At 55.9% G+C, this 57,671-nt stretch carries 51 protein-coding genes (2 of these 51 running past the window's edge); 31 read left to right on the plus strand and 20 right to left on the minus strand.

The features are described from left to right. A protein-coding gene (gene mscK / locus WFN87_RS10570) for a mechanosensitive channel MscK (RefSeq protein WP_336982021.1) crosses the window boundary here: on the minus strand, window positions 1–1,394 show its beginning. 1,987 nt of this gene lie to the left of the window's left edge; 1,394 of the gene's 3,381 nt are visible here — the first part of the coding sequence; its start codon is at window positions 1,392–1,394; the stop codon falls past the left edge of the window. A gap of 150 nt (window positions 1,395–1,544) precedes the next feature. Beyond that, on the minus strand, window positions 1,545–2,183 hold the full coding sequence (gene acrR, locus WFN87_RS10575; RefSeq protein ID WP_008460292.1) for a multidrug efflux transporter transcriptional repressor AcrR: 639 nt from the start codon (window positions 2,181–2,183) through the stop codon (window positions 1,545–1,547). Between the two features lie 143 nt (window positions 2,184–2,326). Between acrR and WFN87_RS10580 the strand changes: the two genes are divergently transcribed. The 6 genes from WFN87_RS10580 to WFN87_RS10605 all read left to right on the plus strand — a co-directional run bounded on the left by WFN87_RS10580 (window position 2,327) and on the right by WFN87_RS10605 (window position 9,284). Continuing rightward, window positions 2,327–3,526, plus strand: a complete 1,200-nt coding sequence (locus WFN87_RS10580; RefSeq protein ID WP_166871834.1) for an efflux RND transporter periplasmic adaptor subunit — start codon at window positions 2,327–2,329, stop codon at window positions 3,524–3,526. Window positions 3,527–3,548: 22 nt separating this feature from the next. Continuing rightward, entirely contained in the window at window positions 3,549–6,698 is a 3,150-nt protein-coding gene (gene acrB, locus WFN87_RS10585) for a multidrug efflux RND transporter permease subunit AcrB (RefSeq protein ID WP_166990600.1), read from the plus strand. A 564-nt stretch (window positions 6,699–7,262) separates the two neighbouring features. Further along, the gene (gene tomB / locus WFN87_RS10590) at window positions 7,263–7,637 is read left to right on the plus strand and encodes an Hha toxicity modulator TomB (protein WP_008460297.1); all 375 of its coding nucleotides are present in this window, start codon (window positions 7,263–7,265) and stop codon (window positions 7,635–7,637) included. A 27-nt stretch (window positions 7,638–7,664) separates the two neighbouring features. Next, entirely contained in the window at window positions 7,665–7,880 is a 216-nt protein-coding gene (locus WFN87_RS10595) for an HHA domain-containing protein (protein WP_008460299.1), read from the plus strand. A 250-nt stretch (window positions 7,881–8,130) separates the two neighbouring features. Beyond that, entirely contained in the window at window positions 8,131–8,682 is a 552-nt protein-coding gene (gene maa, locus WFN87_RS10600; RefSeq protein WP_008460300.1) for a maltose O-acetyltransferase, read from the plus strand. 125 nt (window positions 8,683–8,807) lie between these two features. Continuing rightward, a complete protein-coding gene (locus WFN87_RS10605; protein WP_008460303.1) occupies window positions 8,808–9,284 on the plus strand; it encodes a YlaC family protein in 477 nt (158 codons plus the stop codon). Between the two features lie 3 nt (window positions 9,285–9,287). Here WFN87_RS10605 and ykgO read toward each other — a convergent pair whose 3' ends face one another. From ykgO to WFN87_RS10620, 3 genes are all read right to left on the minus strand, one after another. Then, a complete protein-coding gene (ykgO, locus tag WFN87_RS10610; RefSeq protein WP_003859006.1) occupies window positions 9,288–9,428 on the minus strand; it encodes a type B 50S ribosomal protein L36 in 141 nt (46 codons plus the stop codon). A 3-nt stretch (window positions 9,429–9,431) separates the two neighbouring features. Then, window positions 9,432–9,692: a type B 50S ribosomal protein L31 gene (locus WFN87_RS10615; protein ID WP_008460319.1), complete on the minus strand. Its 261-nt coding sequence runs from the start codon at window positions 9,690–9,692 to the stop codon at window positions 9,432–9,434. 124 nt (window positions 9,693–9,816) lie between these two features. Then, window positions 9,817–11,721, minus strand: coding sequence for a methyl-accepting chemotaxis protein (locus WFN87_RS10620; protein WP_336982015.1), 1,905 nt, complete (start codon window positions 11,719–11,721; stop codon window positions 9,817–9,819). Window positions 11,722–12,100: 379 nt separating this feature from the next. Here WFN87_RS10620 and WFN87_RS10625 point away from each other — a divergent pair, with 379 nt between their 5' ends. The 6 genes from WFN87_RS10625 (at window position 12,101) to WFN87_RS10650 (ending at window position 18,318) form a co-directional block, all read left to right on the plus strand. Continuing rightward, a complete protein-coding gene (locus tag WFN87_RS10625; protein WP_336819167.1) occupies window positions 12,101–13,138 on the plus strand; it encodes an isopenicillin N synthase family dioxygenase in 1,038 nt (345 codons plus the stop codon). Between the two features lie 29 nt (window positions 13,139–13,167). Next, window positions 13,168–13,974, plus strand: coding sequence for a MetQ/NlpA family ABC transporter substrate-binding protein (locus WFN87_RS10630; RefSeq protein ID WP_008460325.1), 807 nt, complete (start codon window positions 13,168–13,170; stop codon window positions 13,972–13,974). Next, the gene (locus WFN87_RS10635) at window positions 13,971–14,762 is read left to right on the plus strand and encodes a methionine ABC transporter ATP-binding protein (RefSeq protein ID WP_008460326.1); all 792 of its coding nucleotides are present in this window, start codon (window positions 13,971–13,973) and stop codon (window positions 14,760–14,762) included. Before WFN87_RS10630 ends, WFN87_RS10635 begins: the two co-directional genes overlap by 4 nt. Next, the gene (locus WFN87_RS10640; protein ID WP_166864839.1) at window positions 14,759–15,418 is read left to right on the plus strand and encodes a methionine ABC transporter permease; all 660 of its coding nucleotides are present in this window, start codon (window positions 14,759–14,761) and stop codon (window positions 15,416–15,418) included. The genes WFN87_RS10635 and WFN87_RS10640 overlap by 4 nt, the downstream gene beginning before the upstream one ends. A 202-nt stretch (window positions 15,419–15,620) precedes the next feature. After that, entirely contained in the window at window positions 15,621–16,871 is a 1,251-nt protein-coding gene (locus tag WFN87_RS10645) for an oligosaccharide MFS transporter (RefSeq protein ID WP_336982012.1), read from the plus strand. A gap of 4 nt (window positions 16,872–16,875) precedes the next feature. After that, window positions 16,876–18,318, plus strand: coding sequence for a glycoside hydrolase family 32 protein (locus WFN87_RS10650; protein ID WP_336982010.1), 1,443 nt, complete (start codon window positions 16,876–16,878; stop codon window positions 18,316–18,318). On the opposite strand, the gene WFN87_RS10655 is transcribed toward WFN87_RS10650, so the two are convergent. Both WFN87_RS10655 and WFN87_RS10660 read right to left on the minus strand, forming a co-directional pair. Next, on the minus strand, window positions 18,313–19,308 hold the full coding sequence (locus WFN87_RS10655) for a LacI family DNA-binding transcriptional regulator (RefSeq protein ID WP_008460330.1): 996 nt from the start codon (window positions 19,306–19,308) through the stop codon (window positions 18,313–18,315). The genes WFN87_RS10650 and WFN87_RS10655 overlap by 6 nt on opposite strands. Window positions 19,309–19,351: 43 nt before the next feature. Then, complete coding sequence (locus WFN87_RS10660; protein WP_336982006.1) at window positions 19,352–20,764, minus strand: PTS transporter subunit EIIC; 1,413 nt, start codon at window positions 20,762–20,764, stop codon at window positions 19,352–19,354. Between the two features lie 279 nt (window positions 20,765–21,043). On the opposite strand from WFN87_RS10660, the gene WFN87_RS10665 reads away from it, so the two are divergent. Further along, window positions 21,044–22,243 carry an enolase C-terminal domain-like protein gene (locus WFN87_RS10665; protein WP_008460333.1) on the plus strand — a complete coding sequence of 400 codons (1,200 nt, stop codon included), beginning with the start codon at window positions 21,044–21,046 and terminating at the stop codon, window positions 22,241–22,243. On the opposite strand, the gene WFN87_RS10670 is transcribed toward WFN87_RS10665, so the two are convergent. Further along, the gene (locus tag WFN87_RS10670) at window positions 22,240–22,953 is read right to left on the minus strand and encodes a GntR family transcriptional regulator (protein ID WP_336982004.1); all 714 of its coding nucleotides are present in this window, start codon (window positions 22,951–22,953) and stop codon (window positions 22,240–22,242) included. The genes WFN87_RS10665 and WFN87_RS10670 overlap by 4 nt on opposite strands. Before the next feature lie 106 nt (window positions 22,954–23,059). Here WFN87_RS10670 and WFN87_RS10675 point away from each other — a divergent pair, with 106 nt between their 5' ends. Next, window positions 23,060–24,619, plus strand: coding sequence for an EAL domain-containing protein (locus WFN87_RS10675; RefSeq protein WP_336982003.1), 1,560 nt, complete (start codon window positions 23,060–23,062; stop codon window positions 24,617–24,619). Here the strand turns inward: WFN87_RS10675 and WFN87_RS10680 are convergent, their stop codons facing one another. From WFN87_RS10680 to norR, 4 genes are all read right to left on the minus strand, one after another. Continuing rightward, window positions 24,620–25,090 (minus strand): 2TM domain-containing protein, encoded by a 471-nt coding sequence (locus tag WFN87_RS10680; RefSeq protein ID WP_008460336.1) that lies wholly within the window; start codon window positions 25,088–25,090, stop codon window positions 24,620–24,622. It lies immediately after the preceding gene. Window positions 25,091–25,194: 104 nt separating this feature from the next. Next, window positions 25,195–25,953 (minus strand): molybdate ABC transporter permease subunit, encoded by a 759-nt coding sequence (locus tag WFN87_RS10685; RefSeq protein WP_336982001.1) that lies wholly within the window; start codon window positions 25,951–25,953, stop codon window positions 25,195–25,197. After that, window positions 25,950–26,882 (minus strand): extracellular solute-binding protein, encoded by a 933-nt coding sequence (locus tag WFN87_RS10690; RefSeq protein WP_008460339.1) that lies wholly within the window; start codon window positions 26,880–26,882, stop codon window positions 25,950–25,952. Before WFN87_RS10690 ends, WFN87_RS10685 begins: the two co-directional genes overlap by 4 nt. A gap of 95 nt (window positions 26,883–26,977) precedes the next feature. Continuing rightward, on the minus strand, window positions 26,978–28,519 hold the full coding sequence (gene norR, locus WFN87_RS10695) for a nitric oxide reductase transcriptional regulator NorR (RefSeq protein WP_336981997.1): 1,542 nt from the start codon (window positions 28,517–28,519) through the stop codon (window positions 26,978–26,980). A 222-nt stretch (window positions 28,520–28,741) separates the two neighbouring features. Between norR and norV the strand changes: the two genes are divergently transcribed. Beyond that, window positions 28,742–30,193 carry an anaerobic nitric oxide reductase flavorubredoxin gene (gene norV, locus WFN87_RS10700; RefSeq protein ID WP_336981995.1) on the plus strand — a complete coding sequence of 484 codons (1,452 nt, stop codon included), beginning with the start codon at window positions 28,742–28,744 and terminating at the stop codon, window positions 30,191–30,193. Further along, entirely contained in the window at window positions 30,190–31,329 is a 1,140-nt protein-coding gene (norW, locus tag WFN87_RS10705) for an NADH:flavorubredoxin reductase NorW (protein WP_166990557.1), read from the plus strand. The genes norV and norW overlap by 4 nt, the downstream gene beginning before the upstream one ends. Before the next feature lie 382 nt (window positions 31,330–31,711). Here norW and WFN87_RS10710 read toward each other — a convergent pair whose 3' ends face one another. Continuing rightward, window positions 31,712–32,791 carry an oxidoreductase gene (locus WFN87_RS10710; RefSeq protein ID WP_336981992.1) on the minus strand — a complete coding sequence of 360 codons (1,080 nt, stop codon included), beginning with the start codon at window positions 32,789–32,791 and terminating at the stop codon, window positions 31,712–31,714. 176 nt (window positions 32,792–32,967) lie between these two features. Here WFN87_RS10710 and WFN87_RS10715 point away from each other — a divergent pair, with 176 nt between their 5' ends. Genes WFN87_RS10715 through WFN87_RS10730 form a run of 4 tightly spaced genes read left to right on the plus strand, consistent with a single transcriptional unit; the run spans window position 32,968 to window position 37,808 of the window. Continuing rightward, window positions 32,968–34,473: a sugar ABC transporter ATP-binding protein gene (locus WFN87_RS10715; protein WP_336981990.1), complete on the plus strand. Its 1,506-nt coding sequence runs from the start codon at window positions 32,968–32,970 to the stop codon at window positions 34,471–34,473. Then, the gene (locus WFN87_RS10720; RefSeq protein ID WP_008460348.1) at window positions 34,470–35,465 is read left to right on the plus strand and encodes an ABC transporter permease; all 996 of its coding nucleotides are present in this window, start codon (window positions 34,470–34,472) and stop codon (window positions 35,463–35,465) included. The genes WFN87_RS10715 and WFN87_RS10720 overlap by 4 nt, the downstream gene beginning before the upstream one ends. A 28-nt stretch (window positions 35,466–35,493) precedes the next feature. Beyond that, complete coding sequence (locus tag WFN87_RS10725; RefSeq protein WP_008460349.1) at window positions 35,494–36,558, plus strand: sugar ABC transporter substrate-binding protein; 1,065 nt, start codon at window positions 35,494–35,496, stop codon at window positions 36,556–36,558. Between the two features lie 11 nt (window positions 36,559–36,569). Then, window positions 36,570–37,808, plus strand: coding sequence for an LVIVD repeat-containing protein (locus WFN87_RS10730; protein ID WP_166990548.1), 1,239 nt, complete (start codon window positions 36,570–36,572; stop codon window positions 37,806–37,808). A gap of 396 nt (window positions 37,809–38,204) precedes the next feature. Here WFN87_RS10730 and mtnK read toward each other — a convergent pair whose 3' ends face one another. Beyond that, a complete protein-coding gene (mtnK, locus tag WFN87_RS10735) occupies window positions 38,205–39,404 on the minus strand; it encodes an S-methyl-5-thioribose kinase (protein WP_166990544.1) in 1,200 nt (399 codons plus the stop codon). A gap of 107 nt (window positions 39,405–39,511) precedes the next feature. Between mtnK and mtnA the strand changes: the two genes are divergently transcribed. Continuing rightward, on the plus strand, window positions 39,512–40,537 hold the full coding sequence (gene mtnA, locus WFN87_RS10740) for an S-methyl-5-thioribose-1-phosphate isomerase (protein ID WP_008459356.1): 1,026 nt from the start codon (window positions 39,512–39,514) through the stop codon (window positions 40,535–40,537). 103 nt (window positions 40,538–40,640) lie between these two features. Here the strand turns inward: mtnA and WFN87_RS10745 are convergent, their stop codons facing one another. Then, on the minus strand, window positions 40,641–41,183 hold the full coding sequence (locus WFN87_RS10745) for a 1,2-dihydroxy-3-keto-5-methylthiopentene dioxygenase (protein WP_008459357.1): 543 nt from the start codon (window positions 41,181–41,183) through the stop codon (window positions 40,641–40,643). Beyond that, window positions 41,180–41,863, minus strand: coding sequence for an acireductone synthase (gene mtnC / locus WFN87_RS10750; protein WP_336982128.1), 684 nt, complete (start codon window positions 41,861–41,863; stop codon window positions 41,180–41,182). Before mtnC ends, WFN87_RS10745 begins: the two co-directional genes overlap by 4 nt. Window positions 41,864–42,012: 149 nt before the next feature. On the opposite strand from mtnC, the gene WFN87_RS10755 reads away from it, so the two are divergent. Beyond that, window positions 42,013–43,173 (plus strand): methionine aminotransferase, encoded by a 1,161-nt coding sequence (locus WFN87_RS10755; protein WP_166990538.1) that lies wholly within the window; start codon window positions 42,013–42,015, stop codon window positions 43,171–43,173. Window positions 43,174–43,204: 31 nt separating this feature from the next. Here the strand turns inward: WFN87_RS10755 and WFN87_RS10760 are convergent, their stop codons facing one another. From WFN87_RS10760 to upp, 3 genes are all read right to left on the minus strand, one after another. After that, window positions 43,205–43,906: a DnaA inactivator Hda gene (locus tag WFN87_RS10760; protein WP_213715630.1), complete on the minus strand. Its 702-nt coding sequence runs from the start codon at window positions 43,904–43,906 to the stop codon at window positions 43,205–43,207. 97 nt (window positions 43,907–44,003) lie between these two features. Further along, the gene (gene uraA / locus WFN87_RS10765; RefSeq protein ID WP_336981985.1) at window positions 44,004–45,290 is read right to left on the minus strand and encodes a uracil permease; all 1,287 of its coding nucleotides are present in this window, start codon (window positions 45,288–45,290) and stop codon (window positions 44,004–44,006) included. Between the two features lie 85 nt (window positions 45,291–45,375). Then, on the minus strand, window positions 45,376–46,002 hold the full coding sequence (gene upp, locus WFN87_RS10770) for a uracil phosphoribosyltransferase (protein ID WP_008459367.1): 627 nt from the start codon (window positions 46,000–46,002) through the stop codon (window positions 45,376–45,378). A gap of 223 nt (window positions 46,003–46,225) precedes the next feature. Here upp and purM point away from each other — a divergent pair, with 223 nt between their 5' ends. From purM to ppx, 4 genes are all read left to right on the plus strand, one after another. Beyond that, a complete protein-coding gene (gene purM / locus WFN87_RS10775) occupies window positions 46,226–47,263 on the plus strand; it encodes a phosphoribosylformylglycinamidine cyclo-ligase (protein WP_166990532.1) in 1,038 nt (345 codons plus the stop codon). Next, a complete protein-coding gene (purN, locus tag WFN87_RS10780; protein ID WP_336981982.1) occupies window positions 47,263–47,901 on the plus strand; it encodes a phosphoribosylglycinamide formyltransferase in 639 nt (212 codons plus the stop codon). The genes purM and purN overlap by 1 nt, the downstream gene beginning before the upstream one ends. A 173-nt stretch (window positions 47,902–48,074) precedes the next feature. Beyond that, complete coding sequence (gene ppk1, locus WFN87_RS10785; RefSeq protein ID WP_336981980.1) at window positions 48,075–50,135, plus strand: polyphosphate kinase 1; 2,061 nt, start codon at window positions 48,075–48,077, stop codon at window positions 50,133–50,135. Window positions 50,136–50,158: 23 nt separating this feature from the next. Beyond that, window positions 50,159–51,700 (plus strand): exopolyphosphatase, encoded by a 1,542-nt coding sequence (ppx, locus tag WFN87_RS10790; protein ID WP_008459374.1) that lies wholly within the window; start codon window positions 50,159–50,161, stop codon window positions 51,698–51,700. 1 nt (window position 51,701) lies between these two features. Here the strand turns inward: ppx and WFN87_RS10795 are convergent, their stop codons facing one another. Then, window positions 51,702–53,963, minus strand: a complete 2,262-nt coding sequence (locus tag WFN87_RS10795; RefSeq protein WP_336981977.1) for an EAL domain-containing protein — start codon at window positions 53,961–53,963, stop codon at window positions 51,702–51,704. A 356-nt stretch (window positions 53,964–54,319) separates the two neighbouring features. On the opposite strand from WFN87_RS10795, the gene WFN87_RS10800 reads away from it, so the two are divergent. From WFN87_RS10800 to WFN87_RS10820, 5 genes are all read left to right on the plus strand, one after another. Next, window positions 54,320–54,493 (plus strand): YfgG family protein, encoded by a 174-nt coding sequence (locus tag WFN87_RS10800; RefSeq protein ID WP_034809523.1) that lies wholly within the window; start codon window positions 54,320–54,322, stop codon window positions 54,491–54,493. 146 nt (window positions 54,494–54,639) lie between these two features. After that, on the plus strand, window positions 54,640–55,059 hold the full coding sequence (locus WFN87_RS10805; protein ID WP_336981974.1) for a VOC family protein: 420 nt from the start codon (window positions 54,640–54,642) through the stop codon (window positions 55,057–55,059). A gap of 187 nt (window positions 55,060–55,246) precedes the next feature. Next, entirely contained in the window at window positions 55,247–56,254 is a 1,008-nt protein-coding gene (locus tag WFN87_RS10810; RefSeq protein ID WP_336981972.1) for a fatty acid desaturase, read from the plus strand. Then, window positions 56,247–57,044 carry a phosphate/phosphite/phosphonate ABC transporter substrate-binding protein gene (locus WFN87_RS10815; protein WP_336981970.1) on the plus strand — a complete coding sequence of 266 codons (798 nt, stop codon included), beginning with the start codon at window positions 56,247–56,249 and terminating at the stop codon, window positions 57,042–57,044. The genes WFN87_RS10810 and WFN87_RS10815 overlap by 8 nt, the downstream gene beginning before the upstream one ends. A gap of 303 nt (window positions 57,045–57,347) precedes the next feature. Continuing rightward, window positions 57,348–57,671, plus strand: partial view of an AAA family ATPase gene (locus WFN87_RS10820; protein WP_336709020.1) — the 5' portion only. 183 nt of this gene lie beyond the right edge of the window; the window shows 324 of its 507 coding nt (coding positions 1–324); it begins with the start codon at window positions 57,348–57,350; its stop codon lies off the right edge, out of view.

Genomic DNA, 57,671 nt, shown 5'->3' on the forward strand with positions numbered 1-57,671 from the left:
ATTTGCTGGGTAAGCATTTTCTTCAAGCTGCTGCTGACGCTCATCAGCTGCTGTTGGTTAATCTGCAGGTTAATCGCCATCATCAGCTGGTTGCCCAGCTGCTTGTTGAGCTGGTCCAGCAGCTCACGACGCATGTCCACCACCTGCATCAGCGCGTCGTGAACTTCGTCGTTAACCTCGTTTTTATGCCCTTCGACAATCTTGTCGACGTAGCTGTCGCTTTGGAACAGCGCATCACGCTGCTGGTTGATGTCGAACTGCTCCAGGCGCAGGTCGGCGATGCGGTTGGTGAGGTCTTCCAGGTCGTCGGCTGACGGCAGCGTTTGCTGCTGCTGATAAAGAATGCGCGACAGCAAAAGGCTGCCCTTCAGCACCGAGATTTGTTCTTTCAGATTACGCTCGGACTGTAGCGCACGATCGAGCCAGTTTTTAACGCGGATATTCCGCTGAACCAGCTCATTCCCGCTTTGAGTGGCGTTAATCAGCCGCTGGCTGAGCTGGTGGTTAACGTCCAGTTCCTGACGCACCAGCGGGTTATTTTGCACCGCGCTGGCATCGGCGTCGTCTGGCGTGACGGCTTCCTGAGCCGTTTTTTCCGTCAGCGTTAAACGCTTACTGTTAACCGCTTCCTGCAGCAGTTGAAGCGTGTGCTCAAGCTGCCCGATATTGGCGTTGGTGTAATCGCGCTGTTTTTGCAGCGCATCCTGCAAGACAGTGTTGCCTTCCAGGCTTTTCCGCTGTTGCTCAATTTGGGTATTCAACAGCGCCTGCTGCACCAGCAGCAAGTTTTGCTGGCTTGGACGGAGAGTGGCTTCCCCCGGCGTGGTGCCGTTCAGCCTGTTACGTACCTGCAGAAGCTGCTGAGAGGCGCTATACATGGCATTCTGCACGCGCTCAGGCTGGGTTTGCAGCGACACCAGCTGACTGTTCAGCGTGGATAAATCGTTGTTGGCCGACTGCAGCTGATCCAGCACGCCGGTCAGCCGGGCTTCCAGTTGACGAAGGGAAAGCGAACCCAGCGTTTTACGCGTCGCTTCGTCATCGGCTGGCGTGCTCAGCGAATTCAGCGCGTCGGTCGCCTGCTTCAGCTTGTCCGGTGCCTGGGCAACCGTGGTTTTAAGCTGTGCCGTTTCCTGCTTCACGCGGTCGAGCTTGTCCAGCATCTCAAGCGTTTCGGTGAGATCTTTCTGGGTAAGCTTATCGTCCGGCGTCAGCGTTTTTTGCTTATTCAGCGAGTCCAGCTGCGACTGCACCTCTGCCTTTGTAGGCAAATCGCCATTGCCTGCCGCCGCCTGGGCCACAGAAAAAGGCAACAGGACGGAAACACACAAAAACAGGAAAAGAATCAATGCGGAACGGGAAGTCCGCGACAGAGCGTTGGGCTGGGTAGTCATGGTTGAGTCATTACGGTGCTGCGCATGTGAGTGCCAGCTAAAAGTAAAAGGCCACGGAAGACGCGCAGAATAACACGGCTTCAGGGCGCAGAATAGCAATCGCCCTCGGAGGAATCTCAAATGATTTATCGGGTGAATGGCAGCCGAAAGTTACGCCGGTTTGTTCAGCGTGGGGCTAAGCTGGAACATCTCCAGCAGGACGGCGACAAAGTCTGGCGCTTTAGCATGTAAATCAAAGGTTTCCGGAGCCACCAGCCAGTTCTCAATCAGCCCGGTAATGTAGCTGCGCATCAGCGTGACGGCGAGGGAAAGGCGCAGGCCTGCAGGGAGTTTTCCGGCGTCGATACAGCGCTGTAAAGCGGCTTCGATACGCTCATTTCCTTCCATATAAAGCGTGCGTCTGGCCTGCTGCAAAACTTCGAGTTCGCCCACAAACTCGCACTTGTGGAAAATGATTTCGGTCATCAGGCGCCGGCGCTCTTCTGTCACCGTTGCCTGTAGGATATAAATGAGTAATTCTCTTATCACCGAGAGTGGATCGTCTGGATATTTTGCCCGATACTCAATCTCTAAGTCACCAATACTGGATTCGGTTAGCTCCCAGATCTCACTAAACAATTCCGACTTATTTTTGAAATGCCAGTAAATTGCACCACGAGTTACCCCGGCAGCCTGCGCGATATCCGCTAGCGAAGTCGCAGAGACGCCCTGTTGTGAAAACAGGCGAATCGCAACGTCGAGGATGTGCTGGCGGGTTTCAAGCGCCTGAGCTTTAGTTTTTCGTGCCATAAGTGAGTGAATTTACTTTAGTCAGATTTACATACATTTGTGAACGTATGTACCATAGCACGACGATAATATAAACACAGCAATGGGTTTGTGGACATTTGATCCATTGAACAACTTTGAAATCGGACACTCGAGGTTTACATATGAACAAAAACAGAGGGTTTACGCCTCTGGCGGCCGTTCTGATGCTCTCAGGCAGCTTAGCGCTTACAGGATGTAACGAGAAAGAGACTCAGCAGAGTGCGCCGCACGCCCCGGAAGTGGGTGTAGTGACTCTGAAAAGCGCGCCATTGCAGATTACTACTGAGCTTCCAGGACGCACCAACGCCTTCCGCATCGCAGAAGTTCGTCCTCAGGTTAGCGGCATTATTCTGAAGCGTAACTTCACTGAAGGGAGCGACATTCAGGCCGGTGTTTCGCTGTATCAGATCGATCCTGCCACCTATCAGGCTGCCTACGACAGCGCGAAAGGCGACCTGGCGAAAGCCCAGTCCAGCGCGAATCTTGCACAGCTGACCGTCAAACGTTACCAGAAACTGCTGGGCACCAAGTACATCAGCCAGTCTGACTACGATACGGCTGCGGCAACCGCACAGCAGGCAAACGCTGACGTCGTCGCAGCAAAAGCCGCAGTGGAAACTGCTCGTATCAACCTGGCCTACACCAAAGTCACTTCACCTATCAGCGGCCGCATCGGGAAATCCGCGGTCACCGAAGGTGCGCTGGTTACCAGCGGGCAAACCACCGCCCTCGCCACCGTCCAGCAGCTTGACCCGATTTATGTGGATGTGACCCAATCCAGCGATGACTTCCTGCGCCTGAAGCAGGAGCTGGCCGACGGCAAACTGAAACAGGAAAACGGTAAAGCGAAAGTCCAGCTGACGATGAACAACGGCGTTGCCTACCCTCAGGAAGGCTCGCTGGAATTCTCTGAAGTGACCGTTGACCAGACCACCGGGTCTATCACCCTGCGCGCTATCTTCCCTAACCCGGACAAAACCCTGCTGCCAGGAATGTTTGTTCGCGCCAAACTGGAAGAAGGCGTTAACCCGAATGCCATCCTGGTTCCGCAGCAGGGGGTAACTCGTACTCCACGCGGTGATGCTTCAGCGATGGTTGTTGGGAAGGATGACAAAGTTGAAGTTCGCCAGCTGCAAACCAGCCAGGCGATCGGCGACAAATGGCTGGTTACCGATGGGTTACAAACAGGCGATCGCGTGATTGTTACCGGCCTACAGAAAGTAAAACCGGGTGTTCAGGTAAAAGCGCAGGAAGTTGCGGAAGACAATAAAGGCCAACAGCAACCCGCCGCAGGCGCGCAGTCAGAACAACCGAAGTCTTAACTTAAACAGGAGCCGTTAAGACATGTCTAAGTTTTTTATCGATCGCCCCATCTTTGCCTGGGTAATCGCCATCATTATTATGTTGGCGGGTGCGCTTGCGATCATGAAATTGCCTATCGCGCAGTATCCTACGATCGCGCCACCGGCAATTCAGATCTCAGCTAACTACCCGGGTGCAGATGCGAAAACGGTACAGGATTCAGTAACCCAGGTTATCGAACAGAATATGAACGGTATCGATGGCCTGTTATACATGTCCTCTACCAGTGATTCCTCTGGTACCGTTCAAATCACCATCACCTTCGATTCCGGCACCGATGCCGATATCGCACAGGTTCAGGTGCAGAACAAACTGCAATTGGCTATGCCGCTGCTGCCGCAGGAAGTACAGCAGCAAGGGGTTAGCGTTGAGAAGTCCTCAAGCAGCTTCCTGATGGTACTGGGTATGATCAGCACCGACGGTTCAATGAACCAGCAGGATATTGCAGACTACGTTGGCGCAACCATTAAAGACCCGGTCAGCCGTACCCACGGTGTCGGTGACGTTCAGCTGTTTGGTGCTCAGTACGCGATGCGTATCTGGATGGATCCGAACAAACTGAACAACTACCAGCTGACGCCGGTGGATGTGATCAACGCTATCAAGGCACAAAACGCCCAGGTAGCAGCGGGCCAGCTCGGTGGGACTCCGCCGGTCAAAGGTCAGCAGTTGAACGCCTCCATCATTGCGCAAACCCGTCTGAAATCAGCAGAAGAGTTCAGCAAAATCCTGATGAAAGTGAATCAGGATGGATCTCGCGTACTGCTGAAAGACGTGGCAAAAGTTGAGCTGGGCGGCGAAAGCTATGACGTTATCGCTCGCTATAACGGCCAGCCTGCTGCCGGTCTGGGTGTAAAACTGGCGACAGGTGCTAACGCCCTGGATACCGCCGAAGCGGTACGCGCCACGGTAGAAAAACTTCAGCCTTACTTCCCGGCAGGCCTGAAAGTTGTATATCCGTACGACACCACGCCGTTCGTTAAAATCTCCATTAACGAAGTGGTGAAAACGCTGGTCGAAGCTATCGTGCTGGTGTTCCTGGTTATGTATCTGTTCCTGCAGAACTTCCGGGCAACGCTGATTCCAACCATTGCGGTACCGGTGGTACTGCTGGGCACGTTCGCTATCCTTGCCACCTTTGGCTACTCGATAAACACCCTGACGATGTTCGGCATGGTGCTGGCGATAGGCCTGTTGGTGGATGACGCCATCGTTGTGGTTGAGAACGTCGAGCGCGTGATGGTGGAAGATGGACTGCCACCGAAGGAAGCCACGCGTAAATCCATGGGTCAGATTCAGGGCGCACTGGTCGGTATCGCGATGGTACTGTCTGCAGTGTTTGTCCCAATGGCCTTCTTCGGCGGCTCTACCGGTGCCATCTATCGTCAGTTCTCGATTACTATCGTTTCGGCGATGGTGCTGTCGGTACTGGTCGCGATGATCCTGACTCCTGCACTCTGTGCAACCATGCTTAAGCCAATCCCGAAAGGTCATCACGATGACAAGAAAGGGTTCTTCGGCTGGTTCAACAGAATGTTCGACAAGAGCACGCACCACTACACCGACAGCGTCGGTAACATTCTGCGCAGCACCGGCCGCTATCTGGTGGTGTATTTGCTGATTGTTGTCGGCATGGCAGTTCTGTTTGTTCGTCTGCCAAGCTCGTTCCTGCCGGACGAGGACCAGGGCGTGCTGTTAGCCATGGCGCAGCTGCCTGCGGGGGCAACCCAGGAACGTACGCAGAAAGTGCTGGATGAAGTCACGGATTACTTCCTGACGAAAGAGAAAGCCAACGTTAACTCAGTGTTTACCGTTAACGGCTTCGGCTTCTCCGGTCGTGGTCAGAATACCGGTCTGGCGTTCGTGTCGCTTAAAGACTGGAGTGAGCGCTCTGGAGAAGAGAACAAAGTTCCGGCTATTGCAGGCCGTGCGATGGGCACCTTCTCGCAGATTAAAGATGCAATGGTCTTTGCCTTTAACCTGCCGGCGATTGTCGAGCTGGGTACCGCAACCGGCTTTGACTTCCAGCTGATTGACCAGGCAAACCTTGGCCACGAGCAGCTCACTCAGGCTCGTAACCAGCTGTTCGGCATGATTGCCCAGCACCCTGACCTGCTGGTTGGCGTGCGTCCGAACGGTCTGGAAGATACACCGCAGTTCAAAATCGATATCGATCAGGAAAAAGCACAGGCGCTGGGGGTATCCATCAGCGATATCAATACCACGCTGGGCGCAGCCTGGGGCGGCAGCTACGTCAATGACTTCATCGACCGTGGCCGCGTGAAGAAAGTGTACGTCATGGCCGAAGCGCCATACCGTATGCTGCCAAGCGACATCGGTAACTGGTACGTGCGTGGCTCTTCCGGCCAGATGGTACCGTTCTCCGCGTTCTCTACCTCACGCTGGGAATACGGTTCACCGCGTCTGGAACGTTACAATGGCTTACCGTCCATGGAAATTCTTGGCCAGGCAGCACCGGGTAAAAGTACCGGTGAAGCAATGGACATGATGGAACAGCTTGCGTCGAAATTGCCAACCGGCATTGGCTTTGACTGGACGGGCATGTCCTACCAGGAACGCCTGTCCGGCAACCAGGCCCCTGCCCTGTACGCCATCTCGCTGATTGTGGTCTTCCTGTGTCTGGCGGCGCTGTATGAGAGCTGGTCAATTCCGTTCTCGGTCATGCTGGTTGTTCCGCTTGGCGTATTCGGTGCCCTGCTGGCGGCAACGATGCGTGGCCTCACCAACGACGTTTACTTCCAGGTTGGCCTGCTAACAACCATTGGTTTGTCGGCGAAGAACGCGATACTTATCGTTGAATTCGCCAAAGATCTGATGGAGAAAGAAGGCAAAGGTCTGATTGAAGCGACGCTGGAAGCCGTGCGTATGCGTCTGCGTCCGATTCTGATGACTTCTCTGGCGTTTATCCTCGGGGTAATGCCGCTGGTTATCAGTACCGGTGCGGGCAGTGGCGCGCAGAACGCCGTAGGTACCGGTGTAATGGGCGGTATGGTGACCGCGACCGTGCTGGCTATCTTCTTCGTGCCGGTGTTCTTCGTGGTGGTACGCCGCCGCTTTAGCCGCAAGAGTGAAGATATTGAACATGCGCATGCGGTAGAGCATCACCAGTAAGCCGTTCAATCACATAACAAAAGGCCGCCTAATGCGGCCTTTTTTATGAATACAGAAACCGGTTTCAGTATTGTTAATTCAGATTTCTTATTTCCACATTCACTTCTCTCTTCCGCATTATCTTCAACATAAATGCCGCCTCATTTCGGAAATAATAACGCTTAAATGCTCGTTAATCCATGATTAACGAAACAACAAAAACCGAAGTGTTACATTTATTTGGGAATATTCTTACAAATTAACGCCTGATTTTTAGCCGGATACAGAATAGTCTTATAGATGGATTAACCAGCTGAAAGTTATAAATATTACCGATTATGGGTTAATGACTGCCTGAGAATTTAAGTTAAAATTCATACTAAAGTTTTAATTCACATTTAGTAACGTATTCTCCTTTTTTAACTTAATTGTAATTTTTCGTTAGAGCCGCATGAAATCCAGGCAATATTGATTTATAGTTACAGCACATGTAATAATCGTGGCAACAGTTCTTCACCTCTTCAGGTGTGTCCACCCCAACCCGTTGTGTTTATCATTTGGTTTACCGATAAAAGGGGCAGCACTATGGACGAATACTCACCAAAGCGGCACGACATCGCGCAGCTTAAGTTCCTCTGTGAGAGTCTGTATCACGATTGTCTGACCAATCTTGGTGAGAGCAATCATGGGTGGGTTAATGATCCTACGTCGGCCATTAATCTGCAGTTGAATGAATTGATTGAGCACATTGCAGCATCGGCGCTTAATTATAAGATTAAGTATCCAGATGAGAGCAAATTGATTGAACAGATTGATGAATACCTGGACGATACTTTCATGTTATTTAGCAATTACGGCATTAACGCACAGGACTTGCAGCGGTGGCGTAAATCAGGGAATCGCTTGTTCAGATGTTTCATCAGTGAGAGTCGCGCTAACCCAGTAAGCCACTCGTTCTAAAAATATTAAAATACTTAAGGCGAATTTATGACTACCAAGCTCACTAAGACCGATTATTTGATGCGCCTGCGGCGTTGTCAGACAATTGATACGCTGGAACGCGTAATAGAAAAAAATAAATATGAATTATCAGATAATGAACTGGCGGTATTTTATTCAGCAGCCGACCACCGTCTTGCAGAACTGACGATGAATAAACTGTATGATAAAATCCCACCCTCAGTGTGGAAATTTATTCGTTAATAGCTGTCTTATTAAATAATATTTAAAATCACATTTTATCTTCTGTTATTGTCTGGTTTGTCTCAGTCGATGTTACACAGGTTTGGATTAACGCCCGTTAACCAGCCAGCGAAATACCGCCAGCACTCCTCAACGCTAACCTTCCGCGCCGCAGTCTGCGACGTGAGGTCCATCACGCTCGGGGAACGATACCCACTCTTTTCTTCCGAAATTCAGGTAGCCTTGCAGGCCACTGAAGAGGGAACCCGTGATGAGTGAAGAAAAGCGTAAAATGATTGCCGGAGAGCTATACCGGCCTGGAGACGAAACCCTGCAGCTGGAGAGCCACAAAGCACGCCAACTGCTGCATCGCTACAACCAAAGTTCGCCGGACGAACAGGCGTACCGCGATGAGATCCTCGCCGAGCTGCTTGGCCAGAGCGAAGGGGCTTACATCGAACCCACTTTCCGCTGCGACTATGGCTACAACATCTACCTGGGTAAAAACTTCTACGCCAATTTTGAATGCGTCATGCTGGACCCTTGTCCTATTCGCATTGGTGACAACTGTATGCTGGCACCTGGCGTTCATATTTATACCGCGACCCATCCCCTGGATGCAGAAACACGAAATAGCGGCGTCGAACTTGGCAAGCCGGTGACAATTGGCAATAACGTCTGGATTGGCGGACGCGCGGTTATTAATCCGGGCGTCACCATTGGTGATAATGTGGTGGTGGGTTCAGGCTCGGTAGTGACCAGAGATATTCCAGCCAACTGCGTTGTGGTGGGTAACCCGGCCCGTATCATTAAGACACTTTAAGTCGGTCAGGCTTGTTAACTGTTATGGTTATTTTTGGCTTATCTGTTACTTTTTTGCCTGGTCCCTGGTTCTTAAAATAGTCTGGCCACGCGTACAACCGAAACAGAGAACTTAGAAGGCACACCATGTCAGAAATTCAGCGCCTGCTTACCAATACCATCGAACATCTGAATGAAACTGAAAAGCGCGATAACCGCCCGCGCTTCAGTATCAGTTTTATCCGCAAGCATCCCGGATTATTTATCGGCATGTATATCGGCTGGTTTGCCACAATGTGGGTAATGCTGGAATCAGAAACCCTGGCGGGCTCAGTATGGCTGCTGGTCGTGCTGTTCGCGCTGATGAACGCGTTTTTCTTCTTTGACGTCAACCCTCGCTACCGCTACAGCGATATTGACGTTCTCGACCTGCGCGTTTGCTATAACGGCGAATGGTACAACACCCGCAACGTGCCCACGGCGCTGATCGATGAAATTCTTAACTCCCCAGGCGTGGATGAAGAGCAAAAATCTTTGTTGCACAAAATGCTCAACCGCAAAGGGGAACTGTCGTTTTATGATGTCTTCTCACTCACCCGCCAGCAACCTGCGGGTGAGCGATAACCGCTAGCGACGTTTCTTCCGTCCCTGCACCGCTTTAAAACGCGGATTAGATTTGCAAATCACATACAGCCGCCCCTTACGCTTCACAATCTGGCAATCGGGGTGGCGCTGTTTTGCACTGCGAAGTGAATTCAATACCTGCATTTCTTAAGACTCCTTCCCGCCAAAGAACTTGCCAAAACGCTGCTGGAAGCGCGCCGGGCCGCCTTCATTGACGAAGACTTTCTGTTTGCCGGTGTAATGAGGATGTGAAGCAGAAGAGACTTCGATCGTCACGTAGGGGTAAGTCACCCCGTCCAGCTCAATCTCGCGGTCGGTTTTGATCGTCGAGCCCACTTTAAAATATTCATTTACGCTGGTGTCGTGAAACACCACGGTCCGGTAAAACGGATGGATATCGCGCTGCATAAAAATCGTTCCGATATGTTATAACGTAACAATAAAATAAAAGATGATTGGGCAAATTGCAAGCGGGGTTTCAACGGGAAGGTAGGCCAAAAAGAAACGGGCACCGCCTGGGTGCCCGCTGTGATTAGAGTTTAAATCCGGCGACTACACGCTCAAGCTGAGTGGATTGTTCCGCCATAGAATGCGAGGCGGAAGAGACTTCCTGGACCAGCGCGGCGTTCTGCTGCGTGGTGCTATCCAGCTGATTAATCGCCAGATTCACCTGCTCAATGCCGGTGCTCTGCTCGCGGCTGGAAGACATAATTTCGGCCATCAGCGTCGTCACGTTACGCACGCCCTGAGTCAGCTCTTCCATGGTGCTGCCAGCCTGATTAACCAGCTCAGTCCCCAGATTCACATTGCTCACCGAATTTTCGATCAGCGCTTTAATTTCCCGTGCCGATTGCGCAGAGCGCTGAGCCAGGCTGCGAACCTCAGAAGCCACAACCGCAAAACCTCTGCCCTGCTCACCGGCTCGGGCGGCCTCAACAGCGGCGTTGAGCGCCAGGATATTGGTCTGGAAAGCGATGCTGTCAATCACGCTGATAATATCCACCACTTTGCCGGAAGAAGTCTGAATAGCATTCATCGTGCTGACGACCTGCTTCACCACTTCTCCCCCTTTCACCGCCACGCTGGACGCTTCGCGCGCCAGCTCGTTGGCGTGGGCGGCGTTGTCGGCATTCTGGCGAACGGTGCTGGTCAGCTCCTCCATCGAGGCCGCCGTTTGCTCAATCGAACTGGCCTGATCTTCGGTGCGGGCGGACAGATCCTGGTTGCCCGTCGCAATCTGATGAGAGGCCGAAGAAATGGCCCTGGCGCTATCCCCAACCTGCCGCAGCATGGTTTGCAGGTAACTAATCACGCCGTTAAAACTGTCGATAATGGCGTTAAATTCCGGGCTGCTGGTGGGCTCAAGGCGCTGCGTCAGATCAGCACCACCGGCAGACAGGCGGCTGATGTTGTGGTTAAGATCGCCCAGGCGGCGCATCATGTTGCGAACAAACAGCACCAGGATCCCGAGCAAAACGATCGCCATCGGGATCTGCACCATGCCAAGGCGCAGCAGAATCGCGTCCGTTTGTTTGGTCAGCAGCGCAGTTGGCAGGTCAACCGCCAGAATCCACGGGCTGCCTTTTACCGTCTGTAAAATAACGGTGTGCGAAGTGCCGTCGTTATCGTATTCATTCTCACCGCTCTGGCTGGCATTGAAACCGGGCAACATTCCCTGAACCGCTTTCGCCATTGGCAGCGAGCCGCTCAGCTCAGAAAGATTTTTTAAGCCCGCCGTTTTGCCAATCTGATCCGCGTTGCCGACGACTTTCCCGTCGGCTTCGATGATCAGCACCTGGCCTTTCACCGCCTCGCTCATCTGTTTGGCCAGTTGATTAAAGAAGCCCAGCGTCACGTCGATGGTTGCCACGCCCCACGGCTGCCCCTCTTTGGTAATCGCCATGGCGCAGTTAGTTCGCGGCTGCGGGCTGGCGTCATCCTGGTAGGCGTTTGCCCAGGCACATTGCCCTGCCGGAGAAGCCAGCCCGGCTTTGTACCACACCTGCTCGTAGTAGTTAGGCGCGGCATCCGAGTTCCAGTAGGTATTTTCTTCAAGTTTATTGCTGCCGTTGCGGGCAAAGAAAGTGCTGAACTTATTGCGCCCCGCCTCGCGTTTTTCCGGCAGAGGCCAGATGCCGCCGCCAAACACGTTCACATCCTGGTACTGATCCACCAGCGTCGGTAATAACTTATTGATATCATCGCTTTGCATTGCAGCCACGGACTGGGTAATGCTGCGCATCTGCGCCTGTACCCGGTTCATCTGCTCGGTAATATTGACCGCCACGTTATCCACTTCGAAGCGAATCAGCTGGGTTTCGTTGCGCTTCAGCTGCGGCGTCACAAAAAAGTGAATCACCAGCGAAGTGACCGTAATTAACAACATGAAAAACAAACATAAAGAGGTAATAAATCGGGATTGTGTAGTTTTTAGCATGATGAAGACACCTGGGGGTAGAAAGCGAAACGCTTAGCAACCTCTTCGGCATAAAACCCATAAACTTAACTGCCGCCATAACTTAACTGCTCGTTAACTATTTCTAAATGTAATTAAGCCTCAGTGAAATCCATAAGTTACCCCTATTCATTGAAATATTTTGCAATGATTAGACTTTTCTCGTTTCCGCAAATGCTTAGAACCCCACCGGGTCATACCTTAGAAGATAACAATATTGGGCGAGGTTTTTTGATTGCGGCAAGGTAAGCGCTAACGCTACCCGACCGTATCCAGAAGGACATTGCCATGATGCTGTGCCGCTGTTGTGCCGAACTCAAACCGACCGCCTTTTCTAAGACTTTATTGACCGGAGTAAACTATGAGCACCAATCCAGGCCTGGCACTGCCGATTCTTGACCTTTCCCAACTGAGCGGCAGTGAAACTGACCGTTCAGCCTTCCTCAGCCAGCTGCGCTACGCCGCGCGAGAAATTGGCTTTTTCTACCTGATCAACCACGGTATCAGCCCTGACCTGCAGCAGGCGGTCCAGGACGAAGCCCGCAGCTTCTTTGCCCTCCCCGACGATGAAAAACAGCAGGTGGCGATGATCCATTCGCCGCATTTCCGTGGCTACAACCGCGCCGCCAGCGAACTTACCCGCGGCCAGCCCGACTGGCGCGAACAGTTTGACCTCGGCGCAGAACGCCAGGCATTGCCGCCGGATGAATATGCCCCGGCGTGGCGTCGCCTGCAGGGGCCAAACCTCTGGCCGACCGCCAGGCCAGAACTCAAGCCCACGCTTTTACGGTGGCAAAGCGAAATGACCGCGGTAGCGTTAAAACTGCTGCGCACCTTTGCCGAAGCCCTTAGCCTGCCGGCCGATGCCTTTGACGACCTTTACGGCAACCTGCCCAACGAACACATCAAACTGATTCGCTATCCTGGGCAGTCTGCCACGCAGAGCAGCCAGGGCGTGGGCGCTCACAAAGACTCCGGCTTCCTGAGCTTCCTGCTGCAGGACGAGAAAAAAGGCCTGCAGGTCGAAGTCTCGCCGGACAACTGGGTCGATGCCCAGCCGCTGCCGGGCAGCTTTGTGGTCAATATTGGCGAACTGCTGGAGCTGGCCACCAACGGCTACCTGCGCGCTACCGTTCACCGCGTAGTTTCTCCTCCTCAGGATGAAGAACGCCTGTCCATCGCCTTCTTCCTCGGCGCACAGCTCAACGCCGTGGTGCCGGTTTATCAGCTCCCGGAATCGCTGGCCCGCGAAGCCCTGGGGCCAGAAAGCGACCCGCAAAACCCGCTGCTGCGCGACGTGGGCTGGAACTATCTGAAAGGCCGCCTGCGCTCACACCCTGACGTGGCGGAGCGTTATTACCCGGATGTCCTTCGTAACAGCAGTGAACTGATCGCTTAATAACACATTAAAACAAAAGGAAAATAATGATGAAAAAGACCGCTTTTAAATTGGCTGGCGTTGCGCTGTCACTGTCTCTGGCTTTCGCGGCACAGGCCGCAGATGCGCTGCGCGTCGCGGCAGATCCGGTCCCGCATGCGGAAATCCTCGCCTTTGTGCAAAAACTCGACCCTAATCTCAAGCTGAAGGTCGTCGAACTGAGCAACGGCGTTAACGCCAACGAACTGCTGGCGAACGGCGACGTCGATGCCAACTACTTCCAGCATGTGCCTTATCTACGTGACCAGGAGAAAGCGCTCGGCAAGAAATTTGTCGTTGCCGCCACGGTACATATCGAACCGCTGGGCATCTACTCACACAAATACAAAGACCTGAAATCCATCCCGGAAGGCACAACCATCGCGGTACCGAACAACGTCACCAACCTCAGTCGTGCCCTTTACCTGCTCCAGGACAAAGGCCTGATCACCCTCAAACCGGAATTTAAGGACGCCGCCACCAACCAGGCAACGCCCAAAGACATTGCCAGCAACCCGAAGAAGCTGAAAATCCTGGAAGTTGAATCCCCGCAGATTCCCCGTTCGCTGGATGACGTAGGCCTGGGCGTGATCAACGGCAACTATGCGCTGGAAGCCGGACTCAGCCCGGCCAAAGACTCCCTTGGCCTGGAAAGCGCCACCCATAACCCTTACGCCAACATTCTGGTCACCAACCCGAATCTGGAAAACGACCCACGCATCAAACAGCTGGCGAAAGATCTTGAATCCCCTCAGGTGGCCGAGTTCATTCGCAAGCAGTACAACGGCTCGGTGATCCCGGTAGAGACTAAGTCATGATCGCTCTTGAGCGGCTGAGCAAAGTGTACGCCGGAGAAGGCCGACCGGCGCTGGATGACATTAACCTTGTGGTCCCGGATGGCGCTATTTACGGCATTCTGGGCCGCAGCGGCGCCGGGAAAAGTACGCTTATTCGCTGTCTCAATCTGCTGGAGCGGCCCACCTCGGGCCGCATTATCATGAATGACCGGGACATCACCACTTTTAACCAGCGCGAGCTGCGCCAGCACCGCCAGCGCACCGGCATGGTGTTCCAGCATTTCAACCTGATTCACGCCCGCAGCGTGGAGGACAACGTTGCCGTGCCGCTGGAAATCTCCGGCACACCGCGTGAGGCTCGCCAAAAGCGCGTTGCCGAGCTGCTGAATCTTGTGGGCCTGAGCGACAAAGCCAAAGCCTTTCCGTCCCAGCTTTCCGGCGGGCAAAAACAGCGCGTTGGCATTGCCCGGGCGCTGGCCGCCCACCCGGAAATCCTGCTCTGCGATGAGGCCACCAGCGCGCTGGATCCTGACACGACCGCGTCAATTCTGGCCCTGCTGGCGGACATCAACCGCCAGCTTGGGCTGACGATCGTACTGATCACCCATCAACTGGAAGTCGTCAAAGCCATCTGCGATCACGCGGCGCTGCTGGAGCACGGCCAATTAATCGAAAGCGGCCCGCTGTCTGAACGATTAGTCGACCCGTTCTCCAGGTTACGCACTTCTCTGCTGCACGACGCAGAGGCCGAACGCGAGTTCTTACGCCGCCACGGCGTGGAAGGGAGAGTCTTATGCGAAGTAGCATGAGTTGGGAAGATCTTTGGCCGCTCCTGCTGGACGGCACCCTCGACACGCTTTACATGGTGGGCCTGGCCGGGCTGTTTACCGTACTGATTGGGCTGCCGCTCGGCGTCCTGCTGTTCCTGACTCGCCGGGATGCGGTATTGCCCGCGCCTCGCCTGAATCAGGTTCTCGGCAGCATCATTAACGTGGGGCGCTCGTTGCCGTTTATTGTCCTGCTTATCGCGCTGATCCCGCTGACCCGCATTATCGTCGGCACCACGCTCGGCAGCACTGCCGCTGTGGTGCCCATCACCATCGGCGCCTTCCCCTTCTTCGCCCGCGTGGTCGAAAGCGCGCTGGATGAGGTAGACAAAGGCCGGATTGAAGCCATTCTGTCGATGGGCGGCAACGCCTGGCATGTGGTGAGTAAAGTGCTGCTGCCCGAGGCGCTCCCTGCCATTCTGGCGGGCATCACGCTGACAATAGTGATGCTGATCGGCTTCTCTTCAATGGCCGGTGTTATCGGCGGCGGCGGTCTGGGCGACCTGGCGATTCGCTACGGCTACCAGCGCTTTAACAACCAGGTCATGGTCGGAACCGTCATCATCCTGATTGTAATGGTGCATCTGGTGCAAAGCCTCGGCGACCATTTAGTTCGCCGCCTGGCCCATCGCCGCTGATCCGCCCTGATGAACGCCCGATGCTCTGCATCGGGCCTCCCTCTAATTTCCCGCTTTCGCTGATGATCCAATCTGGATCACAAAACCACATTGTTAACGTTAACTATTGCGATTAACATCACATTTATGAATCTTACGCTCTTCTCCCACTCAAAAGTTAACGTTAACAATACAGTCATTCAAGCATTCAGAGACTGCACACATGGCACTGACCAAACGCAATAAACACTACTATCTGATCCTGAGCGGGCTGCTGTTTACCTTTTTCTGGACCTGGTCATCGGCGTTTTCACTGATCGCCCTCTGGCTGAACCAGAAAATCGGCCTGAAAGGAGCGGAAACCGGGCTGATCTTCTCCATCATCGCCTTTACCGCCCTGTGTGCCCAGCCGCTGTACGGCTTTGTTCAGGACAAACTGGGGCTTCGTAAATCGCTGCTGTGGGTGATAGGCGTCCTGCTTCTGATAAGCGGCCCCTGGTTTATCTTCGTCTGCACGCCCTTGCTCCAGATAAATATTGTCGCAGGTGCTATCAGCGTCGGGCTTTATGTCGGGGCAACCTTCTTCGCCGGGATTGGTGCGCTGGAGTCCTATACCGAGCGCGTCAGCCGCATCGTTGGCTTTGAATACGGCAAGTCACGCATGTGGGGCTCTTTAGGCTGGGCTGGCGCTACATTTTTTGCCGGGCTGCTCTTTAATCTCGATCCACAGCTGAATTTTTGGATGGGTAGCGCCTCTGCCTGCCTGTTTCTGCTGTTGCTGTGGCGCATGCGCGATATGCAACCTAACGCCCTCAGCGAACTGGAATACGGCAAAGCCAGCGCCCTTACGCTGACCTATGCCTTCGGGCTGCTGAAGCTCTCTCGCTTCTGGGCGCTGGTCCTTTTCGTTTGCGGCGTCAGCGTCTACAACGTATACGATCAGCAGTTCCCGGTGTACTTCGCCTCGCTGTTTAACGACGTGCAGCGCGGCAACGAAATGTTTGGTTTTCTCAACTCTTTTCAGGTCTTTCTGGAAGCGGGCGGAATGTTTCTCGCCCCAATGCTGGTTAACCGCATCGGGGCCAAACGCGGATTGCTGCTCAGCGGCCTGATCATGGCGATGCGTATTTTTGGCTCCGGGATGGCAAGCGATCCGCTGACCATCTCCTGCATGAAGCTATTGCACGCCGTTGAGCTTCCTATCCTGCTTATTTCAATGTTTAAGTACATCACCACGCAGTTCGATCAGCGACTCTCCGCCACGCTGTATCTGGTGGGCTTCCAGTTTATAACGTCAATCTGTGCCACCGTACTTTCTCCACTGGTGGGGCGCGGCTACGACCAGCTAGGCTTCGCAGACACCTACATGATTCTGGCCGGACTGGTTCTGGCACTCACGCTGATATCCGCTTTTCTGCTCAAAGACTCAACCCCCGGGAACGAACATCCTTCTTTAAATCTGACCACCAGGTAATGCTATGAATACCCCACTGAACAAGGCGCAATCCGCCTTAGAAACTCTGCAAACAGCGCGCGGCAACGCCTTTTATCCGCTCTATCATCTGGCCCCACCCGCGGGCTGGATGAACGATCCTAACGGCCTGATTTATCACAATGGGCTTTACCACGCCTTCTATCAGCACCACCCGTTCGATCAAAACTGGGGGCCAATGCATTGGGGGCATGCCACCAGCCGGGATATGGTTCGCTGGGAACATCAGCCCATTGCGCTGGCGCCGGGGGACGAATGGGATCGCGATGGCTGCTTCTCCGGCAGCGCGGTGGACGATAACGGCGTGCTCTCGCTGATTTACACCGGGCATATCTGGCTGGAAGGTGCGGGCAATGACAGCGCTATACGCCAGGTGCAATGCCTCGCCACCAGCGAAGACGGGGTTCACTTTAAGAAACAAGGCGTCATTCTCACCCCACCGCCCGGCATCATGCATTTCCGCGATCCGAAGGTATGGCAACAGGAGGGCACCTGGTGGATGGTCATTGGTGCCCGGGACGAGCACGATCGAGGCAAAGTATTACTTTATCGAGGCAATTCACTTCGTGAGTGGCAGTTAGATCGCATTCTCGCAGAAGCCAACGCGGATATGGGTTATATGTGGGAATGCCCGGATTTCTTTCCGCTCGGAAACAGCCAGATCCTGATGTTTTCCCCGCAGGGCATCAAGGCTAAAGGCCTGGCTTATCAGAACCTGTTCCAGAGCGGCTATTTACGTGGGCGATGGCAACCGGGGAAAGGCTTCACCGTTTATCAGCCGTTTGAAGAGATGGATCACGGCCACGATTTTTACGCCCCGCAGTCCTTTGTCGCCGAAGATGGCCGCCGCATCGTGCTGGGATGGATGGACATGTGGGAATCTCCCATGCCTTCTAAACGCGAAGGCTGGGCGGGTTGCCTTACCGTGCCGCGCGAGCTGTGCGTGATGCCAAACGGCAAACTCTACCAAAATCCGGTTCACGAACTGGCAACGCTCCGCATCGGGGAGCAATTAGTGCTACCCTGCGTGCTGGACACGCAAGAGCTGATGCTGCACCCGAATGCAGAAGCCGTGGAGTTAGAGATAGCCTGGGAAGCCGGGCAAAGCACGGCTGAACGCTACGGTATTCGCCTTGGACAGGGTTGTGAGCTGTTTGTCGATGCGTTGACGCAGCGTCTGGTGCTGTCACGCGGCTATCAGGACGCGCAGTTGGACGGCGATCGCAGTGTGCCGTTATCGGAAAACGGCGACCTGCATCTGCGGATTTTTATCGATCGCTCTTCCATCGAAGTCTTTGTTAACCAGGGCGAATATTGTCTCAGCAGCCGCCTCTACCCGCAGCCTGGGGAACGTCAGCTGGAACTGTTTGCCAGCCACGGGAAAGCCTTATGCCGGGGCGGCACGCTGTGGCAATTGAACGCGCTATAGAGAAACGCGCTTGACCAGCGGGCAAGGCAGCCGCTGGATGCCGCTGCGGGTCAACCCGTCAATTAAATGCAATGCCGCCTGGCGACCAATCGCGTCATGCGGCAACTGAACCGTCGTCAGCGGCGGAAGGAACAAATCACCGATCCCTATCTGATTATCGAATCCAAGCACAGCCACCTGCTCAGGAATTGCCACGCCCTGCGCCAACAGCGTCTGCCAGGCCACAAAAGCGATGCGGTCATTACCGCACACCAGCACATCGAAATCCGCTTTTCCCTGCTGGCAATGTGCCAGAACAAGCCCAGCCAATTCAGGATAATGGCTATCGCCCCACTGCATGTGATACTGCATCACAGTCTCAACGTCGAGCCCGGCTTCGCGCCAGGCCTGCTCAAATCCATCCTGACGAGAACGGCTGGCAAGCGCTTCTTCGGGCAGCCACAGGCAAAGCGGACGGCGGTATCCCCGCTCAATCAGATGGCGAGTGGCCTGGTACTGCCCGTTAAAATCATCCGGAATGTAACTCGGTAAATCAGCATCATCACTAATACAGTTGGCCAGCACCACCCGGTGGTTTTTTAGTACCGCAGGGAGCTCAACGTGCCGCAGCCCCATCGAGGTAAAAATGATGCCGTCCGGCCGCTGGGCCAGGAGTTGATTCACTGCCCGCTCGGCGTCGTCAGCAGAAAGAATATTAATGAGAAAACTGTTCCAGCCTCGCTCACGTGCAGTCTGCTCAATGGCCAACAGTATTTCTACAGAATAGGGCGTGGTGGCGGTGTCCAGTGCCAGAATACCGATTGTCGATGCTTTAACGCCTTTGCTTCGAATCTTCCTGGCGGAATAGTCCGGCACATAATTCAGCTCATCAATGGCCCGCTGTACCCGCTCCCGGGTCGCCGGGCTAACGTGTTCAGCCTGATTAATGACCCTGGAAACGGTCATCAGCGACACGCCCGCCAGGGTTGCAACATCTTTCAGAGAAGCCATATCCAATCATTCAGCACGAGAGAAAAACCGATAGTAGCGGTTTTTACACGCTTTTTCTCGACGAGAATGCGTTTGTCTCTTTCTCACGCACCAGCACGGTGGTCAGCGCGAAAGAAAGTCCCAGCGCCAGCGCCAGCGCCAGCGCCACGCCCAGCAGGGCAAAGATAAAGTACGGCCCAATATAAGCGGGCAGACTAAAAATGCTCGACAGAATATAGCCGTACAGCCGCACGCCGAAGAACGCGATGAAGGCCGACGCAATCGAACTGGCAACCGTGGCGGCAATAAACGCTTTCTTGTAGCGGGTTAACACGCCAAACAGCGCCGGTTCGGTAATCCCCAGCAGCGCGGAGATCCCGGCAGAGAGCACCACCGAACGATCCGCCTTCGACTTGCTCTGCCGCCAGATGGCAAACGTCGCCCCGGCGATAGCCATGTTGGCCATAAACATCATAGGCATCAGCATGTCATAGCCGCGATCGGTAAAGTTCTGCAGCGCAATCGGCGTCATGGCGTGGTGCATTCCGGTCAGAATCGCTATCGGGCGAATTGCGCCCACCACCAGCCCGGCGAAGCTCGCGGAAATCCCGAACAGCCCTTCAATAAACCAGGCCAGCCCTTTCCCCAGATAAATCCCCAGCGGGCCGATCACCACCAGCGCCACCAGCGCGGAGATGAATAACGTCAGTGTCGGGGTGAACACCGTTTTCAGCACGTCAGGCATGATGCTGTCCACCCAGCGGTGGATGTAGCTCAGCGCCAGCACCGAGAAAATAACCGGGATCACGCTGGAGGCGTAGTTAAACACCGAAACCGGGATCGCATTCAGAAAATAGAAAGCATCCACCGCGCCCGCCTGATGCGCGGCCAGCGCTTTCGCCGCCTCAATCAGCGACGGATACATGAAGCAGGCCGCCACCGCCGCCGCGAGGTATTCGTTAGTTTTAAACATTCTTGCCGCGGAGATCGCGAGGAAAAACGGCAGGAAATAAAACACGCCGCTGGCGATGAGATCGATAACGATCACCGTATCGCTTTTGGCCGAAATCAGCTTGAGCGCCACCAGCCCGGCCAGCAGGCCTTTGATCATCCCCGCCCCGGCTATTGCCGGGACAATCGGGCCAAAAACGCCGGAAACCGTGTCCATAAACAGCGACACCAGACTCTTACGCTCTTTCTTGCCAGTAGAAGCGGCAGGTGCCTCTTTTGCGCCGCCAAGCAGCGCAGTCAGTTGCTCATACCAGCTGTTCACCTGTGGGCCGATGATTATCTGAAACTGATCGCTTTGTGTCTGTGCGCCCAGCACGCCGGGCAGCTTTTTGATCTCCGCCTGGTTCACTTTATTATCATCAATTAAATCGAAACGCAGACGCGTCATGCAGTGCCAGACTTTATTAATATTATCCGTCCCGCCGACCAGACGAATAATAGAAGCAATGACGTCACGACTCCCCATGAATAACTCCCCGGTGTTGGTTTATTGTTATGTGTTGCTGCGCCGATGGTAGAGAATAGAAAAATCAAAAACAAACCAATGAAACATGACAATCGTCACAAATAGCCAAAACAAAAGAACAAGAACAGCAATTGGTACGGTTTTATGGCCTTTAAAAGTGAAATAACTGACCAATAAAAAAGAGTCAAAAAAGCGTTTACCCGAAGAGAAAAATAGGGTGATAGTAATAGCAGAATTTAATTCACTGTGTTTATCTCAGCCTGACGGTGGAGCTTTCTCGTGCTACCCACAATTATCGAAAATATTGAATGTTTTATTACTAAACCGGACCGGCACAACCTGGTCACGGTCCGCGTCACCACTCACAAAGGCGTCACCGGCCTCGGCTGCGCCACCTTCCAGCAGCGGCCGCTGGCGGTAAAAACCCTGGTCGATGAATACCTCAAGCCGCTGTTAATTGGCCGCGACGCCAACCACATTGAAGACCTGTGGCAGATGATGACCGTCAACGCCTACTGGCGAAACGGCCCGGTCATGAACAACGCCATCGCCGGCGTGGATATGGCGCTGTGGGACATCAAAGGCCAGCTGGCGAATATGCCGCTTTACCAGCTTTTGGGCGGCAAATCGAAGGATGCCATCGCCGTTTACAGCCACGCCGCCAGTGAAACGCTTGCAGGGCTTTATCAGGAAGTGGATAAGCTGCTGGCGCAAGGATACCGCTACATCCGCTGCCAGCTGGGGTTCTATGGCGGCACGCCTCAGAGTATGCACCAGACCAAAGATCCCACGCCCGGCGCGTATTACGACCAGGACGAATACATGGCTAACACGGTGGAAATGTTCCGCGCATTGCGTGAGAAATACGGCCACCGCTTCCATATCCTGCACGACGTTCACGAGCGGTTATTCCCCCAGCAGGCCATTCAACTGGCGAAAGCGCTGGAGCCTTACCAGCCGTGGTTTATCGAAGATATTCTGCCGCCGCAGCAAAGCGCGTGGCTGGAACAGGTGCGCCAGCACTCCTCCGTGCCGCTGGCGATGGGCGAACTGTTCAACAACCCGGCGGAATGGCATGACCTGATCGTGAACCGCCGCATCGATTTTATTCGCTGCCACGTTTCGCAGATCGGCGGGATCACCCCGGCGCTAAAACTGGCGGTGCTCTGCCAGGCCTTTGGCGTGCGCCTCGCCTGGCACGGGCCACCGGACATGACGCCGATTGCGGTTGCGGTGAATACGCACCTGAACATTCACCTGCATAACGCGGCGATTCAGGAGTTTATTCCCGTCAAAGAGAACACCGCCGCCGTCTTCCCCGGCTCCCCGGCTGCGGAAAAAGGCTATATGTATCCTCTGGAAAAATCGGGCATTGGCGTGGGGTTTGACCAGCAGCAGGCTGAACGCTTCCCGGTGGAATATCGCCCGCACGAATGGACGCAAAGCCGTCTGCCCAACGGCGCGATCCACACGCCTTAAGACGTTTTACGGCGGGCGAGATTAGCGTGGTTGAAGGGGATAACGTAGGTGCAGGAATAGTTGATATCGACGATATCGCTGATCTCAAACACCCGTCCCCCATCCAGAATGCCGCGATTACTGATTTGCATCGCGGGCTGGCCCTTCTTGCATTCGAGCAGCTGGGCCTGTTCTTTATTGACCGCAACGGCCTGGTAGCGGGTCAGTAAATGCGAAATACGAAACCCCTTGCTCAGGACATATTGCTGCAAAGAGCTTTCTATCGCCTTCTGGTTGAGGTCGGGGAAATCTTTAGCCGGCAGGCGCGACGTTTCAATCTGTACTTTCTGGCCATCCACCAGGCGCAGGCGGCAAAACTGCCAGATAAACTCCCCGGCGCCAAGGCCAAAAACCTGCTGTTCGTCGCGGTCGGGCAGCTTTTTATGCAGGCTAATCAGCCGAAACGTAATGCGGTCGAAAGACTTTTCGGTAATCGAGTTATACACCAGCGGACTGCTTCGGGCCTGCTCGTTAATCCAGATCCCGGACCCTTGAATAATGGAAACCACGCCAATGCTGACCAGTTTTTCCAGCGCCTGTCGAATGGTAAAGCGTGAAACCCCATATTCTTCGGCCAGCTGCCGCTCAGGCGGCAATTTGCGCGGGCCAGATTCGCTGTGCTGATAAATTTTGCTCAGTAAATCCTGGGTCACAAAGTCTTTCTTTTTCATCGCGGGCTCCTAACCTTTGCGCTGAAACATAACATTCCTGTGCCCGGTGAACTATGCTGGCAGGTAAATTATCCCTGACATTTACCCCTTACGCCGGAACCCACTTATGACAAGCCAAAAAAGGGTCACCCTCGTCAATGGCGTACTGATCGTGGCAGTGCTGCTGCCCATCTTGCTTAGCATTTATCTGGCCCATAACAAAGCCGAGAAAAACTTCCATAACGAGCTTGAAAATTACGCCGATCGTGGGATGGTCCGCAGCGACAAAGTTATTAGCCAGGCCAACATGGCGCTCAGGCAAATCAACGCTTTTCGCGGCCAGCACTGCTCTGCCAGCCATCTGGATGCCATGCGCCGCGTCGCTTTTGATTATCTCTACATCCAGGAAGTCGTCTATCTCGTCGGCGACCGGGCCGTATGCTCTTCCCTTGAAGCAGCACACCATGGCATTAAGCTTGGCCCACCCGATACGCAAAGCACACGGGGCTTCTTCGCCTGGTACACTGACGTCACCGATCTGGGTTTTCAGCGCCCAATGATATACATCGGTAACCAGGATCATGTGGTGGTTATCGATCCGCAGGCCTTCATTGACGTCATTCCTCTTGGCAATACGCCGGTCAACGTTGCCCTGGTTGGCCTGGCGCGTAATCGACTGATTGCCAGTAACGCCGGGTTGCCCAACAACAGCTGGGAAAGCCAGGTAGCAAAGGGCGTGACAACTTACTCCGACGGGAAAAACGACTATGTCATTCTCCGCTCTCCGGCGTCCGGGTTGGCCCTGATAACCTGGGCGTCCAGTGCCCCGCTGCAAACGGCCTGGTATAAGCAACTGGTCATCTGGCTGCCAATAGGTATTCTCGTTAGCCTTAGCGCAGGCTGGTTCATCACTCGCCTGCTGCGCCGTCTTGAATCCCCGCAGGCGCGTATTCAGGACGCCATCAGAGGCCGGGAATTTAGCCTCGAATATCAGCCCATCGTTGATTTAAAAACCGGTGAAGGCGTAGGTGCAGAAGCGCTGCTTCGCTGGCGCTTACCGGACGGGAGTTTCATCAGCCCGGACATCTTCATTCCCATTGCCGAGCAGACCGGGCTTATTTCGCAGATCACCGAGCTGGTGATTAAAAAGACTTTCGCCGATCTCGGTGACTGGCTGCACGCCCACCCTCGGCACCATATTTCAATCAATCTCTCCCCGAGCGACGTGCTTAACGACAGGGTGCTGCTGGCCATCAGGCCGCTGCTGCTGAAGTATCAGGTCAAAGCGGAACAAATAGCGCTGGAGATTACCGAGCGAGGCTTTGCCAACCCTAAGGTGAGCGCCCCGATTGTGGCGAAATGCCGCGAAGCGGGTCATCCTATCTATCTGGATGACTTTGGCACCGGCTATTCCAGCCTCAGCTACCTGCAGGATCTCGACGTTGATATCCTGAAAATAGACAAATCGTTCGTTGACGCGCTGGAGTACAAAAACGTCACGCCGTACATCATTGAAATGGCGAAAACGCTTCATCTGGCAACGCTCGCCGAAGGGATTGAAACGGCTGCGCAGGCGGCGTGGCTGCGGGAACACGGCGTCGCCTGGGGGCAGGGCTGGCTTTACAGCAAAGCCCTGCCGAAACAGGCTTTTATCGACTGGATTGCCCGCAACCGCATTGTGAACTGATCACTTCCGCAACAGCTGCTGGAGGCGCTGCTGCTGGCGTTTCTCCAGCCAGCCCTTCAGCAGGAACAGGCGCAGGCCGCCCATCACCAGCAGCGCGCCCCAAATCAGCGTTGCCCACTGGAACCAATAGTGGCCCGGCGAAGTCAGCCAGTTAATAACGGCCAGGCCGGTACACACAATCGCCCACACCAGCACGGAACGGTAGAAGCGATACTCGCGAGCCACGCGGCGCTTAGCTTCAAGAATGCGCGTATTGAGCGCATCCTCAGGTTCACCGTCCGGCTCATTGTCGTCGTACAAATCCGTCACCTTGAGATCGAACGCCGCCGCAATCGCGCTCATGGTTTCCAGGCTTGCCTGCCCGCCATTTTCAATACGCTGAATAGTTCTGACGCTCAGGGAAGAGAGTTCGGCCAGCTGCTCCTGGGACCAGGCGCGGGACAAACGCAACGCTTTAATGTTGTTACTCATGGCTGGAGATCCTCAAATGATTTAACCCGCCCTGACTATGGCTCAGCCCGTGCCACTTCAACACGACAGCGACACGACATCAACCCGACAGCAACCTGACAGCCCTAATGCGCCGCTTTTCGCCGGGCAAAAGCAAAGCAGATAATCGGCAGAGGCAAAGTGAACAGCAGCAGCAGCCATACTAAAGTATAAACCGCATCCACGCCGTCGTTTTGCAGATTGGTATACAGCTTGACGGGGATCCCCTGAGGGAAATAGGCAAAAATCATCACGATGCCAAATTCACCGATGGCCCGAACCCAGGCCACGGCAAGCGCCGACGCAAGTCCCGGCGCGGACATTGGCAAAGCAAGGCGCAGGAAGCGCTGCCAGGGCGAGGCCCCGAGCGTGCGCCCGGCTTCAAGGATCTCTTTCGGCACCGCGGCAAACGCGGAACGGGCGGCGGTAATAAAGTAAGGCAGCGCGCCGTAAACCTGAGCCAGCACGAAAGCCCCGGGGTTATTCACCAGCGTCAGCCCGAAGCGGGACAGCCACTCCCCCGCCAGGCTATACGGCCCCCAGGCGGAAATCAGCAAAATCCCCATCGCCAGCGGCGGCGTAAGCAGGGGAAGCAGCACCAGTACCTCAACCAGCAGTCGACGCCGGCCTTTGGCCCAGGCCAGCCACCATGCCACCGGCAGCCCCAGCGCGACAACAATCATCAGCGCCAGGCCGCCCAGCCCAAGGGAAACGGCAATCGCGCTACCGTCTCCCCAGGCCAAATGAAACCCGTGCCACGGCGTGACGCCCAGCAAAGTCGCAAACGGAATCGCCAGCAGAAGCAGTGCCGGGAGCGACAGCCACATTGCCGGGCTACGCATCATTGCGCGTAAATCGCCTGGCCTTTAGGTGCCGCATAGCCATTCGCTTTAAACAGCTTCTGGCCTTCGGCGCTGCGCATAAAGTCGATAAACTTCTGCCCCTGCGGCACGCCGTTCGGGGCGTTTTTCAGCACGGCAGCGTAATAGACCAGCGGCTGGGTATGCAGCACCTGATCTTTGCCGGCGCTGTCCTTGATGGTGAAGCTCACGGTGTCGTACCACTGTTTGGCTTCATCAGGGTTGCTGAGGTTGATCTCATCCGGCAGCGCGATGTACGGCAGTTTGGCGGAAATCACTTCGCTTTCGTACCCGGCGGCGGCGTCAACCTGCCCGCTCTCCAGCCGCGTCAGCAGGCCACCTTCCAGGCTGACCTGGGCAGGGTTTTGTACTTCCCCCATCACCTGCTTCGCCACGCCCGGCTGCTGGTAATATTTTTCCGCCAGCAGCAGCGTAAAGACAATATTCTGCCCTTTAGGATCGTTATACGGATCGGTACGGCCAAACTTCAGCCCCGGCGTCGCCAGCACTTTCAGCCAGCTGGCGTCTTTTCCGTTCGCGGCGGCAAACTGCGGCGCGTATTTTCCTTTCGGGCTATAGGCGATAACCATGCTGGTGCTGGCCACCGGCACGGCGTCGTCAATCAGCCCGGCATCTTTCAGGATTTGCATAGGGCCAGGGGTGATGGAGACAAACACATCGGCGGTAATTTTCTTGCTGGCGAGCAGCCGCGCCATTCCGTAAGCGCCTTGCCCCTGCCCCTGGTAATCACCGTGGTTTTCTTTCGCGAAGGCCGGACCGAGGGACTGGTCCATGACCTTGCCCATCGAACCTGCATAGGTGACGCGAATATCGGCAGAAGCCAGCGCCGAAGCGCTGAAAAGAAGTGAGCAAAGCGCCAGGGCGCCCGCGCTGCGTGCTGAAGTCAAAGCCATAGCATCCTCGTTATATATAAAAATACACAGCGATTATCCGCGCCGCTTCGCCGCTAAACAACGAGTTTGTATGATGAATTTATCTGCGGTTGAAGTTAAGAGGTACTCCCTTGGGGTGATTTCACTCCCAGCCGCTTCGCCAGCCGGTGGAGGTTGGCCACATCGACGCCGAGCTGCCGGGCGCTGGCCGCCCAGTTATTGCCGTTACGGGCAAGCGCTTCCCTAACCTGGCCGCGCTGAAACGCATCGGTCGCTTCTCGCAGGCTGGCAAAAGGGGTTTCTACAGGTGGCGTTTCTGGCTCGTGGGCTACCACATCCAACTGGCCAGCAAGCTGGAAATGTTGAGGCTGAAGCACAAGCTCGCCCTGTGGGTAACCGGCGCGGGCCAGCACAATCGCGCGATAAATGGCGTGTTCCAGCTCGCGGATATTTCCCGGCCAGCCATACTGCGCCAGAAGCATCCGAGCCGATTCACTCAGCCCAACCTGCTTCAGCCCCATCTTCACGCGGCCTTGCTCGCAGAAAAAACCGGCCAGCAGCGCAATGTCCTCTCCCCGCTCGCGCAACGGTGGAATGTGCAGCGGAAAAACGCTCAGGCGGTGAAACAGGTCGGCGCGAAACTCGCCGGCCAGTACCTGCTGGCGCAGATCGCGGTTAGTCGCGGCCAATACCCGAACATCCACGCGCTGGCTGCGATCGTCCCCTACCCGCTGAATATCACCGTACTGCAACACGCGCAGCAGCTTGGCCTGCAGCGCCAGCGGTAACTCACCGATTTCATCGAGAAACAGTGTGCCGTTATCCGCCATCTCAAACTTGCCGGTACGGTGATGAATCGCCCCGGTAAAAGCGCCCTTCACATGGCCGAACAGCTCACTTTCCGCCACGCTTTCCGGTAGCGCGGCGCAGTTAAGGTAAACCAGCGGACTTGCCACCCTGGCCGATCCGGCGTGAATCGCCCGCGCCACCAGCTCTTTCCCCACGCCAGTCTCGCCGGTGATCAGCACGTTCAGATCGGAACTGGCAACGATATCAATCTCTTTTTTCAGCTGGATGATGCCCGGCGAGCGGCCAATCATCTCCCCGGCGGCCTCCCGCGCAATAGCGGGCTGCACCGTGCCTTCCGGCGTTTGTTTTTCAAGCTGTTCCAGCAGCAAAGCATTGTTCAGCGCCCCGGATGCCAGTACGCCAATCAGCCTGAGCTCCTCATCGCTGAAGCTGTCGAACTGATAAGGATCCATGCCGTCCACGGTCAGCGCCCCGATGAGCGTCTGGTCGGCAAACAGCGGCAGCCCCAGGCAGGCGTGAACTTTGAGTTCTTCATGGTCTGGAATCAGGCCGTCATACGGGTCGGGCAGCTCGCTGTCGGCCGGGAAACGCACCACGTCACCCGCGCGGGCAATGGCCTCCAGTCGCGGATGAGCGTCCACGGCAAAGCGCCGCCCCAGCACATCGAGGGCAAGGCCGTCTATCGCCAGCGGGTAAAAATGCCGCGACTCATAGCGCAGCAGCGCCGTGGCATCACCGTCGAGCAGCTTTCTCAGGGTTCGGATAACGCGGGTAAAGCGATCGGAATGGCTGATGCCGCTCTGCAGTTCGATTGCAATGGCGGCGAGAGAAGACATCGACAGGCTCATAGGGAGGCTCCTGGAACGCGAGGCGTTCAGCTTACGCCTGAGTAGTCAAAATGACAAACATCAGAGTCATTATGACCAAAAACAAGAATGTCATTATGACAATAAAAAAGAACACAAAAAAACAACAAATAATTAAAAATCAATAAATTATAAAACTGGCACAATACTCGCAATTACACCGTCATTGAAGTACTTAACGCTATGACATCAATGAGGTTCTCAATGGCTATTCAGGTTAAAAACAACATTCAATGGGTTGGGCAACGTGACTGGGAAGTGCGTGATTTTCACGGCACGGAATATAAAACGCTGCGCGGCAGCAGCTACAACAGCTACCTCATTCGCGAAGAGAAAACTGTCCTGATCGACACTGTGGACCACAAGTTCAGCCGCGAGTTTGTGCAAAACCTTGAGCGTGAAATCGACCTTAACACGCTCGACTACATCATTATCAACCACGCGGAAGAAGACCACGCGGGGGCGCTGACCGAGCTGATGTCACGCATCCCGCACACGCCAATCTACTGCACCGCCAACGGCATCGACTCCATTAATGGTCACCACCATCACCCGGAGTGGAACTTTAAGGTGGTGAAAACCGGCGACAGCCTGGACATCGGCAATGGCAAACAGCTGATCTTCGTTGAAACGCCAATGCTGCACTGGCCGGACAGCATGATGACCTATCTGACCGGCGACGCGGTGCTGTTCAGCAACGACGCCTTCGGCCAGCATTACTGCGACGAGCATCTGTTTAACGACGAAGTGGATCAGACCGAGCTGTTCGAACAGTGCCAGCGCTACTACGCCAACATCCTGACGCCATTCAGCCGCCTGGTAACGCCAAAAATTACCGAAATCCTCGGCTTCAACCTGCCGGTGGAGATGATTGCCACTTCCCACGGCGTGGTCTGGCGCGACAACCCGACGCAAATCGTTGAGCTGTACCTGAAATGGGCCGCCGATTACCAGGAAGACCGCATCACGCTGTTCTACGACACCATGTCGAACAACACCCGCATGATGGCGGACGCCATTGCCCAGGGCATTCACGAAGTTGACCCGCGCGTGGCGGTGAAAATCTTCAACGTGGCGCGCAGCGATAAAAACGAAATTCTGACCAACGTGTTCCGCTCCAAAGGCGTGCTGGTCGGCACCTCCACTATGAACAACGTGATGATGCCGAAAATCGCCGGGCTGGTGGAAGAGATAACCGGGCTGCGCTTCCGCAACAAACGCGCCAGCGCCTTCGGCTCCCACGGCTGGAGCGGCGGCGCGGTCGATCGCCTTTCCACCCGCCTGCAGGACGCCGGGTTTGAAATGTCCCTCAGCCTGAAGACGAAATGGCGTCCGGACGGCAACGCCCTGGAACTTTGCCGCGAACACGGTCGCGAAATCGCCCGCCAGTGGGCGCTCTCCCCGCTGCCGGTGGCTCAGGCTTCAATCACCGTCGCTCCGCTAGCCGAAGAAGCAAAAGCAGAATCCACCGGCGCCGACCTCGGCCCCCGCATGCAGTGCAGCGTTTGCCAGTGGATTTACGATCCAGCGCAGGGCGAACCGATGCAGGCCGTTGAGCCAGGCACGCCATGGAGCGAAGTGCCTGACAGTTTCTTGTGCCCTGAATGTTCGCTGGGCAAAGACGTCTTCGACGAACTGGCAACGGAGGCCAAATGAACAACGGCATTGTGATAGTCGGCTCGGGCTTTGCCGCCCGCCAGTTGGTGAAAAATATCCGCAAACACAGCGCAGAGGTGCCCATCCGGCTGATTGCCGCCGACAGCGCCGACGAGTACAACAAACCGGATCTGAGTCACGTCATCAGCTTAAACCAGCGGGCCGAAGCGATGACCCGCCAGCAGGCTGGCGCGTTTGCGGAGCAGTTCAACCTGACGCTGCACGCCAATAGCTGGGTCAGCAGCCTTGACCCAAAAAATAAACGGGTCAACTGCGGCGAGCAGCAGTGGCGCTACGACAAGCTGGTGCTGGCGACCGGCTCTTCCGCCCTGCTGCCGCCCGTTGCCGGCAAAGAGCTGATGACGACGCTCAACAGCCAGCAGGAGTATCAGGCCTGTGAAGCCCGGCTGCGCGACGCCCGGCGGGTGATGATCCTCGGCGGCGGGCTGATCGGCAGCGAGCTGGCGATGGACTTCTGCCGTGCGGGCAAAGAGGTTGTGCTGGTGGATAACGCCAGCCACCTGATGGCGTCGCTGCTTCCGGCAGAGGTTAGCGGCCGACTGCAATCCCGCCTGAACCAGATGGGCGTCGAGCTGCTGTTCAACCAGCGTCTGGAAGCGGTGAGCCAGGCGGAGTCAGGGCTGTGCGCCACGCTTAACAACGGACGTGAGCTGCAAGTTGATGCGGTAGTGTCCGCCATCGGCCTGCGCCCGAACGTTGGGCTGGCCCAGCATGCAGGGCTTGAGGTGAACCGGGGCGTCAAGGTGAACAGCCAGCTGCAAACATCCGATCCGGATATTTACGCCCTCGGCGACTGCGCAGAAATCGATGGCAAAGTGCTGCCGTTCCTGCAGCCGATTCAGCTCAGTGCCATGACGCTGGCGAAAAACCTGCTCGGGGCAAGCGACGCGCTTTCCCTTCCGGCGATGCTGGTCAAGGTGAAAACGCCGGAGATGCCGCTGCACCTGGCCGGAGAAACCCAGCGCCGCGACCTGGTCTGGCAGATTAGCGCCAGCCCGCAAGGGCTGATTGCCAAAGGGATGGACGCTGCACAGCAGCTAAGGGCGTTTATCGTCAGCGAGGAGCATATGAAGCAGGCGTTTAGTTTGGTGCGGGAGTTAACTTCAGCGCCTTAAGCCTGGCCGTTTCTATGCAAACATGGCTAAAGTCCCGTTCACCTTAAGTAAAGTTTTATATTTTGCCACCGCGTCGGTGAACGTCTCAGGGGAGTCACCGTCACTCCCCTGAGAACCCGGACTCCCGGCGAAATAAATCGACCGCTAAAGCGGCAGACCTCCGTTTTATCTCCCAGTCCTGGGTCGGCTGAGATGCGTTCCCGACGCTCTCAGCCTCCGGCCGTTCCCGACGGCCGGACCCTGGCCAGTCGGAGAGAAAACGGAGGCGATTTAAGCCGGAACCGTGCCTCGCTTTACGACTAACGTTGTCCTCAACCACGACGTCGCTTCTGGTTTTTCCCCTCTCCCCTGTGGGGAGAGGGTTAGGGTGAGGGGCAAATCTTTACAACGCCTCAACCTTCTCCAGCGCCGCCAGCAAACTCTCCGGCGACAGCGCCACCGGCAGCGCATGAATCGACTCCCCGGCCTGTAAAGTACGGGCAATCACCTTATCCAGGTCGGCACGATTATGGATATCCACATCCAACTGCGCCAGTTTTGTTGGCAGATTGAAACGCGTATAGGCCTGCGTCAGCTGCGCCAGAACATCGTCCTGCCCCAGCAGTGCGCTCTGTACCAGAATCCCGTAGGCCACTTTCGTGCCGTGCAGGAAGCGGTCGGTTTGCGGCAGTGTCGTCAGGCCGTTATGGACGGCATGCGCGGCGGCAACGCGGGTGTAACGTTCGCCCAGGCCACCCACCATCCCGCCCCCGGCAATAATCGCCTCGACCACGTCCAGAAACGCCTGACTTAACTTGCCCTGGCGCTGATCTTCCAGCGCTTGTTCGCTGCGCTCCAGCAAAACATCGCGGATCGCCAGCGCCGCACCAATACCGAGGCGCACGGTCAGCGGCAGATTTTCCGGCTGCGGGCTAAGCACCACCGCTTCGTACCACTTCGCCAGCGTGTCACCGACGCCGGCCAGCAAATATTCCTGCGGCGCACGCAGGATAATTTCCGGCTCCACCAGCACCAGGTGGTTAGCATCGTTGAAAATCTCGAAGCGCAGCGCCTGGCCGGCGTCGTTGTACCACACGGACAGCGGCGTCCAGGCCGCGCAGGTTGCCGCGATGGTCGGGATCGCCACCACTGGCGCATTCAGCCGACGAGCAACCACTTTGACCGTATCCAGCAGCGCTCCACCGCCGAGGCCGATCACCACCTGACGTTCACCAGACTCCGCCACCAGCCTCTGCACGTCGCTTTCGCTGCAGTGCCCACCAAACTGAATATGCTTCGCGCCGGGCAGCGAAAACGCCGCCGGCAGGAAAGGCCGGGCCGCCGCAAACGCGCGCTCGCCGTAGATCCAGACTGCGTTATTCAGCTGATCTTCGCTGTAAAACTCAGTCAGACGAGCAAGGCTGCCGGGGTGTGAATAGTAATTCGCGGGGCCGGTAACCACGCGGATAGCGGTGCTGGTCATGATGCATTTCCTTTTCTTCGCTGGCGGGATATATTCTATGCCGATGATATGTCCAGACATCTGGACGGCTAATATCATTTTGCTTTATCTTATGTCTTTTCGTTCATTGCCCGCAACCCAGAAGGCCGTTAAAAATTCGACAGATCAATTCATTAAACCCGGAAGCCGCTGCAGCTATGACCACGCTTAACCGCCTTGAGATGCGAGAAATCTCTATCGCCTTCGCGGGCTTTAACGCGCTGAGCCAGGTGAATTTCCGGCTGGAGGGCGGCTCGGTACATGCTTTAACCGGCGCAAACGGCGCGGGTAAATCCACGTTGATGGCGGTGCTTTCCGGCGCGCACGAGGGTTACCAGGGCGAAATCCTGATCGACGGTGAAACGGTGACGATCCGCAACCCGCGTGACGCCAAACTGCTGGGGATCCATCTGGTGCAGCAGGAAGTGGACGTTGCCCTGGTGCCGGGCCTGAGCGTGGCGGAAAACATCATGCTCGATAAGCTGGCCGAAACGGGGCATGTCTACCGCTGGTCGAAAATTTACCGGCAGGCTCGAGAAGCGCTGGCGCAGCTCGACGTAGAGATCGACGTCAAAAAACGTATTGAGCAATGCACCCTGGCGGAAAAACAGCAAATCCTGCTGGCGCGGGCGCTCTCACATCATTGCCGCTTTCTGATCCTCGACGAACCCACCGCCCCGCTGGACAGCCAGGAAAGCGAGCATCTTTTCCGCGTCGTGCAGCGACTACAAAGCGGTGGCATTGGCGTGGTGTTTATCTCCCACCGCATCCATGAACTGAAAGCCATTTGCGACCAGATGACGGTGCTGCGCGACGGCAAGCTGGTGGACAGCGGCCCGATGGGGCATCTCAGTGGCGAAGAGATTGTAGAGAAAATGCTGGGCCACCAGCTGGACGATATTTATCCCCCTCACCGCCCGCCGGTTGAGGGCGACACGCTGCTGGCAGTGGAAGGTCTGCATGACGATGTGCTGCTGCGCGACATCTCGTTACGCCTACGCAAAGGCGAAATTCTGGGCATTGCGGGCCTCGCCGGAGCGGGGAAAACCGAGCTTTGCAAAGCGCTGTTCGGCGCCACCCGCAGCACGCTTGATCGCGGCGAATTAAAAGGCAAGGCCTGGCGCCCGACCGACCCGGCGGATTCCGTCACTCGCGGCGTTGTGCTGGTGCCGGAGGAGCGCCGCAAAGAAGGCATTTTTATCGACGAGTCGGTCACCATGAATCTCGCCGTCAGCGCCGACAGCCAGTTTACCCGCTGGGGGCTGTTCGACTACCGCAAAGCTAAGCACTGGGCGGAGAAGACCATTCAGCAGTTGGGCATTCGCACCAGCGGCCCGGCGCAAGCGCTGCGCCGCCTGTCCGGCGGCAATCAGCAAAAAGTGGCCATCGGCAAATGGCTGCGCAACGAAGCCGACGTGCTGATTTTTGATGAGCCAACCAAAGGCGTAGACATCAAAGCCAAAACCGACCTCTTCGTGCTGATTGACAAGCTGGCCCGTCGTGGCAAAGGGGTGATTTACGCCTCGGGCGAATTTGCCGAGCTGGTCGGGCTGTGCGATCGCATCTGCGTGCTGTGGGACGGGCGCATCGTCGCTGAGCTGGACGGCCACCAGGCTACCGAAGAAACCTTATTACTCTACTCCACCGGAGGAACCCCCGCGTGAGCAAAGCATTATCCCTTAAGGCCAGCGCGTCAGGCCGCCAACAGTTCTTTGACTTTCTCTACAAATGGGGGATGTTGCTCACCGTGGTGGCCCTGGTGGCGCTGTTCGGCATCGCGTCCGACAGTTTCCTTGAGCCGAACAACATCATTAATATTCTGCGCTCCATCGCCATCGTGACGGTGATCGCCATCGGCGTGTCAATCTCGCTCACCGTGGGCGGGTTTGATTTGTCCGTCGGCTCGACCGCCTCGCTGGCAAACGCGCTGGTGATTTCGCTGTTCGTCTGGCACGGCTTCGGCACCACCGAAGCGATTCTTATTACCCTGGTGCTGTGCACGCTGGTCGGGCTATTCAACGCCTTCCTGATCGTGGTGCTGAAAATTCCCGACATGCTTGCCACGCTTGCCAGCCTGTTTGTGATTCAGGGCGTGGCGATGACCTACAGCTACGGTGGATCGATCACCGAAAACATGGTGCTGCCGAGCGGCGACATGGCGGAAGGGACGATTCCCGCCGCCTTTGGCCTGCTCGGGCAGGTGCCGACCATCGTCATCATCATGCTGGTGGTCACGCTGGTCGCACAGCTCGCGCTCTCTCTGACCAAACATGGCCGCCGGATGTACGCCATCGGCGGCAACCCGGAGGCGGCTCGCCTGTCCGGCATTCGTACCACCCGTTACCGCGTGGCGGCCTACGTGCTGGCCTCTCTGCTGGCAGGTTTGGGCGGCATCCTGCTGGCCTCACGTATTGGCTCTTCACAGGTTAACGCCGGTGGCGGCTACCTGATGGATGCCGTGGCTGCCGCCTGGATTGGTTTCTCTCTGGCAGGTTCCGGTAAACCTAACGCGCTCGGCACGCTGGTAGGCGCGGTGATTCTGGGCGTGTTGCAAAACGGGCTGGTGATGCTCTCCGTGCCCTATTACGCGATGGACATTATTAAAGGCCTGGTGCTGGCTGCCGCACTGGCAATTACTTACATACAACGACGCTAAAACAACAACTTCACACAGGGTAACGACCATGAAAAAACTGACAACTTCGCTGCTGGCGCTTAGCCTGCTTGCCGCTCTGCCGGGCCACGCCGCTACGCCATCGCCGGTGCCGGAAAAAATCGCCGCCCACGACGGTCCAATCCGCATCGCCGTGATCCGCAACCTGGGCTCCGACGACAACACTACGCAGTTTGTCGCAGGTGCGGTTCAACAGGCTAAAAAGCTGGGCTTCAAGGTCAGCACGTTCCTGAGCAACGGCGACGACGCCCGCTTCCAGGACTTTGTGAACCAGGCGATCAGCCAGAAGTATGACGGGATTATTCTTTCTCAGGGTCGCGATCCTTACTCCACCGAACTGGTGAAAAAAGCCGTAGCCGCAGGCATTGCGGTGTCGGTCTTTGATACCGCCGTAAACGGCACCATTCCCGGCGTGACCGTCACCCAGCAGGACGACGCCTCGCTGACCAGCCTCTCCTTCGGCCAGTTGGTCAAAGACTTCAACGGCAAAGCCAACATCATCAAGCTGTGGGTGGCCGGTTTCCCACCGATGGAACGCCGCCAGGCGGCCTATCAGGAACTGCTGAAAGCCAACCCGGGCATTAAAGAGCTGGAGTCCATCGGCGCGGTTTCTTCCGACGTGCAGGGCGACACCGCCAACAAAGTGGGCGCAGTGCTGGCGAAGTACCCGAAAGGCAAAATCGATGCCATCTGGGGCACCTGGGATGCCTTCAGCCAGGGCGCCTATAAAGCGCTGCAGGAAAACGGCCGTACCGAAATTAAGCTCTATAGCATCGACGTTTCCAACCAGGACATTCAGCTGATGCGCGAAGCCAACAGCCCGTGGAAAGTCAGCGTGGCGGTCGATCCGAAGCTGATCGGTGCCACCAACGTGCGCCTGGTGGCCTACAAGATCGCCGGGGAACAAACGCCTGCGACCTACGACTTTAAAGCCGCAGCCATTCCACAGGCTCTGCTAGCCAGCCAGCCTGGCCCGGTCAACGTCACTTCGTTGGGCAAAATCATTCCAGGCTGGGGCCAGACCGACGACTTTATCGCGCCGTGGTTCGCCACGCTCGAAGCGAAAAATAAATAAGGAGTTCCGCAATGGCACTGCCACAACCCGAATACAGCCGCAATATGCGGCTGATCGGCCATAGCGATCAGGGAGGAAAACCGGACGGCGTGCAGCTAATGGTGCACCGGAGCTATGCGTATATCGGCCATATGGTGTCGCAGGGCTTTTCGATTGTGGACGTCCGCGATCCTAAAAACCCGAAAGCGGCGGGTTTCGTGCCCGCGCCGCCGGGTACCTGGAATATTCACCTGCAGGCGCACGACGACCTGCTGCTGGTGATTAACGCCCGGGATCTGTTTGCCGACGTGCGCTTCGCCGATGAGAAGGTTTACTACACCAAATCGGTTGGCGAAACGGTTCGCGACGTGCAGGACAAAGGCTGGAGCGCCGGATTACGCATTTTTGATATCTCCACGCCGGATAAACCCAAAGAAATCAGCTTCCTGTCGCTGAGCGGCATCGGCATCCACCGCTGCTGGTATGTGGGCGGCCGCTGGGCCTATGTTTCCGCGCTGATCGATGGGTTTAGCGATTATATCTTCCTGACTATCGACCTCGCCGACCCGCGCAATCCGCAGGTGGCAGGCAACTGGTGGCTGCCGGGCATGAACACTGCCGCAGGCGAGCAGCCCACCTGGCCGGAAGGCAAACGCTATGCGCTACACCACGCGATTATCAGCGGCGACACGGCGTATGCCAGCTGGCGCGACGGCGGCCTGACGCTGCTGGACGTTTCCGATCGCGCTCAGCCGCAGCTCATCAGCCACCGTAACTGGAGCCCGCCGTTTGGCGGCGGCACCCATACGGCGCTGCCGCTGCCGAATCGCGATCTGTTGGTAGTACTCGACGAAGCGGTACTGGACAATCAGGAGGACGGCGAGAAGCTGATTTGGCTGTTCGATATTCGCGACCCGTCGAACCCGGTCAGCATCTCCACGTTCCCGCAGCCGGATGAGATTGATTATGTGGCGAAAGGCGCGCATTTCGGCCCGCATAATCTGCACGAAAACCGCCCAGGTAGCTTTATCAGCGATACGCTAATTTTCGCGACGTATCAGAACGCTGGCGTGCGAGCCTACGATATTTCCAACCCGTACCGCCCGGTAGAAACAGGTGCGCTGGTACCTGCCGCCCCGGAAAAGATGATGGATACTCGCCCTGGACGCCCGCAGGTGATCCAGTCCTGTGATGTCTTTGTCGACGCTCAAGGGATTGTGTACAGCACGGATTATAACGGCGGGTTGTCGGTTATTGAGTATTTGGGGTAGTTTGCCTCAAAGAAGCAATTTCTTTGCCATTGATAATTTTTATGCAGATATGGATGAAATTCCGTTCACTTCCAGTCCTGTTTTATAGGTAACCCGGCATAGGTGAACGTCTCAGGGGAGTCACCGTCACTCCCCTGAGAACCCGGGCTCCCGGCCAAATAAATCGACCGCTGAATCGCGAACGACCCCGAATATTTGGGTGATAGCCGGTGGGTTTACCGCTTCAGCGGCGATGAGCTCGCCGGGCGCCGGGGGTTGTCAGGGAGATGGCGTTATCTCCCTGACAACCCCCGGTGCGGTGGCTGCATGTAAATTTGTGCTTGAGGTGAACGGAACCTTTCGCCAGCCCCTCATAGAAGAGATTAACGGTTGAAATAAATTTTGAGGCAGAGAAACTCACCCCTTCTGCCGAACCCTCGCAATAAACTCATCCACCGAATTCACCTGCCCGGCGATCAGAATCAAAAACTTGCCCAGCTCAATAGCGTGGCTGACGCAGGCCAGGCGCGCCGCCTCATCCTCAATACTTTCCAGATCGGCAACGTGCGACAAACCAACCGAGCGGCGAATCAGTTCGGTGCCGCAGAAACCTACCGCATCAACCCACACTTTTTGCAGGTAGTGCTCAACGTAGCCTTCCGTTGCCAGCGCCGAGTCGCGTGTTTTCTCGCGGGCAAGCGCCGTAAAGCGCTCTGAGAAGCTCAGCCACAGTTCCTGAATATCCTTCAGGCGCTGTTCACGCTGGCTGGCTGCATCCCGTGGACCAAAATGCCCCGGCAGCGCGCAGTAGTTCAGCAGCAGGTTGCCGATGGCGGTCCCAAGATCAAACCCGGCCGGGCCCACGTAACCAAATTCAGCGTCGATCGCTTTCAGGCTACCTTCCGCAACGAAAATCGACCCGCTGTGGATGTCGCCGTGCAGCAGCGCTTCCGCGCTGGAAAAGAATTTATGCTTCAGCAACGCCACGGCCAACTTCAGGTCGCTGTCGCTTCGCAGCGCGGCAACCTGTTCTTCCAGCGCGGCCGGGTAGTTATTTCGCTCGTGGATCTGATACGGATCGTTAAAGAACAGATCTTCTGTGATTTCGCACATTTCCGGGTTGATAAAGCGGGCAACCAGCGCCTTCTTATCGTGCGGATGCAGATAAAAATCTGACGTGTGGAACAGTGCTTTTGCCAGATACTCACCAAGCTGGCTGGCCGCCTGAGGATAATAAACGCCCTTCACCAACTCGCCGCGCCAGATGCGATGGCTGGAGAGATCTTCCATCACCATCACCGCCAACTCTGGGTCGTAATGCACCACGTTGACCGTGTGTTCCGGGCTGTGCTGGTAGTGCTCCACCAGGGTTTGCGCCTCAAGGCGAGCGCGATCCAGCGTCAGCGGCCAGGACTCGCCCACGCAGCGCACATACGGCAGAGCCTGCTTCACGATAGTCCGGCTGACGCCATGATTATCAAAGATTTTAAACACCAGATTGAGGTTGCCGTCGCCCACTTCCTGCGCCTCCACCAGCTCAGACGGCGTCTGCAGCCCGCCAAACTGTTGAGCATAGGCCACTGCGTCAGCGGCGGTAAAAGTGCGGTATTGCGACATGGCGATCCTCTCAGAAAATAAAGTCAATTAAGACGTTTGGACGTCTATACATCTGGAAGTCATGTTGGCACAATATACCGCAACAACGCAACATGGAATTAACACGAATGCATAATTTAAAAACCACCAGCCTGGAAGTGCGTGATAACCAGCTTTGGATCCTTGATCAGCAGGCGCTGCCGCAGCAGAAAAACTGGCTCCCGGCGCACACCGTGTCACAGCTGGTCGCGCATATTCACGCCCTCAGCGTACGCGGCGCGCCGCTCATCGGCCTTTCCGCCAGCCTGCTGCTGGCGCTGTTGGCGGAGCAAGGGCTGACAAAAGCTCAGCTCGCTGAAGCCCTGGAAACCCTGCGGGCGTCCCGCCCGACGGCGGTAAACCTGATGAATAACCTCGACCGTATGAAGCAGGCGCTGGCTCAGGAAAATGTTGTGGCTGCGCTCGAAGAAGAGGCGCTGCGGCTGGTGGCAGAAGATAAAGTGCTGTGCGATAACATCGCCCAGGCGGGCGCGGCGCTGGTTAAACCCGGTAGCCGCCTGCTGACCCACTGCAATACCGGCGGGCTGGCTACCGCAGGCGTCGGCACCGCGCTGGGCGTTATTCAGCGGGCATTTAACGAAGGGAACGTCGCCAGCGTTTGGGTGGACGAAACCCGCCCGCTGCTGCAGGGCGGCAGGCTAACGGCGTGGGAATTAGGGGAGCTGGGTATTCCTTACCAGCTGATTTGCGATTCCATGGCCGCCAGCCTGATGGCGAAAAAGCAGGTGGACGCCATCTGGGTGGGCGCGGACCGCATCGCCGCGAACGGTGACGTGGCCAATAAGATCGGCACCTACAGCCTGGCCGTGCTGGCGCATTACCACGGCATTCCATTCTACGTTGCCGCGCCTCATACCACGCTCGACAGAAATTGTCCGAACGGCGAAGCCATTCCGATTGAGCAGCGTGCCGCCAGTGAAGTGACCGGCGTGGCGGGCAGCTTTGGCAGCGTGCAGTGGGCGCCAGACAACGCAAGCGTGTATAACCCGGCGTTTGACGTTACCCCGGCAGAGTTGATTAGCGGCTGGATTTTGGATACGGGCGTGGTGACGCCGGAACAGGTTCGGGATGGGGTATTTTTACCGAAGAAATAATGCCCCTCATTCTGACCTTCTCCCCAAAGGGGAGAAGGAATAGAACGCACTACAGATTCGCAATTTTCCCCCTCTCCTTTGGCAGGAGAGGGTCAATCACAGCCTACGGCAAGCGTGGATAAGCATCCGCAATCGCATCGCCGGTAAAGTGCGCCACCCAGCCTTCCGGGTTATCAAAAATACGAATCGCGGTGAAATGCGGCTCGGACCCCATATCAAACCAGTGCGGTGTCCCGGCCGGGACGGAAATCAGGTCGTTCTTCTCGCAGAGGATCTGATACACCTTGTCGTCCAGATGCAGGCAGAACAGCCCCGCGCCTTCGACGAAGAAACGTACTTCATCTTCGCCGTGGGTATGTTCAGACAGGAATTTAGTCCGCAGCACGTCTTTCTGCGGGTTGTCCGCCCGCAGGCTGATCACATCCCAACTCTGATAGCCCTTCTCCGCCACCAGCTTGTCGATAGCATGCTGATAAGCGTGGATCACCGTTTCCGGCGTTGGGTCGTTGCCTAAATCCTGGTTCGCTTCCCAGCGTTCAAAACGCACGTCTTTGGCGTTCAACTGCTCGCGAATTTCTTGCGCGTCCGTGCTGTGCCATACCGGCTCCTTTGCTTCGGTATCGGTAAAAATGGTCAATGCGCTCATGAAGAAAACGACTCCAGATTAATGTGGTCGAAACGGTTTACCTGGCGATGGCGGCTGACGTCATCCGCCTCGCCGCGAATAAGCTGCACGGTTTGCCAACCGCCTTCCCGTGCAGCATCCAGCTCCTGGTGAATATCTGACAAGAACAGCAGCGACTCAGGTGCCACGCCGATCTCCGCCGCGATGTTGCGGTAGGACTGCGCTTCACGCTTGGCCCCTACGTGGGTATCAAAATAGCCGCTGAACAACTCAGTAATATTCCCGGCGTCGCTGTAGCCAAAAAGCAGCTTCTGCGCCGCCACCGAGCCGGATGAATAGACATACAGGGCAATACCCTGCTGTTTCCAGGCCTTGAGCGCGGGCAGAACGTCATCAAAGAGATGGCCGGTGAAGTCTCCATTCACGTAGCCATCCCGCCAGATAAGGCCCTGCAGCGCTTTTAGCGCGGTAGATTTACGATCTACATCCATGAAGCTAAACAACGTCTCAATCAGCCGTTCAATATCCGCCTGCGGTTCATTAATTTCCGCCCGCAGGTCGTTGAGTATTGGGGCTATTTCATTTTGCTGCTCGCGAACAAAACCCGCGAGGCGTTCGCGGGCATACGGGAACAGGATGTTGTGCACAAAGCGAATGTCGCTGGTGGTGCCTTCAATATCGGTAACAATGGCGCGAATCATCATCTCTCCAGCCGTTAACGCTGCGTTATGTTGGCAACTGAGGTCATTATTATTTAGACGTCTAAGCGTCTTGATTGCTAAATCTTAACATCGTGTTATAGTCCCGGCAACACAGGGAAACACACGCACCACGTTAAGGTCGAAGAATAATGAGCCACTCCCCTTTGATTCCAGAAAGCAAACTGCCGGCGCTCGGCACCACTATTTTCACGCAAATGAGCGCCCTCGCGCAGCAGCACAATGCGATTAACCTTTCCCAGGGATTCCCGGATTTTGACGGCCCGCGCTACCTGCAGGAACGCCTGGCGTTTCACGTCAGCCAGGGCGCAAACCAGTATGCACCGATGACCGGCGTTCCAGCCCTGCGCGAAGCCATCGCCGAGAAAACCGAAGCGCTGTACGGCCACAAGCCGGATGCCAATACTGATATTACGGTCACCGCTGGCGCCACCGAAGCGCTTTATGCCGCCATCACCGCGCTGGTTCGTCCGGGCGATGAAGTGATTTGCTTTGACCCAAGCTATGACAGCTATGCCCCAGCCGTGACGCTTTCCGGCGGCATTCTGAAACGTATTGCTCTCCAGCCGCCGCACTTCCGCGTCGACTGGCAAGAATTTGCTGCCCTGCTGAGCGACAAAACTCGCCTCGTCATTCTTAACACGCCGCACAACCCCTCCGCTACCGTCTGGCGCAAAAGTGATTTTACCGCGCTGTGGCAGGCCATTGCGCAGCACGAAGTCTACGTGCTGAGCGACGAAGTGTACGAGCATATCTGCTTCGACGAAGAAGGCCACGCCAGCGTGCTGGCCCACCCGCAGCTGCGCGAGCGCGCTATCTCTGTGTCCTCTTTCGGCAAAACGTTCCATATGACGGGCTGGAAAGTGGGCTACTGCGTGGCACCGGCGGCCATCAGTGCGGAGCTGCGTAAAGTTCACCAGTACCTGACGTTCGCGGTGAATACCCCGGCGCAGCTTGCGATTGCCGACATGCTGCGTGCCGAACCGGAACATTATCGTGAACTGCCGGAGTTTTACCGCGCGCGCCGCGACCGCTTTGTTGAAGCGCTGGCGGACAGCCGGTTTGAAATTCTGCCCTGCGAAGGGACTTACTTCCTGCTGGCCGACTACAGCGCAATCTCCGATCTCGACGACGTGAGTTTCTGCCAGTGGCTGACCAAAGAAGTAGGTGTGGCGGCAATTCCGCTGTCTGTGTTCTGCGCGGATGCTTTCCCGCACAAGCTGATTCGCCTGTGCTTTGCTAAGCAGGAAGCGACGCTGGACGCTGCGGCAGAAAGATTACGCCAGGTATAACGCGACATTCCCCGTCGGCGGACGGGGAAAACTACAGGCTGAGGATCTCTTTGACGAACGGAATAGTGAGTTTGCGCTGGGCGGTAATCGAGGCGTGATCGAGCTGATCGAGCGTCATAAACAGGGTTCGCATTTCGCGATCGAGGCGTTTTAACAGGAAACGCCCCACGTCTTCCGGCAGCTCAAACCCCCGCAACCGGGAGCGCAGCTGCAGCGCCTGCAGCTTGTCGTCATCGGAAAGCGGCTGAAGCTTGTAAATTTGCCCCCAATCGAGACGGGAAGCCAGGTCAGGCAACTGCAGATTGAGCTGGCGAGGTGGCCTGTCACCTGTGATCAGCAGGCGCGTTTTCCCGGATTCCAGAATGCGATTATAAAGATTGAAGATCGCCATTTCCCACGGCTCATCCCCGGCCACGCATTCGATATTGTCGATGCAAACCAGCGACAGCTGCTCCATCCCGTCGAGCACTTCCGGCACAAACCAGGTGCGCTTATCCAGCGGCACATAGCCCACGGCTTCACCGCGCTGGGAAAGCTCTGCGCAGGCCGCATGCAGCAAATGGCTGCGCCCGCCGCCTTCACGCGACCAGAAATAGATGTACCCGCTGTGATCCTGACGGAGTACCGCCTGCAGGGCGGCTAATAAAGAAGGGTTGTCACCCGGCCAGAAACTCGCAAAGGTTTCGTCGTCGGGAAGATAGAGTGGCAGTGAGAGCTGTGCCGGCGTATTCAGAAGTACCTCAACCATAACAGGCAGAAAATCGAAACGAGTCTAACACAGAATGGCTGAGGTTTAGAACCGGGCGAGGATCCGCCCGGCGAGGAAACGATCAGGCCTGCGCGTCGTTGTCTTTCGCGTCAAGCACGACTTCTTCCGGGCGCAGTATGCTGATAAGTTTGAAAATAAGGCTCAGGCCCACGCCGACGATGGTCGCCAGCGCCATGCCTTTCAGCTCTGCCGCACCAATGTGCACCTTCGCCCCGCTCACCCCGATGATCAGGATCACGGAGGTCAGGATCAGGTTTTGCGCTTTGCTGTAATCCACTTTGGATTCGATCAGCACGCGAATACCGGAGGCGCCGATCACTCCGTACAGCAACAGAGAAACACCGCCCATCACCGGCACCGGAATGATTTGAATCGCCGCCGCCAGTTTGCCGACACAGGAAAGCAGAATGGCGATAATTGCCGCACCGCCGATAACCCAGGTCGAGTACACGCGGGTGATCGCCATAACGCCGATGTTCTCACCGTAGGTGGTGTTTGGCGTGGAGCCGAAGAAGCCGGAGAACACGGTTGAAATGCCGTTGGCAAACATCGAACGGTGCAGGCCCGGGTCACGAATCAGGTCTTTTTTCACGATATTCGCGGTCACCACAAGGTGACCCACGTGTTCGGCAATAACCACCAGCGCCGCAGGCAGAATGGTGAAGATAGCGAACCATTCAAAGCGAGGCGTATAGAAGGTTGGCAGCGCGAACCAGTGCGCTTCGCGGATGGGCGTCACGTCTACCACGCCCATGGCGAAGGAGAGCGCGTAACCCGCCAGCACGCCGATGAGAATCGGGATAATGGCCATAAAACCACGGAACAGCACGGAACCAAACACCGTGACCGCCAGCGTCACCAGCGAGATAATAATGGTGGTGGAATCCGGGGATGCGCCATCCGCAGGCAACAGTCCGGCCATGTTAGCCGCCACGCCCGCCAGCTCAAGACCAATAACCGCAACAATCGCACCCATCGCCGCCGGAGGGAACATCACGTCCAGCCAGCCGGTACCGGCTTTTTTCACAATCAGCGCCACGATGCAGAACAGCAGGCCGCACATGATAAATCCGCCGAGGGCTACTTCATACCCCAGCGGCAGCAGCAGCAATACCGGAGAGATAAACGCGAAGCTGGACCCCAGATACGCCGGGATTTTGCCTTTACAGATGAACAGATAAAGCAAGGTGCCAATGCCGTTAAACAGCAGCACCGTGGCCGGGTTGATGTGGAACAGGATCGGCACCAGCACGGTTGCGCCGAACATGGCGAACAGATGCTGCAGGCTCAACGGAATCGTTTGCAGTAAGGGCGGGCGTTCACTTACCCCAATGGCGCGGCGGGTCATGTTGTTTTCCTCTAAGTGTTATTTTTAACGAACGGTGTTTGCTTCAATCAAAAAAAAGCCGACTTTCAAAGTCGGCTGATGAATCTTATTTTGTTCCGAATATCTTATCGCCCGCATCACCGAGGCCAGGAATAATGTACCCGTGCTCGTTGAGACCCTGATCGATAGAAGCGGTGTACAGCTCCACGTCCGGGTGCGCTTTTTCCAGCGCGGCGATGCCTTCCGGCGCGGCAACCAGCACCAGTACCTTAATGCTGGTACAACCCGCTTTTTTCAGCAGGTCGATGGTGGCAATCATAGAACCGCCGGTCGCCAGCATCGGGTCAACCACCAGCGCCATACGTTCTTCTATATTAGAAACCAGCTTCTGGAAGTAAGGTACCGGCTGCAGGGTTTCTTCATCGCGGTAAACGCCAACGACGCTGATACGCGCGCTGGGTACGTTTTCCAGAACGCCTTCCATCATGCCAAGGCCAGCACGCAGAATTGGCACAACGGTAATTTTTTTGCCTTTGATCTGGTCGACTTCCACCGGGCCGTTCCAGCCTTCGATGGTGACTTTCTCGGTTTCCAGGTCCGCAGTGGCTTCATAAGTAAGCAGGCTGCCTACTTCAGAGGCGAGTTCACGAAAGCGCTTGGTGCTGATGTCTTGCTCGCGCATCAGGCCCAGCTTGTGTTTGACGAGTGGGTGTTTCACTTCCACGATCTTCATACTCTTTCTCCCCCGAGATAGTTGGCTACCACAAAAAAAATCGCCGGATTATACCGCTTTTTTGCCGCTGCGCTACAGCTAATGGGATGATCGAGATCAACCGGACTGGATTGAGTCTATCTCAGGAATTCTTTTCTTGCCGATGACAAGAGGCTCGCAAACGTTTGCCTCCACTGTTAGAATTGCCGCGTTTTTCTTATATACCACCCGTGGGGAACGAGCAGTGACCGATAAAACCTCTCTCAGCTATAAAGATGCCGGTGTAGATATTGATGCTGGTAACGCTCTGGTCGACAGAATTAAAGGCGTAGTGAAAAAGACCCGCCGCCCGGAAGTGATGGGTGGCCTGGGCGGTTTCGGTGCGCTGTGCGCGTTGCCTCAGAAATATCGCGAACCGATTCTGGTTTCCGGCACCGACGGTGTGGGGACCAAGCTGCGTCTGGCCATGGATTTAAAACGCCACGACGCGATCGGCATTGACCTGGTCGCCATGTGCGTGAACGACCTGGTGGTTCAGGGCGCCGAGCCGCTGTTCTTCCTCGACTACTACGCCACCGGCAAGCTGGACGTGGATACTGCCGCCAGCGTTATCACCGGCATCGCCGAAGGCTGCCTGCAGTCAGGCTGCTCGCTGGTTGGCGGTGAAACCGCTGAAATGCCAGGCATGTACCACGGGGAAGACTACGACGTGGCCGGGTTCTGCGTGGGCGTGGTTGAGAAGTCTGAAATAATCGACGGGTCTAAAGTTGCCGATGGCGATGTCCTGATTGCGCTGGGTTCAAGCGGCCCGCACTCCAACGGCTACTCGCTGGTGCGCAAAGTGCTGGAAGTGAGCGGCACCGACCCGCTGACCACCGAACTGGAAGGGAAACCTCTGGCGGATCACCTGCTCGAGCCAACCCGCATTTACGTGAAAAACATCCTTGAGCTGATTGAAAATGTGGATGTTCACGCCATCGCCCACCTGACCGGCGGCGGCTTCTGGGAAAACATTCCGCGCGTACTGCCGGACAACACCCAGGCCGTTATCACCGAATCTTCCTGGCAGTGGCCAGCCGTCTTCAACTGGCTGCAGCAGGCCGGCAACATCAGCCGCCACGAAATGTACCGCACCTTTAACTGCGGCGTGGGCATGGTCATTGCGCTGCCGGCGGCAGAAGCGGATAAAGCCGTTGCGCTGATGCAGGCCAAAGGTGAAAAAGCGTGGAAAATCGGTATCATCAAGGCATCTGATTCCGAAGAGCGCGTGGTTATTGAGTAATGAAACACATTGTGGTGCTGATTTCCGGTAACGGAAGCAATCTGCAGGCAATCATTGACGCCTGCCAGCAGAAGAAGATTAACGGCACCATCAGCGCGGTGTTCAGCAATAAGGCCGACGCGTTCGGCCTTGAGCGAGCCCGCGAAGCCGGGATCCCGACCCACGCGCTGGCGGCAAGCGAGTTTGCCAGCCGCGAGGCGTTCGATCGCCAGCTGATGCAGGAGATTGACGCCTACGCGCCGGACGTCGTGGTGCTGGCGGGTTATATGCGCATTCTCAGCCCGGCCTTTGTGGCGCGCTACAGCGGTCGTTTACTCAACATTCACCCTTCCCTGCTGCCGAAATATCCCGGTCTGCATACCCACCGCCAGGTGCTGGAAAACGGCGATGAAGATCACGGCACCTCCGTGCATTTTGTCACTGACGAACTGGACGGCGGCCCGGTCATTTTGCAGGCCAAAGTGCCGGTATTTGAAGGGGATGATGAGGACGAAATCACCGCCCGCGTTCAGCACCAGGAACACGCGATTTACCCGCTGGTCGTCAGCTGGTTCCTCGACGATCGACTAAAAATGCGCCAAAACGCCGCCTGGCTTGATGGCGTGCAGCTGCCCCCGCAGGGACATGCAGCAGAATAATTTAACTAAAAAGGGCTTAGGCCCTTTTTTTGTGTCTGTCTCTCATAAAGTTGTCATGGTCAGATGAGAGAGTTTCATCTGCATAGTTGGACATTCTCCGCTAAAGCTCGCCATAATAACTGACGTGACGGTGACGGCATTGCCACGTCCACGAAAACGGAGTGTGAGGACTAATGGGTCAGGATAAGCTGTATATCGAAAAAGAACTGAGCTGGTTGTCTTTTAACGAACGCGTTCTGCAGGAAGCGGCGGACAAGCTCAACCCGTTGATTGAAAGGATGCGTTTTCTCGGCATCTATTCCAATAACCTCGATGAATTCTATAAAGTGCGTTTCGCCGAACTGAAGCGCCGCATTTTAATCAGTGAAGAACAGGGTTCTCCTTCCAACCAGCGCCACCTGCTGAACAAGATTCAGGCTCGGGTGCTGAAGGCCGATCAGGAATTTGACAGCCTGTATAACGAGCTGCTGCTGGAAATGGCCCGCAACCAAATCTTCCTGATTAACGAACGTCAGCTTTCCGAAAATCAGCAAAGCTGGCTGCGCAGCTACTTCAAGCATCAGCTTCGCCCGCACATCACGCCGATTTTGATCAACCGCGATACCGACCTGGTGCAGTTCCTGAAGGACGATTACACCTACCTGGCGGTCGAAATCATTCGTGGGGACAGCATTCGCTACGCGCTGCTGGAGATCCCGTCTGACAAAGTGCCGCGGTTTGTGAACCTGCCGCCGGAAGCACCCCGTCGCCGCAAGCCGATGATCCTGCTGGATAACATCCTGCGCTACTGCCTGGACGAGATCTTCAAAGGGTTCTTCGATTACGACGCGCTCAACGCCTATTCAATGAAGATGACGCGTGACGCCGAGTACGACCTGGTTACCGAAATGGAATCCAGCCTGCTGGAACTGATGTCCTCCAGCCTGAAACAGCGTCTGACCGCCGAGCCGGTGCGCTTTGTTTATCAGCGCGATATGCCGGATGCGATGGTGGAGATGCTGCGCGACAAGCTGACCATTTCCAACTACGACTCGATCATTCCCGGCGGACGCTACCACAACTTTAAAGACTTTATTGGCTTCCCGAACGTCGGGAAAGCTAACCTGGTGAACAAGCCGCTGCCGCGCCTGCGCCATATCTGGTTCGATAAATTCCGTAACGGGTTCGACGCCATCCGCGAGCGTGACGTCCTGCTTTACTACCCGTACCACACCTTCGAACACGTCCTTGAGCTGCTGCGCCAGGCCTCCTTCGATCCAAGCGTGCTGGCGATTAAAATCAATATCTACCGAGTGGCGAAAGACTCACGCATTATTGACGCCATGATCCACGCCGCCCATAACGGCAAGAAAGTCACCGTGGTGGTCGAGCTGCAGGCACGTTTTGACGAAGAAGCGAATATCCACTGGGCGAAGCGCCTTACCGAGGCGGGTGTGCACGTTATCTTCTCCGCGCCGGGGCTGAAAATTCACGCCAAGCTGTTCCTTATTTCCCGCATGGAAGGCGAAGAGATTGTGCGTTATGCGCATATTGGGACCGGTAACTTTAACGAGAAAACTGCCCGTCTCTACACGGACTATTCCCTGTTAACCGCCGATGCTCGCATCACCAACGAAGTGCGTCGCGTGTTCAACTTTATCGAAAATCCGTACCGCCCGGTGACCTTCGACTATCTGCTGGTGTCGCCGCAGAACTCGCGTCGCCTGCTGTACGATTTGGTCGATCGCGAAATCAAAAATGCCCAGAACGGGCAGACTGCCGGGATCACGCTGAAGCTGAATAACCTGGTAGACAAAGGCCTGGTGGACAGACTTTATGCGGCCTCCAGCGCGGGCGTGAAGGTGAACCTGCTGATACGCGGCATGTGTTCGCTGATTCCAGAACTCGACGGGATCAGCGATAATATCCGCGTGCAGAGTATCGTTGACCGCTACCTCGAGCACGACCGGGTCTATATTTTTGAAAACGGTGGCGATAAAAAAGTCTTCCTCTCCTCAGCCGACTGGATGACCCGTAACATCGACTACCGCATTGAAGTGGCCGTCCCGGTCCTCGATCCGCGCCTGAAGCAGCGTATGCTCGATATCATTGATATCCAGCTGAACGACACGGTGAAAGCGCGCATCATCGACAAAGAACTGAGTAATCGCTATGTGCCGCGCGGCAACCGCCGGAAAGTGCGTTCGCAGCTGGCGATCTACGATTATATTAAAACTCTGGAACAACCTGACTAACGCTCTCAGGCGAAGATAAAATTATGCCGATATCAAACCATGCTCCACGGCCGCAGGAATTTGCTGCGGTCGACCTCGGCTCGAACAGCTTCCACATGGTCATTGCCCGTGTGGTGGATGGCGCCATGCAAATCATTGGCCGCCTGAAGCAGCGCGTGCACCTCGCGGATGGCCTCGGGCCCGATAACAAATTAAGCGAGGAGGCCATGGAGCGTGGGCTCTCCTGCCTGGCGCTGTTTGCCGAACGCCTGCAGGGATTTGCAGCAGACAACGTGTGCATTGTGGGCACCCACTCGCTTCGCGAGGCCACCAATGCCGCTGAGTTTCTGAAACGCGCGGAGAAAGTGATCCCCTACCCGATCGAAATCATTCCCGGGAACGAAGAAGCCCGTCTGATTTTTATGGGCGTGGAACACACCCAGCCGGAGAAAGGCCGCAAGCTGGTGATTGATATCGGCGGGGGCTCCACCGAGCTGGTGATCGGCGAAGATTTTGAGCCAATGCTGGTGGAAAGTCGCCGTATGGGCTGCGTCAGCTTCGCACAAAACTTCTTCCCTGGCGGCGTCATCAGCCCGGAAAACTTCAAGCGCGCCCGCATGGCGGCTATCCAAAAACTGGAAACCCTTGCCTGGCAATATCGCCTGCAGGGCTGGAAAGTCGCGATGGGCGCCTCTGGCTCCATTAAAGCGGCACATGAAGTGCTGATCGAGATGGGCGAAAAAGACGGGATGATCACCCCGGAACGCCTGGACATGCTCCAGCAGGAAGTGCTGAAGTTTAAAACCTTCGACGCCCTGAGCCTGCCGGGCCTGTCCGAAGAGCGTAAAGCGGTGTTTGTGCCTGGGCTGGCCATTCTTTGCGGCGTGTTTGATGCGCTCGCCATCCGCGAACTGCGCCTGTCTGACGGTGCGCTGCGCGAAGGCGTGCTGTACGAAATGGAAGGCCGCTTCCGCCATCAGGATATTCGCATTCGCACCGCGCAAAGCCTGGCGGAGCAGTACCACATCGACAGCGATCAGGCTCGTCGGGTACTGGAAACCGTTGAACTGCTGTACCAGCAGTGGGAAAAACAGAACCACAAGCTGGCTAACCCGCAGATGGCCGCGCTGCTGAAGTGGGCCGCGATGCTGCATGAAGTCGGGCTGGGCATCAACCACAGCGGGATGCACCGCCACTCGGCCTACATTCTGCAAAACAGCAACCTGCCGGGCTTCAACCAGGAGCAGCAGGTGCTGATGGCTTCCCTGGTGCGCTACCACCGCAAGGCCATTAAGCTGGACGATCTACCGCGCTTCACGCTGTTTAAAAAGAAACAGTTCCTGCCGCTGATTCAGCTGATTCGTCTGGCCACGCTGCTGAATAACCAGCGCCAGGCGACAACCACCCCGCCGACGCTGGTGCTGGAAACCGACGACAACCACTGGACGCTGCGCTTCCCGCACGACTGGTTCAGCCAGAACACGCTGGTTCAGCTGGATTTGGAGCGTGAACAGCTGTATTGGGAAAGCATGACCGGCTGGAAGCTGACCATCGAAGAAGAGGCCGAAGCGGCGCTCTCCGCCTGATTTACTCCATCAGCCCCTTTGCGTCTTCCGGCGCAGAGGGGCTTTGTTCTTCTGCAAGGCTCTCCAGCGGCTGAGGGCGACCAATCAAATATCCCTGCACATAATCTATGCCCATCGCCCGGACGGCATCTTTCAGCGCCTGCGTTTCGACATATTCCGCCACAACCTGCATCTTCTTCATTCTTGCCAACTGGCATATCGAGCTCACCACCTGGTAATCCAGGCTGCTGGTTAAAATATTGCGGATAAAGCTGCCGTCAATTTTAAGGATGTCGGCGCTCAGCTCCTTGAGGCGCGCATAGCTGGCATAGCCTGTGCCAAAGTCGTCGATGGCCACCCGGCAACCCATGCGCTGCAGCATCTTCAACGTTACATTGGCCTGTTCAAGGTTGGTTAAAGAGTGACTTTCTGTCACTTCAAAAACCAGCTGCCACGGCTCAATACGGTACTTCGCCAGCAAATGCTGCACATCCCCCGGAAGCTGGGCCTGACACACCGAAGCGGGCGTCAGGTTAATGGCGAGCCTGCAGCCCGGCAAACTGTCGCGGTGCTTATCCATAAACTGCAGGGCGGCATTCAGCACCCAGCGGTCAATGCGGGATGAAAGCCCAAATTCATGGGCGACGGGCAAAAAGATATCCGGTGACAGCAGTTCGCCTTTATCGTCGCGCATCCGCAACAGCACCTCGTAGTAGGCGTCACCCCGTAACCCTTCAATACGCTGCGCCATCAGCACAAACAGGTCCTGATCGAGCGCATGCTGGAGGCGGTTCATCATTTCAACTTTTCGTTTGACCGCATTCTGAATGTGATTGGAGCCTTTTTGCTGCAGGCTTTCGGGCTGTTGCGTAGAGAGCGATACCCCGGCCATGGTGCTTAACTCGCCGAGCAATAAGTAGAGATGGGACACCGGGTGGCGCACAAAGCAATAGCTGATGCCGATTTGCGGCTGCAGCGGCATCCCGTCCCACATAAAGCGGAACCGTCGGGCATGGGCGTACAGAGACTCAATTTTAGCCTGATGAGATTCATAATTGAGGCGCAGGGCGAGATCGTGCCCGGAAAGGTTGTACACCCTCTCGCCGGGCGACAGCTGGCCGCGCAAATATTCCGCCAGCTGCTGTTTGTATTGAATGCGCAGCAAAACGCCGTAGTTTCGCCCCAGCAGCTCCAGCTCGGGAATCGATAAAAATCCCAGCGCGGACCAGGGCGTGTTCCCGAGGTCGCGAGATAACGCGCGTAGATTCGGCATCTGCATCATCGGGTCGATGAACGCCACGCGGCGTGCTTTATAGTGCAAGAAGCGCTGTCGGGTGGTCACCGCCGCCATTAAATAGATGGTGATGGAAAACACCGCATAGCAGGACGACGCAATCGCCAAATGCAGCTGAAAGCCCATATCCGGTGGCAGGTAATTATGGAACCCGCCGCAGAGAATAATCAGTACCACGGTCCAGGCGTTGGTAATAAACAAGAAGCCAAAACGCATCGCCCCCCACAGCATAACGGGCAGAATAAGCGTCAGCGTGTAATCGGTATTAAAAATCGTTTTGTTTTGGCTAATCGGGTACAGCAGCAGCCAAATAAGCAGGCCAATGAGCGCGGCCCAGAGCAGCATTTCACTTCGCGTCACGCCCTTCTGCCGCTGTCCCCGCATGCGGGACCAGAAGCTTTTGATAAAGCGCGGGTGCACTATCATTCTTAAAATAAAATAGAAGAACGGCAGCCCGGTTAATCCCCCCACCAGCACGGCCTGGAAATTAATTAATGTCCTGGCGCTCCACGGCGTGGCGGACAGAATAGAAAAGCTGCGATCGTACCAGCCTAAAAATAACGCTATCTCGTAGAACACCAGAAATAGCCCGGCGTTAACCAGCACCAGCCAAAACATACGCTGAGCGGTGAGCTGAATCAGGCCGAAGGTCACCGCGCTGCGTCGCGACACAAAATAGCGATAGCAGCACGAACTGACCGTAATCGGCACGATAAAGTGCAGGACGGCCAGCAACGAAATCCACACGCCTTCTGAGGGCAGATAGCGAATCAGCAATGCCAGAACAATGCCCGGAATAGCCGCGCGCCCGAACAGTACGATGCAAGCGGTTAGCAGCGGGAGCGACATGTAAAGCAGGAAAACTCGCCCGCCATCCAGTACCGTCTGCGCGTTAAACGTTGCCACCAGCGGCAGCAGCAGGCTGGGGAGAATCAGGGGCAGTGCCCACCATTTACTTTTTGATTGTTTATACCAGCTAGCCAGTTGCATACATCTTCGCCAAAATCCCTGTTCCTCTTCGGGTATCTTCCGGATATCCTTTCCGGTTCGTTACGGCCCATCTTCCGTCACTGCGGGGGACAAATTTTAGTTCGCCAACATTAAGAATAATTGATGCATATCAGTATCAGTTCAATGAATCACCGCTGAGGTAAAATTCAGACTGAATATGATTCATATTAGTTCACAACAAATTCACCTCATGAATGAAATGCCCATGAATCATTCATTCAGGCCGTTTTTACATGATGAATAATTGACCTGAGTGGTTCTGTGTGACTAAATAGCCCCGTCGCCCGCATCGCCGGGCCAATCTTAAGGACCCCTGCGTGACACAGGTTACGACTATGCAAAGACGAAACCGTTTTAATAATCGCATGACCCGCATTATTCTGCTCATCAGTTTTCTGTTCTTTTTTGGTCGCTTTATTTATTCCTCCATCGGAGCCTGGTACCACCATCAGGATAAAAAAGCAGAAACCCAACAAAGCAGCCAGCAGGTGGACAGCGCTAACCGCTAGTCCGTCGGTTCCCCCTCGCGCTCTTTTAATTTCCTACCACTTGTTCAAAAATGCTCAAGCGCCCCGTTTGCTGGCCTCTCGCCTTGACCTGAAGTTAACTTGAGGTTGTAAAGTCACGCCATCAAAAACAGCTGAATGGGCAGACTATGGAACAGATTGATGTCGGCTTTACCCACGTCGCATTTATGGTGAAGGATCTGGATAAAAGCGTCGATTTCTACCTCCGCTATACCGCAATGAAAGTGATTCACCAGCGCGAACCCAACCTGCCGGACGCACGCAAGGTGGCCTGGCTCAGCGATCGCACTCGGCCTTTTGCGCTGGTTCTGGTGCAGGCAGACAACAACACCGACACGCCGCTGGGGAATTTTGGTCACCTGGGCGTGGCCTGCGCAACCAAAGAAGAAATTGATAGCAAGACGGAAATAGCGAGAGCCGAAGGCGTGCTGCGCAGAGAACCAGAGCAGCTTGGCGACCCGGTGGGTTACTTCGTGTTCTTTGCCGATCCAGACGGTAACACGCTGGAACTCTCCTACGGCCAGCGGGTTGGCATTGAGTCAATGTAAAGCCTGAAGGGCGACCAAAAGCCGCCCTTTTCTGTCGTTATGCCGCTATGCACCTCTGCCTTTATTCTCTCTTTCTGTTTAAGCATTTTATGTTCTAAGCATAGCTATTTATATTCCTATGGGCTTTAGCGGCGACGATTTACTCTCTGCTCAAATCAACGATTAATTGCGGGCAGTGATAAGTTAAATGAGTGGCAGAGCGTCGGTCTATTTACATGAAGAACAACGGGAATTTGTCAGTAAACTGCGGCGCTCGTGGCTGTGGCGCACGGAACTGCCCACCTGGCTGCTGATTATCACGATTTACGGCGGCTGGTTTGCCACCGTGGCGTGGTGGAAAACCATTGGCCTCTTCCCGGCAACGCTGCTGCTCATCTGGTTAGCCACCTGGTATATGTCGCTGCAGCATGAGCTTTTGCACGGCCACCCGACGCGCTTCCCACGCCTGAACCAGCTGTTCGGGCTGATCCCTTTTTCTATCTGGTATCCGTACGGCACTTATCGCGATCTGCATCTGAAACATCACCAGGATGAAGATCTGACCGTGCCGGAAACTGACCCGGAAAGTTACTACTTTACCCGCCGCCGCTGGCAGCATTTTAGCGGCGTTCAGCGCTTGCTGGTGCGCCTGCGTAACACCTTCCCAGGTAGGCTGCTGCTGACGCCGGTGCTGACCATGCGCTGGACGGCGATCAATATCTGGGAAACTTTCCGCGGCGGTAATCGCCCGGCGATGGCGATGTGGACGGTACATCTGCTGCTGCTTATCCCGGTGCTCGGCTGGCTGGTGAAGCATGATTTCTCGGTGGTTTACTACCTGCTGGTCGTCACCTGGCCGATGCTGGCGATGACCAAAGTCCGCTCTTTCTTCGAACACCGCGCGGCGGAAGATCCCGAGGCCCGGACGGTGATTAACGAAGCAGGCATGTTCTGGCGTCTGCTGTTCTTGAATCTGAACTATCACTCAGTGCACCACGATCTCCCCGGCATTCCGTGGTACGGGCTGCCAACCGTTTACCGCGCGTATAAAGAGGAATACCTGCAGCGGAACCAGGGCTTCTTTGTGAACGGTTACGGCGAGCTGATGCGCGAGCATCTGATTAAGCCGATCCAGGTGGAAATTAACCCGTTCTTCCCGGACGGCCGCCTGGCGCAGGACGTGGTGCCGGTGCCGCAGGAGAAAGCCCATGAGTAAGCTTATCTCGCTGCCGATGTACGACGTGCATCACCCGGATACCGAAGCGCTGTTAGCCACCTTGCGCCTGCTACTGAGCGAAGAAGGGCTGGACGGCGACAGTTTGATGTATAGCGAACCCGAAGATCGTCTGAGCCACTGGCAAGACTCGCGGCTGCTGCTCAGCCAGACCTGCGGTTATCCCCTGTGCGTCCTGCTGCCTAACGTGCAGGTCGTCGGTACGTTTCATTATCAGGCGGCAGGCTGCGAAGGGTTTCACTACAGCAGCCAGCTGATTGTGCGTGAAGCCGACGCGGCAAAAACGCTGGCAGATTTCCGGGGCAAGCGCGTCGTCTGCAACAGCGACGACTCCCAGTCCGGCTATCACGGCTTTCGCAGCCTGGTTACCCCGCTGCAAAAAGACGGGAAGTTCTTCTCAGACATCGCCTTTAGCGGCAGCCACCGCCAGTCGCTGGCGGAGGTGCAGGCCGGCACGAGCGATATTGCCGCCATTGATGCAGTCACTCTCGCGCTGGTTGCTCATCACGAACCGGAACGCGTTGCGGGCCTGGTTTCTATCGGCACAACGGCGCTGGCACCGGGTTTACCGATGATCACCTCGGCGCAAACTTCAGCCGTGGAACTGGCGCAGCTGCGCCGCGCGTTGAAACGGCTGGTGAGCGAGCCTGAGTGGCAAGAAGTAAGGGAGGCGTTACTGATAAAAGATTTTAGCGTGACGCACCGGGATGATTATCAGCCCATTAGCGATGCGGCACAGAAAGCGGCGGCAAGTGGACTTGTAACGCTGTAGCTGGTTGGTTTTTAACTTCTCCCACTGAGAATTATGCCTCGCTTTTCGTCCAACGTTTCACTCAGCCACAGCGTCGCTTCTGTTTTTCCCCTCTCCCTGGCAGAGAGAGGGGAATTACAGAAAAATCCTTCACAAATTTCAAAATTATGCCAGGAATTGCCAGCCCTTAACCTCGTAAAAAATATGGTTATATCATATAAAAACAACAAATGAGGTAGCTATTTAAAAGCCATTTCTCACGCTACTATCGTTAAGTACGCGACAAAACGCGCCTGATAATTCCTCCTACAAAAAGCTTATCCGATGAACCAAATACACTTTATTGAAGGCCCGGTTGGTGCGGGTAAATCGACCTACGCTAAAGCCCTGGCCAAAACCGACGGGTTTACCCACATCGCGCTGGACGAGTGGTTCGTGCGGCTCTACAGCCCCGACCGCCCGGCCGGAAATTTTGTGCCCTGGTATGTGGAACGAAAAGACCGGCTGATTGCGCTTATCCTGAGCTATGCCCGCACGGTGCTTGCCACCAACAGCATTGCGCTGGAGCTGGGCCTAATTCAGCAAGGCCCAAGGTTAGCCCTGCTACGCCAGCTGCAGGAAGAAGGCATTCCGTTTTGCGTACACGTC

This window comes from Cedecea sp. AS113 (assembly GCF_037152415.1).
GTDB lineage: Bacteria > Pseudomonadota > Gammaproteobacteria > Enterobacterales > Enterobacteriaceae > Cedecea.

Coding starts and splice junctions, on each gene's coding strand:
- acrR (WP_008460292.1), bottom strand. CDS start 2,183: ATGGCACGAAAAACTAAAGCTCAGGCGCTTGAAACCCGCCAGCACATC.
- WFN87_RS10580 (WP_166871834.1), top strand. CDS start 2,327: ATGAACAAAAACAGAGGGTTTACGCCTCTGGCGGCCGTTCTGATGCTC.
- acrB (WP_166990600.1), top strand. CDS start 3,549: ATGTCTAAGTTTTTTATCGATCGCCCCATCTTTGCCTGGGTAATCGCC.
- tomB (WP_008460297.1), top strand. CDS start 7,263: ATGGACGAATACTCACCAAAGCGGCACGACATCGCGCAGCTTAAGTTC.
- WFN87_RS10595 (WP_008460299.1), top strand. CDS start 7,665: ATGACTACCAAGCTCACTAAGACCGATTATTTGATGCGCCTGCGGCGT.
- maa (WP_008460300.1), top strand. CDS start 8,131: ATGAGTGAAGAAAAGCGTAAAATGATTGCCGGAGAGCTATACCGGCCT.
- WFN87_RS10605 (WP_008460303.1), top strand. CDS start 8,808: ATGTCAGAAATTCAGCGCCTGCTTACCAATACCATCGAACATCTGAAT.
- ykgO (WP_003859006.1), bottom strand. CDS start 9,428: ATGCAGGTATTGAATTCACTTCGCAGTGCAAAACAGCGCCACCCCGAT.
- WFN87_RS10615 (WP_008460319.1), bottom strand. CDS start 9,692: ATGCAGCGCGATATCCATCCGTTTTACCGGACCGTGGTGTTTCACGAC.
- WFN87_RS10620 (WP_336982015.1), bottom strand. CDS start 11,721: ATGCTAAAAACTACACAATCCCGATTTATTACCTCTTTATGTTTGTTT.
- WFN87_RS10625 (WP_336819167.1), top strand. CDS start 12,101: ATGAGCACCAATCCAGGCCTGGCACTGCCGATTCTTGACCTTTCCCAA.
- WFN87_RS10630 (WP_008460325.1), top strand. CDS start 13,168: ATGAAAAAGACCGCTTTTAAATTGGCTGGCGTTGCGCTGTCACTGTCT.
- WFN87_RS10635 (WP_008460326.1), top strand. CDS start 13,971: ATGATCGCTCTTGAGCGGCTGAGCAAAGTGTACGCCGGAGAAGGCCGA.
- WFN87_RS10640 (WP_166864839.1), top strand. CDS start 14,759: ATGAGTTGGGAAGATCTTTGGCCGCTCCTGCTGGACGGCACCCTCGAC.
- WFN87_RS10645 (WP_336982012.1), top strand. CDS start 15,621: ATGGCACTGACCAAACGCAATAAACACTACTATCTGATCCTGAGCGGG.
- WFN87_RS10650 (WP_336982010.1), top strand. CDS start 16,876: ATGAATACCCCACTGAACAAGGCGCAATCCGCCTTAGAAACTCTGCAA.
- WFN87_RS10655 (WP_008460330.1), bottom strand. CDS start 19,308: ATGGCTTCTCTGAAAGATGTTGCAACCCTGGCGGGCGTGTCGCTGATG.
- WFN87_RS10660 (WP_336982006.1), bottom strand. CDS start 20,764: ATGGGGAGTCGTGACGTCATTGCTTCTATTATTCGTCTGGTCGGCGGG.
- WFN87_RS10670 (WP_336982004.1), bottom strand. CDS start 22,953: ATGAAAAAGAAAGACTTTGTGACCCAGGATTTACTGAGCAAAATTTAT.
- WFN87_RS10675 (WP_336982003.1), top strand. CDS start 23,060: ATGACAAGCCAAAAAAGGGTCACCCTCGTCAATGGCGTACTGATCGTG.
- WFN87_RS10680 (WP_008460336.1), bottom strand. CDS start 25,090: ATGAGTAACAACATTAAAGCGTTGCGTTTGTCCCGCGCCTGGTCCCAG.
- WFN87_RS10685 (WP_336982001.1), bottom strand. CDS start 25,953: ATGATGCGTAGCCCGGCAATGTGGCTGTCGCTCCCGGCACTGCTTCTG.
- WFN87_RS10690 (WP_008460339.1), bottom strand. CDS start 26,882: ATGGCTTTGACTTCAGCACGCAGCGCGGGCGCCCTGGCGCTTTGCTCA.
- norR (WP_336981997.1), bottom strand. CDS start 28,519: ATGAGCCTGTCGATGTCTTCTCTCGCCGCCATTGCAATCGAACTGCAG.
- norV (WP_336981995.1), top strand. CDS start 28,742: ATGGCTATTCAGGTTAAAAACAACATTCAATGGGTTGGGCAACGTGAC.
- norW (WP_166990557.1), top strand. CDS start 30,190: ATGAACAACGGCATTGTGATAGTCGGCTCGGGCTTTGCCGCCCGCCAG.
- WFN87_RS10710 (WP_336981992.1), bottom strand. CDS start 32,791: ATGACCAGCACCGCTATCCGCGTGGTTACCGGCCCCGCGAATTACTAT.
- WFN87_RS10715 (WP_336981990.1), top strand. CDS start 32,968: ATGACCACGCTTAACCGCCTTGAGATGCGAGAAATCTCTATCGCCTTC.
- WFN87_RS10725 (WP_008460349.1), top strand. CDS start 35,494: ATGAAAAAACTGACAACTTCGCTGCTGGCGCTTAGCCTGCTTGCCGCT.
- WFN87_RS10730 (WP_166990548.1), top strand. CDS start 36,570: ATGGCACTGCCACAACCCGAATACAGCCGCAATATGCGGCTGATCGGC.
- mtnK (WP_166990544.1), bottom strand. CDS start 39,404: ATGTCGCAATACCGCACTTTTACCGCCGCTGACGCAGTGGCCTATGCT.
- mtnA (WP_008459356.1), top strand. CDS start 39,512: ATGCATAATTTAAAAACCACCAGCCTGGAAGTGCGTGATAACCAGCTT.
- WFN87_RS10745 (WP_008459357.1), bottom strand. CDS start 41,183: ATGAGCGCATTGACCATTTTTACCGATACCGAAGCAAAGGAGCCGGTA.
- mtnC (WP_336982128.1), bottom strand. CDS start 41,863: ATGATTCGCGCCATTGTTACCGATATTGAAGGCACCACCAGCGACATT.
- WFN87_RS10755 (WP_166990538.1), top strand. CDS start 42,013: ATGAGCCACTCCCCTTTGATTCCAGAAAGCAAACTGCCGGCGCTCGGC.
- uraA (WP_336981985.1), bottom strand. CDS start 45,290: ATGACCCGCCGCGCCATTGGGGTAAGTGAACGCCCGCCCTTACTGCAA.
- upp (WP_008459367.1), bottom strand. CDS start 46,002: ATGAAGATCGTGGAAGTGAAACACCCACTCGTCAAACACAAGCTGGGC.
- purN (WP_336981982.1), top strand. CDS start 47,263: ATGAAACACATTGTGGTGCTGATTTCCGGTAACGGAAGCAATCTGCAG.
- ppk1 (WP_336981980.1), top strand. CDS start 48,075: ATGGGTCAGGATAAGCTGTATATCGAAAAAGAACTGAGCTGGTTGTCT.
- ppx (WP_008459374.1), top strand. CDS start 50,159: ATGCCGATATCAAACCATGCTCCACGGCCGCAGGAATTTGCTGCGGTC.
- WFN87_RS10795 (WP_336981977.1), bottom strand. CDS start 53,963: ATGCAACTGGCTAGCTGGTATAAACAATCAAAAAGTAAATGGTGGGCA.
- WFN87_RS10800 (WP_034809523.1), top strand. CDS start 54,320: ATGCAAAGACGAAACCGTTTTAATAATCGCATGACCCGCATTATTCTG.
- WFN87_RS10805 (WP_336981974.1), top strand. CDS start 54,640: ATGGAACAGATTGATGTCGGCTTTACCCACGTCGCATTTATGGTGAAG.
- WFN87_RS10810 (WP_336981972.1), top strand. CDS start 55,247: ATGAGTGGCAGAGCGTCGGTCTATTTACATGAAGAACAACGGGAATTT.
- WFN87_RS10815 (WP_336981970.1), top strand. CDS start 56,247: ATGAGTAAGCTTATCTCGCTGCCGATGTACGACGTGCATCACCCGGAT.